Below are 54299 nucleotides of genomic sequence, written 5' to 3'. Positions count from 1 at the left end.
GATCCCGCAGCAGGAGATCATCCGTAAGAAGGGTGGCCAGGTCCTGGACCCCCGCCCGCGCCTGCTGCCATAGGGTCTTTTCGCCCTCGGCGAAGAGAAAAGCGCCGCCTCCCAGGATCAAGACGCTTCCCGTGGCCGTGGCGGCGAAGCACACCGTGAGGAGGAGCTGTAAGCTGAGCCTCACGGCAACACCTCCCTAGCCCTCTGGAACACGGCCCGATAGGGCTCCTCCTCTGCCGGACGGAAGCCCCTGAGGCCCAAGGCTCGTAGGGCCTTCTGGCCCTGCGGCGTGGCCCCATGCCGCAAGAGAGCCCGCACGAGCCGGGACCTCAGCTTCGGGTCCAGGTCTCTCGGCACCACCACCGGGGGCGGCGGGTCCACGGGACCCTGGGCCACCACCCGCAAGCCCCGCACCCCCAGGCTTTCGTAGACCACCCGGTCCACCGCTGCCCCTTCCGCCAGCCCGCCAAGAACCGCTTCTAGGGCCCGGTCGTGGCTGTAGGTGAAAAAGGCCCGGGCGAAGAAGTCCTCTCCAAGACCACGGGCCAACAGCCTAGGCCAAGCGTGGCCGGTGTTGGAAAGGGGGTCGGTAAAGGCGAAGGGCATCCCTCGCAACTCGGCAAGCTCCCGGTAGGGGGAGGCCTCCGCCACCACAATCAGGCTCTGGTACGGGACCAGGGTCTCCCCCGCCAAGACCACATCCAAGAAGCCCTCCTCAACCCCCAAACCCGCCGCCAGGGTGCAGAGAAAGCCCATCTCCGCCTCGCCTCGGCGCAGGACCTCGAGGACCTCGGCATAGGTGCGCCGCCCGAAGGCCTCTACCCGCTCTCCCAGATGCTCTTCCAGCCCCCCGAGGAAGACCCGGTAGGGCTCGGCCCCCTCGGGAGAACGCATCCCCGCCACGACCACCCGTACCCCTGCGGTATGGGCCACAGGGGCGTAAGGAGGTTCCACCCCCACCTCAGGCAGGGGTTGGCAGGCGCAAAGCAGGAACAGGAAGGCGCCAAGAAGCCTCACCCACCCCAGCATAAGAGGGGCTCAGGGGTATGGATGTCCCTAACCCGTCGGCAGACTTACCGACAAGGTGTCCTCTTCTCCACGGCTTTCTGGGCCCAGGAATGCCCTCTAGCTTGGAGAGGAAAGGAGGTGGGCGATGTCTACAGAACCTCCCACCGGCAAAGCAACGAAAGAGGCTCGCCGGCACTTCTTGGCCAAGATGGCCAGCGCGGTTTTCGCCTCCTTGGTGGCCCCGGGCCTGGCCCAAGGGGCGCCCCAGCCTCAGCCCTCCGCCGCCCCTGAGGAGGACGTTCTTTTGAGGTTGCAAAAGGACCTGGAGCGGGCGCTTAAGAACCCGAACCGCAGGTGGGGCATGGTCATCGACCTGCGAAAATGCGTGGGCTGCCATGCCTGCACCGTGAGCTGCATGGCGGAAAACCGCCTGCCGCCCGGTGTGGTCTACCGGCCGGTGAGCGAGGAGGAAGTGGGCACCTTTCCCCACGTCACCTACCGCTTCGTGCCCCAGCCCTGCATGCAGTGCGACAACCCTCCCTGCGTACCCGTCTGCCCTTACGACGCCACGTGGAAGCGCAAAGACGGCATCGTGGAGATCGATTACGAGAAGTGCGTGGGCTGTGAGAAGTGCATCCCCCCATGCCCCTACAATGCCCGTCACAAGGACGAGGGGGACTATTGGACGGAGGGCACCCCTGGAATGGGCAGGATGCCTTACGAGGAGCTCCCCGTCTACGAGTGGGGCAAGAGGGTGAGCCGCGAGGACGAGGCCGGGCCCATCGACAAGGTGCGCAAGTGCCACTTCTGCCTCCACCGCATCGAACGCGGGCTTTTGCCCCAGTGCGTGGTCACCTGCATCGGACGGGCCACCTACTTCGGGGACCTCGAGGACCCCTCCTCCCTGGTCTCCGAACTCGTCCGCCAGCCCAACGCCACGCGCCTCAAGGAAGAAGCGGGAACCAAACCCCGTGTCTACTACCTGGTCTAGGAGGTGGCTATGGAAAAGCTTTCCCGGCGCAATCTGCTGAAACTCTCCGGTGCAGGCGCCCTGCTGGGCTCCCTGGGGACCGCCCTTCAGGAAGCCAGCGCCCAAGGCTTGGAAACGTACGAGGTCCAGCTTCCCGAGAACACCATCTACTCCTCCTGTCTGCAGTGCAACACCGGATGCCCCATCAAGGTGAAGCTCTACGAGGGGGTGGCCAGCAAGATCGACGGCAACCCCCTCTCCCCCTGGACCTTCCACCCCCACCTACCCATGAACACCGACGTCACCACCCTGGCCAAGGTGGACGGGGCCCTTTGCCCCAAGGGCCAGGCGGGCATCCAAACCGCTTACGACCCCTACCGCATCCGCAGGGTGCTGAAGCGGGCGGGGCCCAGGGGAAGCGGCAAGTGGGAGGAGATCCCCTTCCATCAGGCGGTGAAGGAAATCGTCGAGGGAGGCAGGCTCTTCGCCCATCTGGGGGACGAGCGGGTCTACCCCGGCCTGAAGGAGCTCTGGGCCCTGAAAGACCCCGAGGTCATGGCCCGCATGGCCCAGGCGGTAAGGGCTATCTGGGCGGAGAAGGACCGCCAAAAGAAAAAGGTCCTGGTGGAGAAGTTCAAGGAAGACTTCAAGGATCACCTCCACGCCCTCATCGACCCCGATCATCCCGACCTGGGCCCCAAGAACAACCAGGTGGTCTTTGCCTGGGGACGCCTCAAAGCAGGCCGCTCGGATTTCATCCGCTGGTTCTTCAGCCAAAGCTTCGGCACCGTCAACCTCCACGGCCACACCACCGTCTGCCAGGGCTCCATGTACTTCGTCGGCAAGGCCATGAGCGAGCAACCCACCTTTGACGCCTCGGGCAAGCTCTCCTGGTCGGGCGGCGCCAAGTTTTACTGGCAGGCGGACCTCTCCAAGGCCCGCTTCGTGGTCTTCGTGGGGGCTAACGTCTTTGAGGGGAACTACGGCCCCCCCTTGCGCGTGGGCTGGATCACCGAGCGGGCCAGCAAGGGAGAGCTGGAGTACGCCATCGTGGATCCCAGGGCGCAGAAGGCGGTGAAGGGTGCCAGCCGCTGGATCGCTCCCAAACCTGGCCATGACGCCGCCATCGCCATGGGGGTGATCCGACTCCTGATGGAGTGGGGCAAAATAGACAGCAAGTTCCTCTCCGCCGCCAATAAGGCCGCCGCCAAGGCCATCGGGGAAAGCAGTTGGACCAACGCCACCTGGCTGGTCAAGCTCAAAGACGGCAAACCGGAAAGGCTTCTCAGGGCCAGTGACCTTGGCCTTGCCAAACCCAAGGCCAAGGTGGGGGATAAGGAGGTGGAGCTGGACGCTCCCGTGGTGCTCCACTTAGGCCAGCCCGTGGCCTTCAACCCCAACGACGAAGTCCAGGCGGTCTTTGGGGATCTCTGGGTAAACACCACCCTGGGGGGCATCCCGGTAAAAAGCGCCCTCCAGCTCATTAAGGAGGAGGCGTTCCGGCATCGGGTGAGGACCTGGGCCGCCTTTGCCGGCGTGGAGGAGGAGGACATCCGGTTCCTGGCGGAAAAAATGGCCCAATATGGCAAGAAGGCCGTGGTGGACGTGCACCGCGGCGCTAGCCAGCACACCAATGGCTTCTACAACTGCTTCGCATGGTTCACGGTGAACGCCCTCTTGGGCAACCTGGACCACCAAGGCGGTTCCGTGCAACCCAGCACCTACGACATCACCGGCGGCAGAGCGGGCGGCCCTTTCCCTCTAAGCAAGCTCCACCCCAAACCCCTGACGCCTTTCGGCATCAGCCTCATTCGCCACGAGACCAAGTACGAGGACACCACTCTCTTTGAAGGGTTCCCTGCCAAGCGGCCTTGGTACCCCCACGCCTCCGACGTCTACCAGGAGATCCTACCCTCGGCGGCCCAAGGCTACCCTTATCCCATCAAGATCCTCTTCCACTACATGGGGTCGCCCGCCTACGCCCTGCCGGGAGGCCAGGAGCAAATCCGGGCCATGCTGGACCCGGACAAGATTCCCCTCATCGTGGCCTTTGACATCGTGGTGGGAGACAGCTACCTCTACGCCGATTACCTCATCCCCGACCTTTCCTACTTGGAACGCTGGGAGTTCCACGGCAGCCACCCCTCCATCATCTGGAAGGTCCAGCCCGTGCGGCAACCCGCTATCCCCCCCATCCCCGAGGAGGTGGAAGTATTCGGCCAGAAAATGCCCATTTGCTTGGAAAGCTTCCTTTTGGCTTTGGCGGAACACCTGGGTCTGCCTGGAGCCGGGCCTAGGGGCTTCGCCAACGGCATGCCCTTCACCCATCCCGACCACTTCTACCTAAAGCTGGCCGCCAACCTGGCTTTTGGGGAGAAGGCGGACGGCTCGGACGCCCTGCCTGAGGCGGACGAGCGGGAACTCGCCGTGTTCCGCCAAGCCCGGAGGCACCTGCCTCCCTCCGTTTTTGAGGAGCAACGCTGGAGGGAAGCGGTGGGCGATGAAAGCCTCTTCCGCCGCACCGTCTACCTTCTGAACCGCGGGGGCCGCTTCCAGGAGTTTGCCAAAGCGTATGTCCAGGGCGACCTGGTGGCCAACCGCTACGCCCGTCAGGTCAATCTCTTCCTCGAGAAGCAAGCCCTCTCCTTGAACCCCATGACCGGGAAGCCCTACTGGCCTCTGCCCGCCTACTTCCTTCCCTACCGGGACGTCTTGGGCAACCCGCTCCGCGACCCTGGTTACGGCCTTACCCTCCTCACCCACCGAAGCATCCTGCAGACCAAGAGCCGCACGGTGAGCAACTACTGGCTCCTGGCGATCAAGCCGGAAAACGAAATCCTGGTGAGCGCTTTGGACGCCGAGCGCCTAGGGCTTAAAGAAGGCCAATGGGTCAAGGTGGTCTCCGCCACCAACCCCAAAGGGGAGTGGGATCTGGGGCCCTTCGGCCGGAAACCCATGGTGGGTAAGGTGAAAGTGGTCCAAGGCATGCGCCCCGGATGCGTGAGCTTCGCCCTAGGCTGGGGGCATTGGGCCTATGGGGCCAGCGATCTGGTGATAAACGGCCAGAGGCTGAAGGGCGACCCCCGTCGGGGCCAGGGGCTTCACGCCAACGCCGCCATGCGCCTGGACCCGTACTTGAAGGACATGGCCCTGACAGACGTGGTGGGCGGAAGCGTGGTCTTCTACGAAACCCGGGTGAACCTGCTCCCTGTCTAAGGATGTCCCCCCGGGGCCTCCGGGGGGACATCTTTCCCATGCATACCTATGATAGGGTTTAGGCAGGGGTAAGGAGGCGAACGGTGATACCCGCACTCCGAAACGCACAGAACCAAGTCCAGTGGGCCCTGGAGTTCATCCGGCTGGTGATGCTTCTGCTCTGCCTGGTGGGGTGGGTCATGTACCCCCTGGAGCTCCTCCTCCTGGACCACTGGGCGGAGAGCTGGCAGAGCAAGATCCCCTTCTTCGTGGCGGTGCCAGGCTTTGCCCTCACCCTGTGGGTGCTCTTTGACCGCAAGACCCCTTGGGTGCGCTGGGCTTTCATCCTCACCATGTGGGCCTCGGTGCTGACGGGGGTCTTGGGAGCCTACTTCCACCTCCTTTGGAACTTCGAAGGGGAGGTGGACTGGGAGTTTGAGGCCGCCATGGAGGCCATGGCGGGGAGCAGGCCGGTGCTGGCGGCTCTGGCCTTCACCCACATGGGGGTGACCGGGCTTCTCGCCATATACCGGGCGAGGTAAGGGAGGTAAGGCATGGTAGAGGCCCTCATCAAAGCCCAGACGGAAGAGGAGAGGGTGCTGGAGTTCCTGCGCTCCACCTTCCTCCTCATCGCCCTGGTGGGCTTCGCCTTCTACGGCATGGAGCACTGGGTGCTGGACCACTGGATGGAAAGCTGGCAGAGCAGGATCCCCTTCTTCGTTTCCCTGGTGGGCTTTCCCCTAACCCTCCTCATGTTCTTCCACCGGGGCAAGTGGGTGCGCTACCCCTTTCTCCTGTGGATGCTGGTGAGCGTCCTCACCGGGATCGTGGGCGCCTACTACCACCTCCTATGGAACGCCCAGGACGCTGAGGTGAGCCTTTGGAGCCTCAAGGGGTTCCTGGAGGCCTTTGAGGGAAGCCGCCCGGTTCTGGCGGCCTTGGCCCACACCCACGTGGGGGCGGTGGCCTTCGTGGTGGGAATAACCATACGCGACTAAAGGGAGGTAAGCGATGAAAAAGGCTCTGGTCTGGCTTCTGGTTCTGGCCCTAGGTGCGGCGCTGGCCCAAGCGCCCAAGGTGGACGGCAAGATCGCTGGGGGCGAGTACGCCAAGAGCTTCAAGCACGACAAAAGCGGCATCACCCTCTACTGGAGCGTGGTGGGGGATACCCTCTACTTGGCCCTCGAGGGCGAGAGCAAGGGCTGGATCGGCATCGGCTTCCTGGCGGAGAAGACGGACAAGAAGAAAGGGGCCGACCAGTACCTCTTCTACATGGAAGGGGGCAAGCTGGTGGCCCTGGACATGTACCAAACCAAGCGCACCGGTGCCCCTGTGGCGGACGAAAGGGAAGGGGGCAAGAACTCCATCCTCGCTGTTGCAGCCACCTACGAGGGCGGCAAGTGGACGGTGGAGTTCAGCCGCAAGCTGAGAACCGGGGAGCCCACCGACGTGGACATCGTTCCGGGCAGGAAGACGATCGTCATGCTGGCCTACGCCTCCAAGATGGACCCCAAGGAGGAGCACAAGAAGACCGAGCGCTGGTACCTCGAGGACTTCGTCTTCTGAGGGTTCTGAAGGGCTTGAATCCCAGGGTAGCTACCCTGGGGTTGGTCTTTCCTAAGTACCCCGTCGTGGCTTGCGCCACAACGGGGGCCCCAAAAAGGCCATGAACACGTCACTTTGGCTTTTGGCCGGTGGAGCAACCTTTGCGTGCGGGTGCTTAGGCCCATATACCCTTGACTTTTACACACTCATGGGTACCATGGAGGCATGGAACGGACGGAGCGACCCCAACCTTTACCCCTCCTCCTCTTTTTCCTGGTCGCTGGAGGGCTCTCTTGGGCGGTTTACCAGGCTTCAGGTGTAAGGCTCCTTGCAGCCTTTTGGGTGGCGGTGCTCCTTGGCATGGCCCTCTTCCACGCCAAGTTCGGCTTCGCCTCGGGCTTCCGCCGCTTCCTGCTCACGGGGGAAAGCCGGCTCCTTAGGGCCCACTTCCTCCTCTTCGCCCTGGCGTGCCTTCTCTTCTTCCCCTTCCTGGCGCAGGGGGAGGCCTTCGGCCAGCCGGTGCAGGGCTTCGTGGTGCCCGTGGGGCTGGCCCTCCTGGTGGGGGCCTTCCTCTTCGGCGTTGGGATGCAGCTCGGGGACGGCTGCGCCTCGGGAACCCTCTACCACACGGGGAGCGGGGACACCCGCGGCATCCTGGTTCTCCTGGGTTTCATGGTGGGCTCCCTCCTCGGGGTCTTCCACCTGCCCTTCTGGCAAGCCCTCCCCGCCTGGGCCCCGGGGAGCGCCCTCACCTGGTTCCCCTCCCCCTACCTGGGCCTGGCCCTCTGGCTGGGGCTTCTGGGCCTCCTCTACCTGATGGTGGCGGGGGTGGAGCGGCGGCGCACCGGGAGGGTGGAGCCCCTCCTCCGCAAGGAGGCCACCCACCCCCTCTTCGGGCCCTGGAGCCTGGTGGGAGGGGCCGCCGTCTTGGCGGTGGGCAGCCTCCTTCTCCTCCTGCTCCAGGGAAGGCCCTGGGGGGTGACCGCGGCCTTCGCCCTTTGGGGAGGCAAGCTGGCGGAGGGCCTGGGCTTTCCCGTGGTGGAGTGGGCCCTCTTCCACAACCCCGCCTTCGCCGAACGGCTCCAGGAGAGCGTCCTCAAGGACCCCACCAGCGTGACCAACTTCGGCCTCTTTCTGGGGGCCTTCCTGGGGGCCGCCCTAGGGGGAGCGCTGCGCTTCCGGGACCTGCGGCGCATCCCCTGGACCACCCACCTGGGGGTCTTCCTGGGCGGGGTCCTCATGGGCTACGGGGCCCGCCTGGCCGCGGGGTGCAACATCGGGGCCTACCTGGGGGGCACGGCCTCCTTCAGCTTGCACGGGCCCCTCTGGGGGGTGTTCGCCCTGCTGGGCACGGCCCTGGGGGTGCGCCTCCGCCCCGCCTGCCGTCTGGAAAACGAACGCGCCCCGCAAGGGGGGCTCCCTAGCACCTGAGGTAGCTGGGGAGGACCTCCTCCAAGGGCTTGGGGGCCGGGAGGAGGTCCCTTAGGGCCTCGGGGAAGGGGGCGGTGTTTCCTCCCTTCAGCATGAGGTACTGGTCCCGGGTGATGGGGGCGAAGGGCAGGAGGGAGAGGAGGGGCACCGCCAGGTCCATGAGGGGGAGGGGGATGGGCAGGAAGGGCTTTTTTCGGCCCACGGCCGCCATGGTGAGCTCCAGGAGCTCCCGGAAGGTGTACTCCCTGGGCCCCACCAGGTCGTAGGTCCCCTCGAGGCCCCGCTCCAAGGCTTGGGCGAAGGCCTCGGCCACATCCCCCACGTAGACAGGGCGAAAGGGGAAGCTCCCATCCCCGATGAGGGGCACAAAGGGCAAGGGGGCGCAGACCAACCCTCGGAGCACCCCGCCGAAGAACTCGTCCCCCGGGCCAAAGATGAGGCTCGGGCGGAAGATGGCATAGCTCAGGCCGCTATTCCGCACCAGCTCCTCGCCCTCCGCCTTGGTCTCGTAATAGCGGCTTCCCGTACCCCGCCTCGCCCCCAAGGCCGACATGTGGAGCACCCGGCCCACCCCCGCCTGTTTCAGGCCTAAGAGGAGGTTCCTCACCCCCTCCACATGGACCTGTCGGAAGGTCTGTCCCCTTTCCCGGATGATCCCCGCCAGGTAGATGGCGGCCTCCACTCCAGCGAGGTCCGGCACCTCCCGGGTGATATCCCCTTGGAGGAAGACCGCCTCCGGGGGTAGGTCCCGGGGGGTGCGGGCCAGGACCAGGGGGGTGTGCTCCCCCTGGAGCAGACGGGCCACCACGTGGCGGCCCACAAACCCGGTGCCCCCAACCACCAAGACGCGCATCTAGGCAGCTTCCAGAAAGCCCTCCGCTTCCTGCTCCAGGGCCTTCAAGTCCAGAAGATACACCTTGCGGTAAGCGGTGTCGATGAGACCCTCCCGGCGCAGGTCGGAGAGGATCTTGGACACCGACTCCCGGGTGGAAGCGGTGGCGTCGGCGATCTCCTCGTGGGAAGCGGTCACGTACAGGCCCCGCTCATCCCGGTGGGAAGCCGGAGTATCGGCCAGGAAGAGAAGGTAGCGGGCGATGCGGGCCCTAAGCTCCCCCGTCTGCAGGTGGGCTTCGTAGGCCTGGACCCGGCGCATCTGCCGGGCCAGATTCCGAGCCACCTGGTGCAGGGCCTCATGGCTCATGGTTCTGGGGTCCAACCCTTCCACCACCACCTCGGTCATGGCCTCGGCGGCGTAGCGGTAGCGCCGGCCCTCCAGGGCCTCCTCGCCGAAGTAATCCCCGGGCAGCACGTGGCGCAGGGTGAGGGTGCGCCCATCGGGCAGAAGCTCCACGATGCGCACCAGACCCGTCTGCAACCGGTACAGGGTGTCCGCCCGGTCACCGGCCAAAAACACCACCTCTTTACGGCCAAACCTCTTCATGCTCCCTCCTCCAGTGCCTTGAGCAAGGCCTCCAGATCCGGCGCATAGACCGCCCCAAGACGATGGGCCGTCTCCGCATCCACTCCCTGACCGCCCAGGAAGACCCTGGGAGCAAGGCCCTTCAGGGAGCCCTCAGGAAGGGCTTTGAGGGTTTCTGGGAGCAGAACGGAAAGCACCACCGCCTGGGCCCCCAGCTCCCGGGCGAGGCCCTCCAGGTCCGGGAGGGGGGTGTCAGGCCCCAGGTACAGGGCCGGAAATCCTCGCCGCCTTAGATAGTAAGCGGCCAGCATGGCCCCGAGCTCGTGCCGTTCCCCAGGGGGGGTGGTCACCAGGATGGGAGCCCCCCGGGGGTAACCCGCCAGGTCCAGGAGCTCCTGCAAGCGGGAACGCAGGAACTGGGTCGCCAGGTGTTCCTGGGCCACGCTCACCTCTCCCCGGTGCCAACCCTCCCCCACCTCCTTAAGTACGGGCACCAAAAGCCCCCTCAAGGCCCCTTCCGGCCCCAAGAGCTTGACCCCCCGGCGGAAAAGGGTCTCGGCCCGGGGAAGATCCGCCTCCATGAGGGCGGAAAGGAGCTCCCGAGGAAGCTCCTCTGGCCGGGCCTCCTGGGCTAGGTAGCGGCGGATAGCCACCTGGGGACTGGCCCCTTCGTCCAGCCAGCGGCGGATGACCTTGAGGGCCTGCACGTCCTCCTCCCGGTAAAGGCGGTGCCCACCCGGCGTTCTTTCCGGCTTGGGGAAGCCGTAGCGCCTCTCCCACTGCCTAAGGACCTCCGCGGAAAGGCCGGTCATGGCCTCCACCTCGCCGATGCTGTACACCCCAGGCCGGGTCATGCCCTTAGGATATGAGGCCGATAAGGTTTTGTCAAGCTTACGTACAGGTTTAAAGTGTGTCCGGGACAAAACTCTCTGAAATCGAGCACTTAAAATGTGGCCAATATGGAGCCCAATTGGAAGCCCCTCCTGGACCTTATTCGCCGCCATTCCACCACCTTTTACCTGGGAAGCCTCCTCTTCCCTCCCACCGAGCGCAAGGGAGCCTGGGCGGTCTACACCGCCTGCCGGCTTGGGGATGAGGCGGTGGATGGGCCGGAGGGTGGGGCGGCTAGCCTGGAAGCCTGGTGGCGGGGGGTGGAAAGGGCCTATGAAGGAAGGCCTAAGGAGGAGTGGGAAAAGGGCCTGGCCTGGGCCCTGGAGCGCTGGCCCATCCCCCTCGAGGCCTTCCGGGACATGCGGGAGGGCTTCCTCACCGACCTGGGTCCCGTACGCCTTGGCACGGAAGACGACCTCATGGTCTACTGCTACCGGGTGGCGGGGACGGTGGGCCGGATGATCGCCCCCATCGCAGGGGGTGGCCCGGAGGTGGAGGCCAAGGCCGTGCGCCTAGGGCAGGCCATGCAGCTCACCAACATCCTGCGGGACGTGGGGGAGGACCTGGAGCGGGGCCGGGTGTACCTGCCCACGGAACTCCTGGACCGCTTTGGCGTAGCCCTCTCGGACCTGCGCGAGGGGCGCATCACCCCCCAGTACCGGGCCCTCATGGCCCACCTGGAGACCAAGGCTCGAGACCTTTACCGCGAGGGCCTTTCCGGACTCTCCGGGCTTAAGCGGGGCCGCGCCGCCATCGCCATGGCCGCCCTCCAGTACCAAGGCATCCTGGACAAGCTCCGCCTCTTCGGCTACGACAACCTGCGCCACCGGGCCCATCTGGGAACCTGGGAACGGCTCCGGCTTCTTCCCAAAGCCCTCCTCCTCTCGCGAAACGGGGTACCGGCTACGGAAGCCTAGGGCGAAGCCCCGCTAGGCTGGGCGTATGTTTCTGGTCTGGCACCGGGCAGACCTCCGGCTAGCCGACCACCCAGCCCTCTGGGAAGCCCTCCGTTCGGGACCCCTCGTGGGACTCGTGGTCTTGGATCCCAACAACCTGGCCGCCGCCTCTCCCAGGCGCAGGGCCTGGTTTCTGGAAAACGTGCGGACCCTGCGGGAGGCCTACCGGAAACGGGGAGGAAGCCTCTGGGTGCGGCAGGGCCTTCCCTGGGAGGAAGTGCCTAAGGCGGCGAGGGCGCTTAGGGCCAAAGCCGTCTACGCCCTGAAGAGCTACACCCCTTACGGGCGCCTCCGGGACGAGCGAGTGCGGGAAGCCCTCCCCATTCCCCTCCACCTCCTCCCCGCCCCCCATCTCGTCCCTCCCGACCTGCCCCGGGCCTACCGGGTCTACACCCCCTTCAGCCGGAACCTTCAAGGGGTCGACCCGCCCCTGCCCGCCCCCGAGGCCCTGCCCCGGGCCCCTGAGGAGGGGGAGGTGCCGGAAGAGGCCGCCGACATCCCCCTGCCCGAGCCGGGGGAGGAGGCGGCCTGGGCCAGGCTACGGGCCTTCCTGGGGGCGAAGCTCCCCCGCTACCCCCAGGAGCGGGACCGGCTGGACGGGGAGGGGGGCTCGCGGCTTTCCCCCTACTTCACCCTGGGGGTCCTCTCCCCCCGCCAGGCGGCTTGGGAGGCCCTGAGGCAAGGGGGCGAGGGGGCGAGGAAGTGGGTCAGTGAGCTCCTGTGGCGGGACTTCTCCTACCACCTCCTCTACCACTTTCCCTGGATGCGGGAAAGGGCCCTGGACGCGCGCTATGAGGCCCTGCCCTGGCAGGAGGACGAGGAGCTCTTCCTGGCCTGGTACCTGGGCAAGACGGGCGTACCCCTGGTGGACGCGGCCATGCGGGAGCTCCACGCCACCGGCTTCCTCTCCAACCGGGCGCGGATGGCGGTGGCCCAGTTCGCGGTGAAGTACCTCCTCCTCCCCTGGCAGAAGGCGGAGGCCCGCTTCAGGGACCTGCTCCTGGACGGGGATACCCCCCAGAACCTCCAGGGCTGGCAGTGGGCGGGGGGCCTGGGGGTGGACGCCGCCCCCTACTTCCGGGTCTTTAACCTGGTGGAGCAAGGCCGGCGGCACGACCCCGAAGGAGCCTGGCTCCGGCGCTGGGCCCCCGAGTACCCCTCCTACGAGCCCAAGGACCCCATAGTGGACCTCGGGGAGGCCCGCAGGCGCTACCTGGGGCTGGCCCAGAGGCTGGTCCGAGGGTAGGCCGGGCCACACCCTCTGGGGGGGCGGCAGGGTAGGCTCGGGCCATGTTCCGGGTGAGAAACCCCCAAAAAGCCCTCCGGACCATAGCTCTGATCCGCTACAACCTGGCGGCCCTCTTTCTCCTCTTGGCCCTTTTGCGGGAGGAGAGGCTCCTCTTCCTGGGCCTGGCCCTCCTGGCCTTCCTCATGGCCCGCACGGGCTACTGCCCCCTCATCCGCCGCTAGGATAGCCCCATGACGGCCGTCCTAGACCTTAAACGGGCCTTGCCCGACCTAAGGCGCCTCCGGGAAGACCCTTTGAGCACCCTCCTGGACTGGGGTAGGGCCCATCCCCGGCTGCGCCTGCCCCTGCCGGGCATGCCCCTACACCTGGTGTTTGACCCGGAGGGCGTGGAACGGGTCCTCCTGGGGCCGGATGTCAAGGCCACCTTCCAGTACCGGGAACTTTCCCGCCTCACGGGGCGGGGCCTGCTCACCGACTGGGGGGAGGCCTACCAAAAGGCCCGCAAGGCCCTCAAGGACCCCTTCCTGCCCAAGGCGGTGGCCGCCTACCGCCCGGCCCTCGAGGCGGAGGCCGAGGGGTTCTTCGCCTCCTGGCAGCCTGGGGAACGCCGGGACCTGGACCGGGAGATGCTGCACCTCTCCCTGAGCTTCCTGGGCCGAGCCCTTTGGGGCCGGCCCCTGCCGGAAAGGATCGCCGAGCTGGCCCTCTCCGCCCTGGAGCGGATCATCGAGCGCATGCAGAACCCCTTCTCCCGGCTGGACCTCCTGGCGGAGGGGCGCTTCCACCAAAACAAAAGGGCGCTGGAAGAAGCCGCCCTTCCCCTCCTGGAAGAGCCTCCCCTCTCCGCCCTTCCCCGGGAGCGGGCCCTGGCCGAGGCCAAAACCCTCCTGGTGGCGGGGCACGAGACCACGGCCAGCGCCCTCACCTGGAGCCTCTTCCTCCTTTCCCACCGGCCGGACTGGCAAGAGAAGGTGGCCCAAAGCGAGGCCCACGCCCTGGCCGCCTTCCAGGAGGCCTTGAGGCTCTACCCCCCCGCCTGGATCCTCACCCGCAAGGCGGAAGCCCCCCTGGACCTGGGGGAGGAACAGGTGCCCGCGGGCACCACGGTGGTCCTCTCCCCCTACGTGACCCACCGCCTCTATTTCCCCGATGGGGATGCCTTCCTGCCCGAGCGCTTCCTGGGGCAAAGGGGCACGCCTTCCGGGCGCTACTTCCCCTTCGGCCTGGGGAAGAGGCTCTGCCTGGGGCGGGACTTCGCCCTCTTGGAAGGACCCGTGGCCCTCAGGGCCTTCTTCCGCCGCTTCCGCCTTCCCCCTCTCCCCGCCCCCAAGGTGCACGCCGGGGTCACCCTGCGGCCCCAAGGGGGCCTTTGGGTTACCCTGGAGGGGGCATGACCTACCTGGGGTTCCACCTGGTCTTCCTCCTGCCCCCCCTCCTCCTGCTCCTCCTCTGGGCCCGGCCCAGGGCCCCAAGGCTTTGGGCCTACCTCCTCATGCCCCTCATCGCCTTTCTCTACACCACCCCCTGGGACAACTACCTGGTCTGGAAGGGGGTCTGGGGCTACCCCGAGGGGCGGGTGCTCCTCCGCATCGGGTACGTGCCCTTGGAGGAGTACCTCTTCTTCCTCCTCCAGCCCCTTCTCACCGGAGCCCTCCTCCTCCGCCTGGGGGGGGAGCCCCCAAGCCCCGGCCCGGGCCTTGCCCGGGTGGTGGGGGGTGGGCTCTGGCTCCTCCTAACCGCCTTGGGCGTGATGCTCCTGGCTCTCGGGGGGCCCTACCTCTACCTGGGCCTCATCCTGGCCTACTTCACCCCGGTCTTCGTCCTCCAGTGGGCCTTCGGGGGGGACCTGCTTTGGGCCTGGCGGAAGCCCCTCCTCCTGGGGGTCCTCCTCCCCACCCTCTACCTCTGGTTCGCCGACTTCTGGGCCATCACCCGGGAGGGGATCTGGTGGATCTCCGAGGCCTACACCCTGGGGGTGAAGGCCTTCGGCCTACCCGTGGAGGAGATGGCCTTCTTCCTCTTCACCAACCTGGCGGTGGTGCAGGGCCTCCTCCTGGCCTGGCACCCCGAGGCCCTGAGGCGCCTGCGATGAGGCTTAGCCCGGAACGCCCCTTTGCCCGCCTGCTCAAGACCCTGGTGGAAGGGATGCTCCAGGCCTCCTTGAGGCGGAGCCTCAGGGGGGTCTATCTGCGGGGAGAGGTGCCGCCCGGTCCCCTGGTCCTGGCCATGAACCACCACAGCTACTTCGACGGCCACCTGGTCTGGTTCCTGGCCCGGCGGGCCCGGAGACCCGCAAGCCTCTTGGTGGCAGAGGAGAACCTCCGGGCCTTCCCCATTCTGGCCCTGGCGGGGGCCCTCGAGGCGGGGCGGGTGCGGGAGGCCCTAAGGCGCCTGGCCAGGGGCGAGTGGGTGGCGGTCTTCCCCGAAGGGGCCATGCGCTACCCCGGCCCCCTGGGCCCCTTGCGCCCTGGGGCCTCCTGGCTGGCCCGCAAGGCCGGGGTGCCCCTCCTCCCCGTGGCCTGCCGGGTGGCCTTGCGGGGCTTCGAGCACCCCGAGGCCTTCCTGTGGGCAGGAGAACCCCTCCCCCCCGAGGGGGACCTGGAGGGGGCCTTGGGGGAGCTCCTTGCCCGGCTAGACCGCCTCCTGGCCCAAACCCACCCCCGGGAGGTGCCAGAAGGCTTCCGGGAAGCCTTTCGGGGGCGGCGGAGCCTGGAGGAGCGGGTGCGGCCCCTGGTGGAGGCCGTGAGGCGGCTATGACCCCTCCTGCCGACTTCTTCTTCGGGGTCTTCCTCTTCCTCCTCCTCCGCCTCCTCGCCCTCCTCCACAACCTCCTCCGCTTCCCCCGCCTCGCCCCCAAGCCCACCCCCAAGCGGCCCACCGCCTCCCTCCTGGTGCCCGCCCGCAACGAGGCGGAAAACCTGAGGCGCACCCTCCCAAGCCTCCTGGGGCAAGGGGCCCTGGAAGTCTTGGTGCTGGACGACGGCTCGGAGGACGAAACCGCGGAGGTGGCCCTGAACCTGGGCCAGGGCCACCCCGGCTTCCGCCTCCTCCAGGGCAAGCCCCTGCCCCCAGGCTGGACCGGGAAAAACTGGGCCTGCTGGCAGCTGGCCCAGGAGGCCCGGGGGGAGGTCCTGGTCTTCACCGACGCCGACGTCCTTTGGCAGGCGGGAGCCCTGGGGGGGCTTCTGGAGGGGCTGGGGGAGGCCGACCTTCTCTCCGCCTTGCCCTGGCAGGAGGCCCGGGGGCTTCCGGTGGCGGCCACGGTGCCCTTTGTGATGGGAGGCCTCTTCTCCTTCCTGCCCCACCCCCTCCTGGAAGCCCTGAGGGTGGCCAACGGCCAGGTGCTAGCCTTCCGCCGGGAGGCCTACTTCGCCTCGGGAGGGCACCAGGCGGTGCGGGGGGAGGTGCTGGAGGACGTGGCCCTGGCCCGGCGGGCAGGGCGGTTCCGCCTGGCCCTGGGCACGGACCTCTTCGCCGCGGCGATGTACCGGGGCTACCGGGAGGTGGTGGAGGGTTTCGGGAAAAATTTCCTGGAGATCCACCTCAAGAACCCCGCGGTCCTCCTGGGAAGCGCCTTCTACCACCTCTCCCTCTACACCCTGCCCTGGCTTTTCGGGCGCTTTGAGCTGGGGCTTTTGGGCCTAGCGGAGAGGCTTCTGGTGCAGGCGGCCCTGGGGGGCCCCCTCTGGCCCGCCCTCCTCACCCCCCTGGCTCCCCTTTTCCTCCTCCCCGTGTACCTGCGGGCCCTCCTCCCGGGCAAGCGCTGGAAGGGGCGGGTCCTCTAACCCCCCTGGCCAAGGGGTGGGGCCTGGCCCCGGGTTCCGGCAGAGGGGGAAGGGTTCCGCGCGAAGGGGCATGGCTTTCCCGATAGGACGCCCAAGTACCCGCCCGCAAAGGTCGCCCCATCGGCCAAAGCCAAAGCGGCGCGCTTATGGCCCCTTTGGGGCCCCCGTCGTGGCGCAAGCCACGACGGGGTACCTAGTGTGGGCCCGGCCCAAATCCTTCCTCCGGCCTTCCTGGTATGCTCCTCCCCATGCGGGCCATCGTCATCGGAAGCGGCGTGGGGGGGCTTTCCGCCGCCATACGCCTGGCGGCCATGGGCCTCGAGGTCCTGGTCCTGGAGAAGCTGGACGGGCCCGGGGGCAGGGCCCGGGTGCACCGGGCCGAGGGCTTCACCTTCGACATGGGGCCCACGGTGATCACCGTGCCCCAGTTCCTGGAGGACCTCTTCGCCACCCGTCCCGGGGAGCCTAGGCTCTACCCCGACTTCCCGGAGGAGGAGGGCCTCCGGCACACCTCCCAGTACGTGCAGATCGTGCCCCTGGACCCCTTCTACCGCATCCACTTCCCCGACGGCACCCACTTCGACTACAACAACGACCGGGAACACCTCCTTTCCGAGATCCGCCGCCTGGCCCCGGAGGACCTCGAGGGCTACCTCCGCTTCGAACGGGATGCCCGGGCCATCTTCCAGCGGGGCTTTTTGGAGCTGGGCTTCACCCACTTCGGAAGCCTATGGGACCTCCTCCGGGTGGCCCCGGACCTCCTCAGGCTAGACGCGGTCCGTCCCCTCTTCTCCTTCGTGAAGAAGTACTTCCAAAACCCTAAGATGCGCCGCGTCTTCTCCTTCGAAAGCCTCCTCATCGGGGGAAACCCCCTCTCGGTCCCCGCGATTTACGCCATGATCCACTTCGTGGAGCGGAACTGGGGGGTGCACTTCGCCATGGGGGGCACAGGGGCCCTGGTGCGGGGGCTGGTGCGGAAGCTGGAGGAGCTGGGGGGAAGGATCCGCTACGAGGCTCCCGTGCGCCGCATCCTCACCCGGAAGGGGAAGGTGGTGGGGGTGGTGCTGGAAAGCGGGGAGCGGCTGGACGCCGAGGTGGTGGTCTCCAACGCCGACTACGTGCACACCTATGGAGAGCTTTTGGCCCCGGAAGACCGCTTTTGGCATGGGGACTGGCGCCTAAAGCGCACCCGGCTTTCCATGAGCCTCTTTGTGGCCTACTTCGGCTTCCGCGCCCGGGGGGACGAGGGGGAAAGACTCCGCCACCACAACGTCCTCCTCTCGGAGCGCTACGAGGGGCTTCTCAAGGACATCTTCCACCGGAAGGTCCTCCCCGAGGACTTCGCCCACTACCTCCACCTCCCCACCCTCACCGACCCCTCCCTGGCCCCTCCGGGGCACCACGCCGCCTACACCCTGGTGCCCGTGCCCCACAACGGGAGCGGCCTGGACTGGCGGGAGATCGGGCCCCGGTACCTGGAAAAGGCCCTCCGCTACCTGGACGAGGCCGGCTACCTGCCCGGGCTCATGGACCGGCTGGTCTACACCCACTTCGTCACCCCGGACTACTTCCAGTGGACCCTCAATAGCCACCTGGGGAACGCCTTCGGCCCCGAGCCCGTCCTTTGGCAGACGGCCAGCTTCCGCCCCCACAACCGCTCTGAGGACGTCCGGGGCCTCTACCTGGTGGGCCAGAGCTACCAGCCGGGGGCGGGGCTGCCCAGCGTGATGATGTCGGCCAAGATGACCGCCAGGCTCATCGCCCAAGACCTGGGCCTGGAGCGGGCCCCCAGGGCCCTCCTGGAGGCTAGGGCTTGAGCACGCTAGAGAGGAAGCGGAAGCACCTGGAGGCCTGCCTCCACGGGGAGGTGGCCTACCAGAGGACCACCACCGGCCTGGAGGGCTTCCGCCTCCGCTACCACGCCCTGGCGGGCTTGGCCCTAGAGGAGGTGGACCTCACCACCCCCTTCCTGGGCAAGGTCCTGAAGGCCCCCTTCCTCATCGGGGCCATGACCGGGGGGGAGGAAAACGGGGAGCGGATCAACCTGGCCCTGGCGGAGGCGGCGGAGGCCCTGGGGGTGGGGATGATGCTGGGCTCGGGGCGCATCGTCCTGGAAAGGCCCGAGGCCCTCCGGAGCTTTAGGGTGCGGAAAGTGGCCCCCAAGGTTCTCCTCATCGCCAACCTGGGCCTAGCCCAGCTTAGGCGCTACGGACGGGAGGACCTCCTCCGCCTGGTGGAGATGCTGGAGGCGGACGCCCTGGCCCTCCACGTGAACCCCTTACAGGAGGCGGTGCAGCGGGGGGACACGGACTTCCGGGGACTCCTGGAGCGCCTGGAAGCCCTCCTTCCCCTCCCCTTCCCCGTCCTGGTGAAGGAGGTAGGGCACGGGCTTTCCCGGGAAGCCGCCTTAGCCCTAAGGGGGCTTCCCCTGGCGGCGGTGGACGTGGCCGGGGCTGGGGGGACCAGCTGGGCCCGGGTGGAGGAGTGGGTGCGCTTTGGGGAGGTGCGCCATCCGGAGCTCTGCGAAATCGGCATCCCCACCGCCCAAGCCATCCGGGAGGTGCGGGAGGTCCTGCCCCATATCCCCCTCATCGCCTCCGGGGGGGTGTACACGGGAACCGATGCGGTGAAGGCCCTGGCCTTAGGGGCCGACCTGGTGGCGGCGGCCAGGCCCCTCCTCAGGCCCGCCCTCGAGGGCCCTGAGGCCGTGGCCGCCTTCCTCGCCGACTACCTGGGGGAGATGCGCACCGCCCTCTTCGCCATCGGGGCCAAGACCCCCAAGGAGGCCCGGGGGCGGATTGAGCCCTGGCCGCCTAAGTAGCCGCACGCAAAGGCTGCCCCACCGACCAAAGCCAAAGTGGCGTGCTTATGGCCTCTTTGGGGCCTCCGTCGTGGCGCAAGCCACGACGGGGTACTTAGGTGGTCCTCAGGTCCATGAGGGGCCTGGGGTAGGGCTCGAAGAGGGCCTGGGCCTGGAGGTAGTCCTCCCCAAAGCGCAGGGCCCAGGACTGGAGAAGGACCAGGAGGGCCTCGAGGGGCACCCGCTCCTCCCGAAAGTCCGCTAAGAGGTCCAGGAAATGGGCCTTCTCCTTGGGGGAAAGGGCCTTTTTGAAGTACCCAAAGGCATGGAGCAGGGCATCGGCCATGGCCGGCAGGCGGAAGAGAAGTCGGGTAGCTTGCAAGAAACCCTCCTCATAAGCCCGGCGTACTTGGTCAAAGGGCTCTCCCCTAGCCTCTGCCAGAAGCCTTCCCAAAGCCTTGGTAGCCTCCTGGTGGTGGGCGTGGAGGAGGAGCTTGTAGCGGGCGTGGAAGGCCATGAGGCCGGGGAGGTCCTCCACCGCCCTAAGCCGCGCCAGGGCGAAGATGCGGGTGAGAAAGTGGGCCCGGATGCGGGCGTTGGTGAGCCTCCCCTCATCCTCCTTGGGAAGGAGGGGAAAGATCTTTTCCGCCGCTTGGGCAAAGAGGCCAGCCCCCTTGCCCACCACCCCACCGCCCTCGGCAGAGGCGTAGACCTTGGCGTCTTTGAGGGCACAGGAGGGAGAGCGGTTTTTCAGGATGAACCCCTCCACCCGCCCCAGGGAGGCGAGGAACCCCTGGCTGAAGCGCTCCATCCTCTCCGTCAGGTCCTCCCCGGTTTGGGGCTGAAGCATGCGCACCCCTTCCCCCGCCCGTACCAGGCGCACCGTGGGCCTCGGCACCCCCAGGCCGATCTCCACTTCCGGACACACAGGGATGAAGTCCACATGCTCCCGCAAGGCAGCCACAATCCGATCTGGTATCAGTTCCCCCGAGTAGCGCACGGCGGCAAAGCCCAAGCAGGCGCTCACCACCACCTTCGGCCGGGGCCAAAAGGCTTCCATGTTTCCATTGTCTTACGGAACCCAAGGGGGAAACGTAGCCCTCCCCATTTCAAAACCCCCTCTTGAAACGAAGCACCCGCACGCAAAGGTTGCCCCATTAGCCAAAGCGGCTTGCTTATCGCCTCTTCGGGGCCCCCGTCGTGGCTTGTGCCACGACGGGGTACTTAGCCCATCCGACCCTTTTCCAGGGGATTCCATCCTCACCCTTGGGGCTCCCCCGCACGATCAACCTGGATCCATCCGGAAAGCAGCCTGCAGCGATCCGCCAAAACCCGGGCCGCCACATGACCGAGTCCTGACACCCCCAGGTCGGGTCCGGAGGAAAAGGAGGCCCCCGCCCCCTGTGGGGCGGGGATAGGCGAGCGTTAGGGCTTAGTCAAACTTGTTCTGTTGCAGGAGGCTAGCCGTCTGCAGCACCGAAGGAATGGCCCCTGCCACCTTGCGGAGGTTGGCCCGGGTGCCCTTGTACCAAGGAATGGTGGTCTTGGGATCGGTGTAGCCCGAGACCAGGGAGTTGGAGGTACCCCGCCAGTGGTACATGACCAGGAAGAGCATTCCCGGCTTCACCGCATCGGTCACGTAAACCATGAAGGTGCCGTTGCCTTCTTCGTTGTAAACCTCCACCAGGTCGCCCGACTGGAGGCCAAGCCGCTTGGCGTCCTCAGGGTTGACCTCCACATACGGCAAGGGGAGAGCCATGGACTTCTCGGGCAGACGGCGGTCGTGGTAAGCAGTCTGCCAGATGGTTTGGGCCCGCCCCGTGGTGACCCAGAAGGGATACTGGTTGGCCTTCTCCCCTTCCAGGTACTTGGCCACCTCGGCGGGGTACCCCTCCCAGTCGTCGGTGCCGTACCACTTGAACTTGCCGTCGGGGGTGCCGAACTTGTGGGTGTAACGGCGCACGGTGCCCACCAGCTTCCCGGTCTTGGGATCCCGGCGAACAGGGGTTTGGATGCCCTGCTGGCCCACCTCCTTCAGGAACTTGTAGGTGACCCCTTTGTAGTTTTCCGCCTCCAGCTTGGCCTCGTCCTCCTCGCTTACCCGGTTGTCGGAAAACTCCTCCGCCCCGGCCAGGAAGACATCCTCGTCCGTCCTCCAGTTCCTGCCGAACTCAAACTTAACCGCCTCCTGGACCTTACCTTCCGCCCTGTAAAGCTCAGCAATGCGCAGGCCCACCCACTTGAAGATCTCCCAGTCGGGCTTGGCCTCGCCGGGCGGGTCCATAAACTTTTCGTAGAGACGCAGGAGGCGGCTGTTGCAGTTGATGGAGGTGTCGTTGGCTTCGCCCCAAGCGGCCGCGGGCAGGATAAGGTGAGCGTCCCGAGCCGTTTCCGTCATGTAGATATCCTGGACCACCATGAAAAGGGCATCGGGGTCGGAGTAGAGCACGTCCAGGATTTTCTTCACCCGTTCCTGGATGGTCCCAGGCTCCCCACCCGCACCCAGGGCCTTGGTGAGCTTCTCCGTGCGCTCGTGGATGCGCTTGCGGAAGACCTGGTTGTTTGGCGTGGACAAATAAGGATCGTTGGCGATCACCCAGTAGAACTTGCCCTTGCCGTCCGTGAGGAACTTATCCACGTTGACAGGAGGGCCACCCCGGTAGATGGAGCCCGGGGTGGGGGCAGGAGGCCGCACATACCCCTCCTGGTGCCCGCCCTGGCGGCCACAGCCCGTGCCCGGGCGGCCGATATTGTGGGTGAGGACCGCCAGCTGGACGATGGCCGCCACCTGGTCGTAGTTCTTCATGTTCCAAATGATGCCCTTCTCGTAGATGGTGAGGGTGCGGCGCTTGAAGCGGCCCGCCTTGGGTTTGGCGATCCAGTCCGCAGCCTTTTCAATCTGGGCCCGGGGCACCCCGGTGATCCTTTCCACCTGGGCCATGAACTCGGCATAGGGCACTTGAAGCTTGAGGCTCTTCTGCTTGTACTCCTCAAAAAGCTTCATGTCGGTGCGGGCCTCGAGGTAGGCCATGTCGTAGTAGCCCCGCTCCCAGACCACGCGGGCGATGGCGTTGGCCAGGATGTAGTCCGTGCCCAGGTTGGGCTGAAGGAGAAGGACCCGGTCCTTGGCCACGGAGGCCGCGACCGTATAAGAGCTGGTCTTCCTGGGGTCAATGACGATCAGATAGCCTGGCTCTGCCGGCTCACCCCGGTCAAAGGCTTGTTGCTTCTCCGCTACCGTGGCTCCCTGGAGGTTGGGGAGCATGTGCTCCACGTAGAACACCGTGGCGGTTTCGTAGCTGTTAGCTCCCCAAAGGACGATGGTGTCAGCCAGGCGGGCGTCTTCATACGTGTAGTTGAGCTCGTGTACGCCCCGCTCGCGGCTACCCCAGACCTCGGAGTTATAGGCGGGCCGGTTATGGATGGCGATGTGCTTCACCGAAAGGGCGCTGAAGAAGAGCTTACCCGCCCCGTAGTTGTCCTCAAACCCTTGGCCTGAGCCCCCGTGGTCGTAGCACTTCACGGCGATGTTGTCGTCGTTGCCATCCCGGTCCCGGATGCCCTTGATCACCCCGGCCATCAGGGTCAGGGCATCCTGCCAGGTGATGGCCTGGAACTGATCCCCCACCCGAAGGAGGGGGTAGAGGAGACGGTCCCGGGTACCCCGGTCCAGGCTCCACACGGTGAGGGCGTTGGTACCACCCCGAATGGAGTAGTTACCCCGGTTGATGGGACTATCCTTGGCAGGAACCATCACCACGTGGTACTGGCGGCCGTCCTTGCCCACGGTGACCGCGTGCATGGTCTCCGTGTAGCTCTGGCCGGCCAAGGGCGGCTGGGCCTGGGAGAGGTCCAGACCAAAGGCGTTCTGGTTGGGCTTCAAGCCGCCCTGCTCGCCCACGGGCCAAACGTACACCTTATAGCCGCAACCCACGTTGCAGTACTGGCACACCGTGTTGTACACCCGAGCGTTCTTGGGAGGAATGGGAAGCTGGTCCCTTCGGGGAAGAAGCGCCATACCCTACACCTCCTACACGTTCTTAACCCGGCCCCAGATGAGACCGGCCACAGCCACCGCGTAAATATCACCCTTGCCATCTATGCGCAAAGGAATCTGGGGAAGCCAGGAGCTGGCCAAGCCCTGGTAGGTCTGCCCGGCCTTGGCGGGGTCGAACATGGAGTAATGGCACCGGCAGATGAACCTTCCCCCCTCGTACTGCACCGGGCAGCCCATGTGGGTGCAAAGGGCCGAGAAGGCCACGATGTCCCGCCCCGAGCCCACGCCGCCGATAGCCGGCTTGCCCAGCTTGACCAAAATGGCGGGTGCCGAGGCATCGGGGTAGTTGAAGATGATGGGCTGGCCCGTTTTCACCTGAGCAACGTTGGCCACCTTTACCGCCGGGTACGTAAGGCTGGGCGCGTACCCCAACTGGGCCTTGCCCCCTGCGGTGAAGAGGGCGGTGGCCGCCGCCGTCAGCTTGACAAACCGCCTACGCGACAAGGTTTGCGTCATAGCCACACACCTCCTTGGGTACAGTTGAAGACTATCAAACGCAAGGGACTTTTGTCAATCTCTTTTGATACCGGTCCTTATACCCAACAAGGGTATTGGGTTGTCTCCGCCCTCCCGATGGGCCCTCACAGGCATGAGGAATCTCGCGTTTATCATAAGCATCCTTTCCCAAACGAGGGACCTTTGTTAAAGTATAGCCTGATGGCTTGTGATCCAGCGCCCGGCCGCCCCAATGTGGCCCTTAAGTTGACCGAAGCCCTGGCGCATCCTGCCAGGTTAACCATCGTCCGCCTCCTGGCGGAGCTTCCCGACGAGCACACCGCCTTTGACCCCCGTTGCGGCACCGCTTACGGGGTGTGCTTTTGCCATCTGAAGGAGAAGACCGGGCTTTCGGGCCCCACGGTAAGCCACCACCTCAAAATCCTTCGCGAAGCCGGGCTGGTGGAGGGCGTGCGGGTGGGGCGTTGGACCTATTTCCGCCTTAAGCCAGGGGGCCTCGAGGCCCTAGCCCACGAGCTCCTCCACCTGGCCCGCCAAGCGGAAAGGGCCGCCGCCAAGGCGGGGTAAGCGCTTGTCTAAAACCCCCACCCCTGCCACCATGAGGCCATGGGAGAGATCCGGGTGGGGACCGCCAGCTGGACGGACGAAACCCTCCTCGCCTCCGGGTGGTATCCTCCCGAGGTACGCCACCATCCCGAGAAGCGCCTCCGCTACTATGCGGAGCACTTTGACACCGTGGAGGTGGACAGCACCTTCTACGCCCTACCCCGGCGGGAGGTGGTGGCGAAATGGGCAGAGAGGACCCCAGCGGGCTTTCTCTTCCACGTGAAGGCTTTTTCCGCCTTTACCGGGCACGGCCTCGAGGCCTCTACCCTTCCCAAGGATCTGCGCTCCCTCCTGCCCAAATCGGAAGGCCACTTGGCGCAGAGGGAGGTGCCCAAGGAGGTGATCGAGGAAGCCTGGAACCGTTTTTTCTCCGCCATCGGGCCCCTTAGGCAAGCTGGCAAGTTGGGCTATCTGCACTTTGGCCTTCCGCCCTGGACCGAACCTAAACCCCGAAGCTTCCATTACCTGGAATATTTAGCGGAAAGGACCCAAGGCTACTGGGTGGCAGTGGAGTTCCGCAACCCCAAGTGGTACGTGGCCTGGGGATTTGTGAGGAAGGAACTGGAGCGGCTCGGCCTCATCCACGTGAGCGTGGATGCCCCACCCCACCCCGAGGCCCCACCCCGGGTCCTGGAACCCACCCACCCCGTGGCGGTGCTCCGATGCCACGGGAGAAACAGGGAGTCCTGGAAAGGCCCGCACCGGAAGCCCTACGAGCGCTTCAACTGGCGTTACTCGGAAGAGGAGCTTCAGGACCTGGCCCAAGCCACCCTGACCCTGGCGGAGAAGGCCGAGACGGTTTTCGTCATCTTCAACAACAACTACGGCACCCAGGGGGTGGAGGCCGCCATGGGGCTTAAAGGCCTCCTGGGCCTAGGACCTCCTCCCTGGACCAAGAAGCTCCTTTAACCCCTAGGGTTTCATGCTACCTTGAGGGGGATGGCGCGCCCTCCCTTGTCCGAGGCCCAGGAGGACTACCTGAAGCAGCTTTTCCTCCTGGAGGCGGAGCGGCAAGGCCCGGTGCCCACCCAGGCGCTTGCCGAGCGCTTGGGGGTTAAACCCCCCTCGGTGACGGAGATGCTCAAGAAGCTCACGGCCTTGGGCCTGGTGGAGCATGCCCCTTACCAGGGGGCCCGGCTCACCGAGGCCGGGCGGCGGATTGCCCTGGAGGTCTTAAGGCACCACCGGCTCCTCGAGGCCTACCTGCACCAGGCCCTGGGCTACGGTTGGGAAGAGGTCCACCTGGAGGCGGAAAGGCTGGAACACGTGATCAGCGAGGTCTTTGAGGAAAGGATCGCCGAGCTCTTAGGCCACCCTCCCTTTGACCCCCACGGGGACCCCATCCCCACCAAGGACCTGGCCCTGCCGGAAGCCCGAGCCCTGCCCCTCTCTCAGGCTCCCTTGGGGGAGGCCCGGGTGGTGCGGGCCCTGGCCCAGGACCGGGGCACCCTCAACCTCCTGGCCAAGCTGGGCCTGGTTCCCGGAAAGGTCCTGAGGGTGGTGGAGAAAGGAGATGGGGTGGGCATCGAAATGGCCGGGGAGGTATTGCGCCTTCCCGAGGAGCTGGCCCAGGCGGTTGGGGTGGAGGCCCTTCAGGAAAAGGTCCCGTAAACCAGGGTGCGGAAGGCCAGGCCAAGCCGCTGCCCAAGCCGGGAGTGAAGAGCCTTTTCCGGTTCCAACACGGAAAGGAGATTGGGGGCTTGGGTGAAAAGCAAGGCGCTCAGTTCTAGGGCGGGATCCACCAGGAAGTAGGTGCCGGCAAACCCCCACCAGTAGAAGTCCCCGGGGCTTCCCGGAGCCAGACCCCCAGGGCCCAAACGCACCGCCACCCCCAGGCCGAAGCCGTAGCCCGGGCCTGGGGCGTACTCGAGGCCCCGCCGCAACCCGGCCTCGTAAAGGGGGCCCAGGTGGTCCTGGGTCATGAGGCGGCACAGGCTCGGGTGCAACACACCCCGGCCCGTGCGCAGGGCCTCCAGGAACCGCAGGTAGTCCCAGGCCGTGCTCACCCCGCCCAGGCCCCCCGCATACCGGGGGGGCTCCGCTTCCACAGGGATGAGGCGGATGGACCTGCCCGTTTCCGGGTCCTGGGGAAAGGGCTTTGCCAAACGGGTGGGATCCCTGGCCCAAAAACCCGAGTCCCGCATCCCCAAGGGAGCGAACACCCGTTCCTCCAAGAGCTCCGCCAGGCTCCTCCCCGCAAGCACCTCCAAAAGATGTCCAAGCACATCGGTGGAAAGCCCATACTCAAAGGCCTCTCCCGGCTGAAAACGCAGGGGCAAAGCGGCCAGGCGCTCAAGAAAATCCTCCCGGGAAAGGTCAAACCGGTCCACCCCCGCCTCCAGGTAGAGCCGTTTCACCGGGGAGCGGAAGAAGACCCCATAGGTAAAGCCCGCCGTGTGGCGCAGAAGGTCATAAACGGTAACCGGCGCCCTCAGGGCCTCGAGGGCCACCTCCTCCCCCACTTCCCGCCCCACCTTGACCCCGGCGAACCCCGGCAGGTACTTTTCCACAGGGTCCATGAGGGAAAGGCTACCCTCCTCCAGGAAGGTGAGGGCCAGGGCGGAAACCCATGGCTTGGTCATGGAGTAGATGCGGAAAAGAGCGTCTTCCCGCATGGGAAGAGCCCTTTCGGGATCCAGATACCCCCCCACCCCCTGGTAGACCACCTCTCCCCCCCGGGCCACCAGGGCCACGTACCCGGGAAGAAGGCCCTCAGCCACCTGCCTCTTCAAAAAACCATCCAGCCGGGAAAAATCCATGGTTCCCCCTTAGGAACCTAAGCATCCGCACGCAAAGGTTGCCCCACCGGTCAAAGCCAAAGCGGCGCGCTCATGCCCTCTTTGGGGCCCCCGTCGTGGCGCAAGCCACGACGGGGTACTTAGCCTCCCTACCCTTAGGCAGGAGCGGCCCCCACCGTTCTACCCCCGTCCACGAAGAGTACCTGGCCGGTGATGAAGCTGGACTCATCGGAAACAAGGAACAAGGCGGCGTAGGCCACCTCTATGGGCTGGCCGGCACGGCCCAAGGGGGTGGCGGCAATGGCCTTCTCCCGCACCTTCTCCGGTACCTTAGCCGTCATCCGAGTTTCAATAAACCCCGGAGCCAGGGCGTTCACCCGGATCCCGTACCGCCCGAGCTCCAGGGCCAGGGTGCGGGTAAGCCCCACCACCCCCGCCTTGGAAGCCGCATAGTTGGCCTGCCCCAGGTTACCCAGGTACACCCGGGAACTGGTGAGCACAATGGAACCAGGATTCCGCTCCCGCATGGCCTCGGAGGCCGCCTTGGCCACCAGGAAGCTCCCCGTGAGGTTCACCCGGAGCACCGCCTCCCAGTCCTCCAGGGGCATCTTCCAGTGGAAGTTATCCCGGGTGATGCCGGCATAGTGCACCACCCCGTCCAGGCGGCCCATGGCCTGAAGGGCCTCCCGGAACCCCCTCTTCACCGAAGCAGGGTCGGCCACGTCCATGGGAAGGGCCAAGGCCCCCGTGGCTGCCGCCGCCTCCCTTAGGGGCTCCTCCTCCAGATCACAGGCCACCAGCCTGGCCCCCTCCCGGGCAAAGAGCTCCAGGGTAGCCCGGCCGATCCCGTGGGCCGCCCCCGTGATCAGCACCACCTTGTCCTTAAGCCGCATCCGCCACCTCCCGTGTTTGGCGACCGAATGGTCGGTAAGCTCACCCTACCCCGTGGCCTGCCTCTCCGTCAAGGGCTAGCGGGCCCCTCTTCGGAGCTCCCGGAGGGCTCGGCAACCCCAAGCCCTACAGCCGCCAGGCGTAGTAAGGGGTTTCCACAAAGGCCGGAGGCCCTCCCAGATACACCCTGAGCCCTGGAAGGATCAAAGTTTCCCCTTCCCACTCAAAGGCCAAGGGGTCCACCGGCAAAGGGTAGTGGAGAACCCCTTCCCGGGGCAGGCCAAGCCGCAAGCGCTCGGGCAGGGAAAGCCTACCCACCAGGAGGTAGCGGGCCCTTTTGGGCCCGGACTCCGTGTAAAAGGCCACCTCCTCCCCAAGGTCCAGGAGGAAAGCGCGGCCCCGGATGTAAAGCCTGGCCCTATCCGTCCAAGTAGACATGGGGCCTCCCCATGAGGTGGGCCACCCGAATCCCAGGGCCATAAAGACCTTGGAGAAGGGGCTCGGTGAAAACCGCCCCCGGCCTTCCCTCCGCCAAAAGCCTTCCCCCCTTGAGCACCACCACCCGGTCAGCCATGGCTGCCTGATTAGGGTCGTGGAGGACGGCGAGAATCCCCATTCCCTTAGCGACCAAGCCCCGCAGGAGGGCCAGCAACCCCCCCTGGTATTCCAAGTCCAGGAAGGTGGTGGGCTCGTCCAGAAGGAGGTAACGGGGCCTGGCCGCCAGGGCCCTGGCCAGAAGGACGCGCTGGCGCTCCCCCCCGGAAAGGCTACCCAGGTACCGGCCCCGGAAGCGGGAAGCCCCCGTAACCTCCAAGGCCCACTCCACCGCTTCCCCATCCTCCCGCCCCTCCCGTCCCCAAAGGCCCAGGTGGGGAAGCCTTCCCAGGCGCACCACCTCCTCCACCAAAAGCCCCTCCGGGTAAGGCCCCCCCTGAGGCAGGTAGGCGAGGAGCCGGCCCCGGACATAGCTCCTATAAGCCCGAAGGGGCTTTCCCTCCAAAAAGACCTCCCCGGCCTTAGGCCAAAGAAGCCCCGCCATCACCCTAAGAAGGGTGCTCTTGCCCGACCCGTTGGGGCCTAGGAGGGCCACCCACTCCCCTGGCCTTACGGCCAGGTCCACCCCCAAAAGGGCATAGGGACCCACGATCCCCCTGGCCTCAAGCCCTGCCACGCCGCCTCCACATCAGATAGAGGAAAAAGGGCCCCCCCAGAAGGGTGGTGACCACCCCCACGGGAAGCTCCGCCGGCCGGGTAAGGGTGCGGGCCAAAAGGTCCGCCAGGGCCAACAGAACCGCCCCGCCCAAGGCGGAGGCCGGCAGGAGCAACCGGTAATCCTCCCCCAGAAACCGCCGCAAAAGGTGGGGGGTGATCAGCCCCACGAAACCAATGATCCCCGCCTGGGCCACGGCTGCAGCCACCAGGAGACTTGCGGTAAGAAGGAGAAAGAGCTTAAGGCCCTCTAGGGGCAGTCCCAGGCTCTTGGCCACCTCCTCCCCCAGCTGGAGGGCGTTCAACACCCGGCCCAACAGCAAAAGCGGGGGAAGGGCCAGTAGGAAAAAGAGAAGCAGAACCTTCACCCCTGGCCAACCCAAAAAGGCCAGATTCCCCAGGGTGTAAGCGAACACCGCCCGCACCCGGTCGGCGTCCTGGAGCATCAGGTAGGTGGTGGCCCCGGTCAGGACGCTCCCCACCACCACCCCCGCCAGGACCAGCTCCCCGGTACGGGCTGCTCCTCCCGCCAGGACCAGGGTGAGCAGGGTGGCGGAAAAGGCCCCCAGGAACCCGAAGAGGGTGGCGGAGGGGGGTAAGCCCTGAAAAACAGCGTGCTGGGCAAAGCCAGGGGCTAGACTCCCCAGAAAGCTAGCCAGAAGGGTTACAGCGAAGGCTGCCCCCGCCGCCGAGCCCATGAGGTAGGGGTCGGCCAGAGGATTGCGGAAAAGCCCCTGGAAAGCCGCCCCCGCCACCCCCAAAGCCGCCCCCACCAGCATCCCCCCCAGGACCCGGGGCAGGCGCATCTCGGTGACAATGGGGTTTTCCCGCTGGCCCAAGAGGGCCTGAACCACCTCGAGGGGAGAAAGGCTAACCGTGCCTAGGGCCACCCCCAGCACCAGGGCCACAAGCAGAAGGAAAACCAGCCACAGGAGGACCAGGCTCCGCCTAAGGGCCAAAGGAAGGGCCTGGGTCATGGCCTAGCGTCCATGGAAGCAGTCCACCAGAAGCCTAAGCCCCTGGGCCACCCGGGGGCCTGGGCGGGACAGGAGGCTGTCTTGGCCCCCAGTGAACACGCAGATGCGCCCCGTCTGGACCGCCCGCACCCGGCTCCATCCAGGCCTCGTCCGGATGGTTTCCAGGGCACCCGGGTAGGTGGCCACGATCACCTCGGGGTTCTTCTCCACCACGAACTCCGGGGCGATCTTGGGAAAGAGCCCGAGCTCCTTAGGCACGATATTTACCCCCCGGGCCTTCTGGATGAGGACCCCAATGAAGCTCTCCGGGCCCACGGTGTAGGGGGTAGGGTCGATCTCGTAGTAGACCCTCGGCCGGTCCTTGGCCTTGGCCGCCCGGGCTTCCTCCTGGTACACCTCCCGCTGGATCTGGGCCACCAGGCGCTCCGCCTGGCCCTCGAGGCCCAGGAGCTTCCCCAAGGTGCGGGTGGTGCGGAAGATGTCCTCGTAGGTCTCCGTGCGCACCGCATACACGGTAAGGCCCGCCCGCTCCAGGGTCTCGTAAAGCCGGCCGTACTTGGAAACCAAGACCAGGTCCGGCTTAAGGGCCACGATGAGCTCGGGGTTGGGGTTGTAGAGCCCCCCGGCCTTGGGCAGGGCCTTCACCCGCTCGGGCCAATCGGAGTAGTCGTCGGTGGCCACGAGGCGATCGCAGGCCCCCAGGGCGCACACCGTCTCCGTCACCGAGGGCAACATGGTGACGATCCGTTTGGGCGGCGCCTTGACCGTGACCGTGCGCCCCAGGTCGTCGGTGAGGGTAAGGGGAAAAGCGAAGGCCAGCGCCAGAAGGACCGTCAGAAACGCCAGTAGCTTCTTCATGCCTACCTCCCTAAGGCCGCTAGGGCCAGGCCTGGGAGAGGTAGGGAAAGCCCCTGCCGGAAAGCGGCAGGGGCCGAAAAGGCTCTTAAGCCCCCATCGCTCCCCCATCCGCGTGAGGTGCCCGCCTTGGGGTCTGACGGGCGGCCCTGGCAGGTATTCGGGCTTCCGGCCTGCGAAGCGGGGCGCAAAGCTTGGCCGGTTACCGTTGCGGGACAGCGCCGGACTTGCACCGGACTTCCCCACTTTAAGCCTGGACTACGCGCCCAGGCACCAGGGCAACGGGACCTGGCTTTGGGGCCCTAGCGGGCCTTAGGGAAAGGCTAAGGCCTAAGGCCGGGAACTGACAAGGCCTTGACACCGGAACACGCCCGTGCTTTACTTAGTGCCGAGAACGAACTAAAGAGGTGGGAGGTGCGCAAGGGCGACACGCAGGAGATCCGCAGGCTGAACCGCAGGGCCATCCTGGGATACCTGCGCAAGGGCCCCCTCACCCGGGCCGACCTATCCCGCCTCACAGGCCTGGCCAAGAGCGCGGTCAGCCGCCTGGTGGACGAGCTCCTGCAGGAAGGCCTTCTGGAGGAAGGGGCCTCCACCTCCCCTCCCCTGGGCCGGCCCGGTACCCTCCTGCACCTCAGGCCCCGGGCCCGCTTCGCCCTGGGAGCGGAGCTCGGGGTGGAGGGGACAGTGCTCCTGGCCCTGGACTGGCGGGGGGAGGTCCTGTGGGCCAAGGAGTGGCGCCACCCCCGGGAGGCCGGTCCCAAGGAACGTCTGGAACGGCTTCTTGCCGAGGTCTGGCCCCACGTGCCTGGGCCCTTGGGCCTGGGGTTCACCCTGCCTGGGGTGGTGGTGGAAGACCGCCTCCTTCTGGCCCCCAACCTGGGCTGGCGTGGCCTAGACCTCAAGCCTCTCCTCCAGGAGTTTCCCCTTCCGGTGGCTGCGGAGAACGACGCCAAGGCCTCGGCCCTCTCTGAGGTCTTCTTCCACGGGGAGGCCAACCTAGCCTACCTGGTCCTGAGCACCGGTTTGGGGGTAGGGGTGGTGGCCGAAGGCCGCCTCCTCCGGGGAGCAGGCGGGGCCGCAGGGGAGGTGGGCCATTGGCTGGGCCAGGGGGAAAAAACCTGCGCTTGTGGCCGCAGGGGGTGCTTGGAAACGGAGCTGGGATTGGGCAACCTCCTGGCCCACCACCAGGCCCTGGGAGGCCAGGCGGAGGACCTCGAGGCCCTCCTCCGGCAGGCCAAGGAGGGGGAGGCCAAGGCCCTCGAGGCCATCCGCCACCTAGGGGAGGCCCTGGGCCGCTTCCTGGCCAACCTGGCCGTGGCCTACGACCCCGCCTTGGTGGTGGTAGGGGGAAAGGCGGCGGAGTTCTTCCCGTACCTGGAAGCCCCCCTGCGTCAGTCCCTTCGGACCCACGCCTTTTTGGAGGCCCACCGGGACCTCCCCGTGCGCCCTTCGGTCTACGGCCACCTGGCCCCAGCGGTAGGGGGGGCCAGCCTCTTTTTGGCGAGGTTTTTTGAGCTGGGCGGCCTGTGGGCGGAACGCCCACGTCGCAATGGAGGTCGGTATGAGGAAGTGGCTTTTGGCGATCGGCGTGGCCTTGGGGCTTAACGCCCTGGCCCAAACGGGCAAGTTGGAGATCTTCTCGTGGTGGGCAGGGGACGAGGGCCCGGCTTTGGAAGCCCTCATCCGGCTCTACAAGCAGAAGTACCCCGGGGTGGAGGTGATCAACGCCACCGTGACCGGCGGCGCTGGGGTCAACGCCAAGGCGGTGCTGAAGACCCGCATGCTGGGCGGCGACCCGCCCGACACCTTCCAGGTGCACGCGGGACAGGAGCTCATCGGCACCTGGGTGGTGGCCGACCGCATGGAGGACCTCACCGCCCTCTTCAAGCAGGAAGGCTGGCTCCAGGCCTTCCCCAAGGGGCTCGTTGACCTCCTCTCCTACAAGGGCGGCATCTGGAGCGTGCCGGTGAACATCCACCGCTCCAACGTCATGTGGTACATCCCCGCCAAGCTGAAGGAATGGGGGGTGACCCCACCCAAGACCTGGGCGGAGTTCCTCGCCACCTGCCAGACCTTGAAGCGGAAGGGCCTCGAGGCGCCCCTGGCCCTGGGGGAGAACTGGACCCAGCAGCACCTCTGGGAGAGCGTGGCCCTGGCCACCTTGGGCGCGGACGGCTGGGCCAACCTCTGGAGCGGCAAGCTGAAGTTCACCGACCCCAAGGCGGTGGCGGTGTGGGAAACCTTCGGCAAGGTGCTGGACTGCGCCAACAAGGACGCCGCCGGGCTTTCCTGGCAGCAGGCGGTGGACCGGGTGGTGCAGGGCAAAGCCGCCTTCAACATCATGGGCGACTGGGCCGCAGGCTACATGAGCACCACCTTGAAGCTCAGGCCCGGCACCGACTTCGCCTGGGCCCCTTCCCCCGGCACCTCCGGGATCTTCATGATGCTCTCCGACTCCTTTGGCCTGCCCAAGGGGGCCAAGAACCGGCAAAACGCCATCAACTGGCTCAAGCTGGTGGGCTCCAAGGAGGGCCAGGACACCTTTAACCCCCTGAAGGGCTCCATCGCCGCAAGGCTGGACTCCGACCCCGCCAAGTACAACGCCTACGGCCAGTCGGCCATGAAGGATTGGAAGACGAACCGGATCGTGGGCTCCCTGGTCCACGGGGCGGTGGCGCCGGAGAGCTTCATGAGCCAGTTCGGCACGGTGATGGAGATCTTCTTGCAGAGCAAGAACCCGCAGGCGGCGGCCAACGCCGCCCAGGCCATCGCCAACCAGGTGGGTCTGGGCCGCTAGAACCCCTCGGCCCGTGGGGGCAAAAGCCCCCACGGGCTTTTCCCCAAAGGACTTATGCGCGATCGCATCACGGCCTTCTTGGTCCTCCTCCCCTCCTTGGTGGCGGTGGGCATCTTCGTCTACGGCTTCATCGGACAAAACCTCTGGGTGTCCTTCACGGACTGGGGGAAAAACCCCGCCCAGGCCCTGGCCCTAAGGCCCGAACTCCGCTTCGTGGGCCTGGAGAACTACCGGGAGCTCTTCACCGGCTTCGTGGACGTGCGCTTTCGCCAGAGCGTGGTCAACCTCATCTTCTTCACCCTCTTCTTCATGGGGGGGAGCCTGGGCCTGGGCCTCCTCCTGGCGGTGGCCCTGGACCGGGGGCCCAAAGGGGAAGGCTTCTTCCGCACCGTCTTTCTCTTCCCCATGGCCCTTTCCTTCGTGGTCACCGGCACCATCTGGCGCTGGCTCTTGCAGCCGCAGGGGGGCGTGAACGTCCTGCCCACCCTCTTCGGCCTACCCCCCCTCGGCTTTCCCTGGCTCACCACCCGGGCGCAGGTCCTGGTCTTTGACTGGAACCAGCTTCCCCTCTACACCGCCTTCGTGGTGGGCCTGGTCCTCCTCTACCTGGGCTGGCAGGCCCACCGGGCAGGGGAAGGGAAGCGGCGCTTCTGGAGCCTCCTCTCCGCAAGCGTGCTCCTCCTTTGGGCCTTCACGCTAGGGCGGCACGTCCAGCTTCTGCCCTACCCCGAGCCCCACGGCTTCAGCCTGGCCCTGGTGGGGGTGATCCTGGCGGCGGTGTGGCAGATGTCAGGATACACCATGGCCCTCTACCTGGCGGGGCTACGGGGCATCCCGGTGGAGGTGCTGGAGGCGGCCAAGGTGGACGGGGCCAGCGAGTGGCAGACCTACCGCCACGTGATCTTCCCCCTCCTCGCCCCCATCACCCTTTCGGCCATGATCGTCCTGGGGCACATCGCCTTGAAGATCTTTGACCTCATCTTCGCCATGGCCGGGCTGGACTACGCCCCCACGGATGTGCCCGCCATCTACATGTACCTCCTGGCCTTCCGGGGGAACCAGTTCGCCAAGGGCGCGGCCATCGGTATCCTTCTTTTGCTCTTGGTGGCCGTGGTGGTCATCCCCTACCTGGCAAGCCAGCTCAAGAAGGAGGTGCAGCGGTGATGGGGCGGGTTTTCCTCTACGGCTTCCTTCTCCTCGCTACCTTGTTCTTCCTGCTGCCCGTGTACCTGGTGGTCCTCACCGCCCTCAAGGAACCCGCCAAGATCACCCTGGATGCGGTGTGGCGCTGGCCGGATCCCGTCTACTGGGAAAGCTTCCGCACCGCCTGGGAGGCCTTTCGGCCCAAGTTCCAAAACAGCGCGGTCCTGGCCCTCTCGGCCACGGCCCTTTCCGCGCTGGTGGGAGCCCTCAACGGCTACGTTCTGGCCAAGTGGCCCTTCAGGGGCTCCAACCTCCTCTTCGCCCTCATGCTCTTCGGGATGTTCATCCCCTACCAGAGCATCCTCATCCCCCTCTTCCAGTTCGTGAAGGCCATCGGGCTCTACGGCACCCTCTGGGGGCTCATCCTGGTGCACGTGGTCTACGGGATCCCCATCGTCACCCTGATCTTCAAAAACTACTACTCGGAGATCCCCGACGAGCTGGTGGAGGCCGCCCGCATCGACGGGGCGGGCTTCTTCGGCATCTTCCGCCACGTGGTCCTGCCCCTTTCCGCCCCCGCCTTCGTGGTGGTGGCCATCTGGCAGTTCACGCAGATCTGGAACGAGTTCCTCTTCGCCGTGACCCTCACCCGCCCCGAGAGCCAGCCCATCACCGTGGCCCTGGCCCAGCTGGCGGGGGGCGAGGCGGTGAAGTGGAACCTGCCCATGGCCGGGGCCATTCTGGCCGCTTTACCCACCCTTCTGGTCTACATCTTCCTGGGCCGGTACTTCCTTCGAGGACTCCTGGCTGGCTCGGTGAAGGGGTAGACTCCTGGCATGCGCGCCTGGGTGCAAGAACGCCTTCAAGGCCCCTTGACCCTTAAGGAGATCCCCGACCCCACGCCGGGCCCGGGTGAGGTGGTGTTGGAAGTGGAAGCGGTGGGCTTGAACTTTGCCGACCACCTCATGCGGCTTGGCGGATACCTCACCCGGACGCATCCGCCCTTCGTGCCGGGCATGGAAGCGGTGGGCCGGGTGGAGGGACGGCGCTTCGCCGCCCTGATGGGGCATGGGGCCCTGGCAGAGAAGGTAGCCGTGCCCAGGGAAGCCCTTCTACCCGTGCCTGAGGGGCTCTCCTCGGAGGAAGCCGCCGCCTACCCGGTTTCCTTCCTTACCGCCTACCTGGCCCTGAGGCAGGCGGGGGCCAAGCCCGGGGAAAAGGTCCTGGTGCAGGCAGCAGCGGGAGCTTTGGGAACCGCTTTGGTACAGGTGGCAAAGGCCATGGGCCTAAAGGTGCTGGCCTCCGCCTCGAGGCCCGAGAAGCTGGATCTTCCCCAGGCCCTGGGGGCCGAAGCCGTCGCCCCCTATGCGGAGCTCCCCGAAAGGGCCAGGGCATTCGGCGGGGTGGATATCCTTCTGGAGGTGCGGGGTAACCAGTTGGAGGAAAGCCTTTCCCTTCTAAACCCGGGGGGAAGGCTGGTCTATATCGGGGCCGCCGAGGGAGAGGTGGCGCCCCTGAATCCCTTGCGCCTCATGCGAAGAAACCTCACCGTAATGGGCTTTTGGCTGGCTCCCCTCCTTAGGGAAAAGGCCCTGGTGCAGGAGGCCTTGCGGTTTCTCCTGCCCCGTTTGGGCCGGGAGCTCAAGCCCGTGGTGGGAAGGGTTTTCCCCTTCCTCGAGGCTGAAGCCGCCTTCCAAGCCCTTCTGGACAGGGGCCATGTGGGCAAGATCGTCGTCCGCCTTTAGTCCAAGCCCAGGAGGTGCCGCACCGCCGCCAGGTCAAAAAGGGCGTGGCCCACGCTCTTGAAAAGCACGGGGTCCCCTTTCGACCGCTTGCCCGAAAGGGCTTCCCTTAAGGTCACCACCGGCTTAGAAAGGCCCTGAAGCTCCCCAGCCTCCACCAGGGCATCCTCCGTATCGCAGTAAACCGCTGCCCGCTCCACCAAGGCCCTTGGCACCTCCTGCATCTCCGGGCGGAAGCTTCCCACGGCAGCGATGAAGGTGCCTCCCGGCACCCTCTCAGGTAGAACGGGGGTGGAGCTCGAGGTGGCCGTGACGATGAAGGCCACCTCCTCAGGCACCTCAGGGGCCACCCACTCCTCCGCCTCGAGGCCCATACCCCTGGCCTTGGCCAAAAGGGCCTCGGTCCGCTCCCTGCTCCTTCCCCGGATCCAAACCCGGCACAGGGTAAATCCCTCGGCGAAGGCCTCGAGGTGGGCTTCCCCCTGAACCCCAGGCCCCACCAGGAGCAGCGCCCCCTCTTGCCTAGGAGCAAGGAGCCGGGCCGCCAGGAGGGAAAGGGCAGCGGTGCGCCTTTTCGTGATCTCCTCCCCCGGCAGGTGGAAAACCTCCCCGGTATCTAGCCGCTTGGCCCAGACCTCCGCCTGGACCGAAGGGCGGCGATGGGCTTCTACCGTGACCAGCTTGCAAAGGGCCACCTCTTGGTCTGCGGCGGGCATCACCAAAAACTGCCCTCCCGGGATGGGAAGGACCAGCCTTCTCGGAACCTCCGCCTTCCGGAGGAGCACCCTCTCTATAGCCTTAGAAAGCGCCAGATAGCCCGCCATGCCTTTAGAATGCCTCACATGCAGGCCCTTCTCAACACGGTTCTTCCCGTGGCCCTGGTGGTCTTCTCTGGGTATCTGTTGGGCAAGCGCATTCCCATGGACCTCACCACCCTAAGCCGCCTTACCCTTTACCTCCTGGTGCCCGCCCTCATCTTCGACGCCATGTACCGGGCGGAGTACTCCCGGGAAGGACTGGTGGGCCTTGCCTTGGGCTTTACCCTCACCTACCTCCTCCTCTTTCTGGCCATCACTGGGATGGCCAGACTCCTGGGCCTCCCTCCCGAGGCCGCCAAGTCTCTTCTCGTCTGCAGCCTGTTCCCCAACTCCGGCAACATGGGGCTTTCCCTGGTCTACTTTGCCCTGGGAGAAGAGGGGCTGAGGCGGGCCGTGGTGTACTTCATCCTCTCCAGCATGGTCATGTTCGGCCTAGGGCCAGCCTTCATAAGGGGAGGCAGCCTCAAGGAAGGGCTCCTTTTCACCCTGCGCCTGCCCCTCTTTTACGCCCTCCTTCTGGGCCTGCTGCTGAAAGCCCTGGGGGTAAGCCTTCCCTTCCGCCTGGACGAGGGCCTACGCCTCATGGGCCAAGCGGCCATCCCCGTTCTCCTCCTCACCTTGGGGATGCAGATGAGCCAGACCCGCTTCCAGGTGGGGGCCTTTGAGGGAGTAGCCAGCGGCCTGCGGCTCCTCCTGGCCCCCCTTCTGGCCTACGGGGTGGGGTTCATCCTGGGCCTTCCCCGTCTGGAGCACCAGGTCTTGGTCCTGCAGTCGGCCACCCCGGTGGCGGTGAACGCCTTCCTCCTCACCCGGGAATTTGGAGGGGAAGCCCCGCGGGTGGCCAGGAGCGTGGTGGTGTCCACCTTCCTAGCGTTCCTGACCATTCCCCTTTTTCTCCTCCTCATCGGGGTCCGGTAGGCTGGGCGTCCCCAGGTCCAGCTGGAAAAGAACCCCCTCCACCCAAAGCCCCACCAGGCGATGGTAACCCTCGCTCAAGGGAAAGGAAACCCGGTAGGAGCCCACCTTCTCTAGAAAGAGGGTTTTCTCCTGGAGCAAAGCCTCCTCCCGGAACCACTTGAGGTGGAGGTAACCCGGGGAAGGAAGGCGCTCCACCCTGAGGACCAGGATGGCCTCCTCCGCGCCCTTCTCCAGACGGGCCACCACAAAAGGCCTTTCCGGGGGCAGGGGCTTGCCCGGGTCCAGGGGGAGGAAGGTGTAGCGGCAGCCGGCAAGGAAGAGGAGGAAGGCCACACCCCCAAGCCAGCCGAAGGTCCTCATCTCCCCTCCCCGGCGGTGCACAGGGCGAGGAGGGCGATGGCCGCCGTTTCCGCCCGCAGAATCCTCCGGCCCAGGAAGACCGGGGTAAAGCCCTTTTCCTGCAAAAGCTCCACCTCCTCCTCCGCAAATCCCCCTTCCGGTCCCACGGCCAAGGCCAGGGGCTTCCCAAGGTCCAGCACCTCCCGAACCAGGCTTCTTGCTCCCAGATGGGCCACCATACCCTGCTCCACCTTCGGCAGGGCGTTCAGGGGAATGGGAGGCAGGACCTCGGGCACCCTCAGCCTTCCCGACTGCTTAGCTGCCTCCACGGCTATGGCCTGAAGCCTTTTCAGCTTCCCCTCCCCCATCTCCTTGGGCACGGAGTGCCGGGTGACGAGGGGTTGGATGCGGGTGGCCCCGAGCTCCGTGGCCGCGCGCACCACCTCGGCAAGCTTGTCCCCCTTTAAAAGAGCGGGGTAGAGGACCACCTCCACCCCCACCTCCCGCTCCGGGCGCCGTTCCTCCAGGATGCGGTAGCGCACCGGTGGCCCCAGCTCCACCACCTCCGCCACGGCCTCCCGGTCCACGTCGAAGACCGTGAACCGGTCCCCCACCTTGGCCCGCAATACCTCCAGGAGGTGCCGGCTTTCCCTTAAGGGAAGCACCCCGGTAAGGCCTGGGCTGTAGGCGCGGTGCGGGCGCATGGCTCAGATCCCGTAGGCCAGCAACACCCACTCCCCTTCCCTCTCCTCCTCCTGGAGGGAAAAGCCTTCCCTGGCCATGGCCTCCTTCACCAGGGTGGCCTTTTCCGCCAGGATCCCCGTGAGGAGAAGCCTACCCCCAGGGGCCAAGGCCTTTGGATAGAGGGGGGCCAGCTCCCGGTGAAGCTCCGCAAACAGGTTGGCCACCAGGAGATCAAAGGGCCCGTAAGGCAGGGCTTCCTCGAGGCTACCCAGGAGGAAGCGGACCCCGACCCCGTTTCTTCTGACGTTCTCCTCCGCCTGGGGAAGCACGGTTTCGTCGATATCCACCCCCAAGGCCTCACCCCCCAGCTTGGCGGCGGCGATGGCCAGGATGCCCGAGCCCGTGCCCAGGTCCAGCACCTTCTCCCCAGGACGCAGGTGGCGGGCCAGGGCGGCGAGGGCCAGGCGGGTGGTCTCGTGGTGCCCGGTGCCAAAGGCCATCCCGGGCTCGATGGTGAGGGGAATGCCCTCTTCCTCCTTTGGGTGCCAGGGGGCCAGGACCAGGAAGGGCCCGGCGCGCACCGGCTTGAGGTCCCGCCGCCAGGCGGAAAGCCAGTCCTCGTCGGGGAGCTCCTCCCATACTCCCCCAAAGGGCAGGTCCAGAGGGGCGGGGAAGTAGGCCAAAACCTCCCCCTCCCGCTCCTCGAGGCCCCGGGCCCCCCGGTCAAAGAGATCGGGGATCAGGGGATCCAGTTCCGCCGCCGTGCCCTTTAGGCGGTAAACCCACACCCCGCTATTCTACCCGGTAACGGCAACAGCTTCCCCCCTCCGCCAGCCTCTCCTCCCGCAGCAAGGGGAGGCCCAACAACTCCTGGTAAGCGAGGAGTTCGCTTTGGCAGAGGGCCTCGTGCTCCCGGGAGAGGGCCAGCTTGGGGCAGCGCTTCTGGCAGAGGTACAGCCTTCCCCCTTCCTCCACCACCTCCGCCTCATAGCCCTGCTCCCTCAGGAACTGGGCCAGGCGGGCCAGGCGTTCCCTGAGGGGAAGGGCCTCCAGGTTCAAGGGAGCAAAAAGGTTGCGGTTCCTTTCCAAAAGGAGGCGCACCACCCCTTCCCGGCCCAGAACCCTCTCCACCTCCTTAAGCACATCCCCGCAAAGGGAAGCGTAGGGAGCCTCCCTGTCCTGGGCCATGTACAGGCGGTAGGGCCGGCCCCGGCCCAGACACTTCCTCACCTCCGAGCGCACCAGACCCCGGGCCTCGAGGTCCTGCAGGTGCTTCAGGATGGCCGCCCGGCTCACCCCCAGGGCTTTGGCCAGCTCCTTGGCGGTATAGGGCCTGAGCCTCAGGAGGTCCAGAACGCGTTCCTTGGTGCCTTCCAGAACAAGGGCCATATCAGGCCATGGGCAAGGCAAGGAAGGCTTGCACGCTGAGGGCAGCGGCCAGCTCCCGGGCCGCCTTGCGGAAGGCTTCCGCCTCGGGGCCCTCGGGGGCCTCCACCAGGATGGGCCGCCCGCGGTCGCCGCTTTCCCTAAGGGGGAGGGTGAGGGGGATCTCCCCCAGGAAGCGGGTCTTGAGCTTCTCCGCAAGCCGCCTTCCCCCCCCTTCCCCGAAGATGGGGGTGGGCTGGCCGCAATGGGGGCAGAGGAAGTGGCTCATGTTCTCCAAAACCCCCAGGACGGGCACCTGAACCTTCTTGAACATGTCCGCAGCCCTTTCCGCATCGATCAGGGCCACCTCCTGCGGGGTGGTCACGATCACCCCGCCGGAAACCTTGGTGAGTTGGGCCAGACTGAGTTGCACATCCCCGGTACCCGGAGGCAGGTCCACCACCAGGTAGTCCAGCTCCCCCCAGTTCACCTCCTCCAGAAACTGCTTGATGGTGCCGTGGAGGATGGGCCCCCGCCAGATCATGGCCTGGCCGGGAGGAACGATGTTGGCGATGGAGAGGACCTTGAGGCCGTAGGCCTCGAGGGGAAGGATCTTCCGGTGCTGGTCTACCTTGAGCCTCTCCCCCTCCAGGCCGAACATCTTGGCCTGGCTGGGCCCGTAGAGATCGGCGTCCAAAAGCCCCACCTTGGCCCCCTCCTGCAGGAGGGCCAGGGCCAGGTTGGCGGCCACGGTGCTCTTGCCGACACCCCCCTTGCCGGAGCCCACCGCCACCACGTGCTTCACCCCGGGGATGGGGAACTGCTCGGGGGCCCTCACCCCGCCCCCGAAGCGCACCCGCACCTCCTCCACCCCCAAAGGATGAAGGGCCCGCTTGACGTCCGCTTCTATCTGGCCCTTTAAGGGACAGGCGGGGGTGGTGAGCTGGATGAGGAGGTCCACCCTGCTCCCCTCCAGCCGCACCTCCCCCACCATGCCCAAGGAGACCAGGTCTTTGCCCAGCTCGGGGTCCATCACCGTGCGCAGGGCCTCGAGGACCCGCTCTTCGGTCAGCGCCATACCGGGCTCAGGGTATACCCGGATATAGTTTTGGGCAAGAGGTGAAGGCACAATGAGAGGCCCTGGGGCCTATACTGGTCCCGTGTACCCCGAGTGGCAAAAACAGCGCTTCTACGAGCTCCACCTGGCCTGGCTGGTGCAGGGGCCAAGGGGGTACGACCTCCTCTTCAAGGTAAACCCCTACAGCCTCTACAAAACCCGTGAGGAAGCCCTGGAAGCGGCCAAGGCGCTGGTGCAGGGAGGGGCCTTGGACCAAGACCCCAAGGTGGGGCCCCACCGGGCCCCCGTCCGGCTTTCCCCAGAAGACCAGGAGCGCTTCCTGGTGCTCCTGGAAAGCGGAAAGGCCCTCCTCCCCTTGGACCGCTACGCCCTCTTGGGCGAGGTGGCCGAGGTGGAGGAAAGGCTTCTCCACCGCGCCCCCTTCCGGGACCCCACGAACGTGCTGCATAGCCTAAAGGGCCTTCCCGTGCGCCTCCTCTACACCCCCCTCAACGACCCCGAGGCGGAAAGCCAGGAGCTGGCCCAGGGCACCCTTATCCTCTCCCCGGAGGGCCTAGCGGTGGGGGCCGTGCACCTCGCCCTGCCCCCGGAAACCCTGGTGGAAGGCCTGGCCTACGAGGAGGCCTTCTTCAACCTAGGGGAAGGGCGCTACTACCTCTACGCCCTTTCGGGCTCCACGCCCTCGTAGAGGGCCTCGAGGTCCAAAAGCGCTTCCAGGCAGGGCAGAGGCACCCGCCCCGCCGCGTGGACCTCCAGGCGGAAGCCCTCCCCTTCCCGGCGGTAGACCTCCACCCGGGGCTCCCGGGTGCTCACCAGCAAGTAAGCCTCCAAGGCAGCGAGGCGCAGGTAGTTGTGGCGCTTCTCCCCCCGGTCAAGGCGCTCCGTGCTAGGGGAAACCACCTCGGCCACCAAACAGGGGTTCTCCTCATAAAGGGGGTGCGGGGTGCCCGCCCCACAGACCACCATGAGGTCGGGGTAGTAGACGGTGTGCTCGGCCAAACGGAGCTTGATCGTCTCCACATAAAGGCGGCAACCCCGGGCGCGGGCCGCCGGGCGCAGGAGGAAGGCCAGGTTCTGCACCAGGAGGTTGTGGGCCTTGCTGGCCCCCGCCATGGCGTAGGGGATGCCCTCCAGGAGCTCATGGCGCACGGGGCTTTGTGCCTCCATCTCCAGGTAGGCGGCAAAGCTCAGGGGTAAGGTCCTGGCTGCCTCGCCCATGTGCCCACATGGTAGCACCTCTTGGGTAAAGTGGTGGGTAGCATGGACCTGCCCAAGGCCTACGATCCCAAAGCGGTGGAGCCCAAGTGGGCGGAGCGGTGGGCGAAAAACCCCTTTGTGGCCAACCCCAAAAGCGGCAAAAAGCCCTTCGTCATCTTCATGCCGCCCCCCAACGTCACGGGCTCCCTCCACATGGGCCACGCCCTGGACAACTCCCTGCAGGATGCCCTCATCCGCTTTAAGCGCATGCAGGGGTTTGAGGCGGTCTGGCTCCCCGGCACCGACCACGCCGGCATCGCCACCCAGGTGGTGGTGGAGAGGCTTCTCCTCAAGGAGGGCAAGACCCGGCACGACCTGGGGCGGGAGGCCTTCTTGCAAAGGGTCTGGCAGTGGAAGGAGGAGTCCGGGGGGACCATCCTACGCCAGCTCAAGCGCCTCGGGGCCAGCGCCGACTGGAGCCGGGAGGCCTTCACCATGGATGAGGCCCGCTCCAAGGCGGTGCGCTACGCCTTCAGCCGCTACTACCACGAGGGCCTGGCCTACCGCGCCCCCCGCCTGGTGAACTGGTGCCCCCGGTGCGAGACCACCCTTTCGGACCTCGAGGTGGAGACCGAGCCCACCCCGGGCAAGCTCTACACCCTGCGCTATGAGGTGGAAGGCGGGGAGGCCATCGCCATCGCCACCGTGCGCCCGGAAACGGTCTTCGCCGACCAGGCCATCGCCGTCCACCCCGAGGACGAGCGCTACCAAGGGTTCATTGGGAAGAAGGCCCGCATCCCCCTCACGGAGATCTGGATCCCCATCCTGGCCGACCCCGCCGTGGAGCGGGACTTCGGCACCGGGGCCCTCAAGGTCACCCCTGCCCACGACCCCACGGACTATGAGATCGGCCTCCGCCACGGCCTGGAGCCGGTTTCCGTCATCGACCTGGAAGGCCGCATGACGGGGGACCGGGTGCCCGAGGCCTTGAGGGGCCTGGAGCGCTTCCAGGCCCGGAAGCGGGCGGTGGAGCTTTTCCGCGAGGCGGGCCACCTCTTGCAAGAAGAGGACTACACCATCCAGATGGCCACCTGCTCCCGTTGCGGCACGCCCCTGGAGTACGCCATCTTCCCCCAGTGGTGGCTTGCCATGAAGCCCCTGGCGGAAAAGGTCATCCAGGGCCTGGAGCGGGACGAGATCGCCTTCGTGCCCGAGCGCTGGAAGCGGGTGAACCTCGACTGGCTTAGGAACGTCAAGGACTGGAACATATCCCGCCAGCTCTGGTGGGGGCACCAGATCCCCGCCTGGTACTGCCAAGACTGCGGGGCGGTGAACGTGCCGCACCCTGAGCGCTACCTGGAAGACCCCAGCACCTGCCAGGCCTGCGGAAGCCCAAACCTCAAGCGGGATGAGGACGTCTTTGACACCTGGTTCTCCTCGGCCCTTTGGCCCCTTTCCACCCTGGGCTGGCCCGAGGAGACGGAGGACCTCAAGGCCTTCTACCCCGGGGACGTCCTGGTCACGGGCTACGACATCCTCTTCCTCTGGGTTTCCCGCATGGAGGTTTCCGGCTACCACTTCTTAGGGGAAAGGCCCTTCAAGACCGTACTCCTCCACGGCCTGGTCCTGGACGAGAAGGGGCAGAAGATGAGCAAGTCCAAGGGGAACGTCATCGACCCCTTGGAGATGGTGGAACGCTACGGGGCAGACGCCCTCCGCTTCGCCCTCACCTACCTGGCCACGGGGGGGCAGGATATAAGGCTGGACCTCCGCTGGCTGGAGATGGCCCGGAACTTTGCCAACAAGCTTTACAACGCTGCCCGCTTCGTCCTCATGAGCCGGGAAGGCTTCCGGGCCAAAGCGGAAGAGCCCACCCTGGCCGACCGCTTCATGCAAAGCCGTTTAAGCCGGGGAGTGGCGGAAATAACCCGCCTCTATGAGGCCCTGGACCTGGCCCAGGCGGCCAGGGAGATCTACGAGCTGGTCTGGAGCGAGTTCTGCGACTGGTACCTGGAGGCCAGTAAGCCGGCCCTCAAGGCAGGGAACGCCTTTACCTTACGCACCCTCGAGGAAACCCTCGCCACCCTCCTCAAGCTCCTCCACCCCATCATGCCCTTCCTCACCAGCGAGCTCTACCAGGCCCTCACGGGCAAGGAGGAACTGGCCCTCGAGGCCTGGCCCCAACCCAAGGCCACGGACGAGGAAGCCGAGGCCCGGTTTGAAGCCCTCAAGCAGGCGGTAACGGCGGTGCGGGCCCTAAAGGCCGAGGCTGGGCTTCCCCCCGCCCAGGAGGTGCGGGTCTACCTGGAAGGGGAAGCCACGCCCGTGGTGGAAAACCAGGAGGTCTTCCGCTTCCTGGCCCGGGCCGAGCTGTTGCCCGAGCGGCCCAACAGGGCCTTGGTGAAGGCCATGCCCAAGGTGACGGTGCGCATGCCCCTGGAGGGCCTTTTGGACGTGGAGGAGTGGAGGCGTCGGCAGGAGAAGCGCCTGCAAGAACTCCTGGCCCTGGCAGAAAGAAGCCAGAAAAAGCTTTCCGCTCCCGGCTTCCGGGAAAAGGCCCCCAAGGAGGTGGTGGAGGCCGAGGAGGAAAGGCTTCAGGAAAACCTGGCCCAGATCGAGCGCATCCGGGAGGCCCTCAGCCAAATAGGGTAAGCCGGGGGTCTTGGGCCTCCCCCGGGGCCTCGGCCACCGCCTCGGCCCGGCGCAGGTTCAGGGTGACAAAGGGGAAGGTTTCCAAAGGTTCCAGATCCACGATGGGTTTGTTGGGGCTAAGGACGTAAAGCTTGGCCTCGAGGAGGGTCTGGAAGGGCTTGGCCTGGGAAAGGTGGTCGGAAAGCCGCACCCCCCGGGGAAGCAGGAGTTCGCCCGCAAGGAGGTAGTCCCCAAAGAGGAAGGCCAGCTTGCGCCGCTCGAGAAGGCTTGGGCTGGTGCGGGGCTCGCTGGGTTTCCCCCCCGCCACCCACTGGATCCGCTCCTTGCGCAGGGCCAGGAAGCCGGTGCTGGCCTTGAGGTCCTTGGCTTCCGGGGGATGGGTGTAGCCCGGGGTGTAAAGGAGGGCACCGGTGACGGGAAGATAGGGCCTCTCCTGGTTCAAAAGGTCGGCGGTGCCCGCTCCGGGCACCAGGTAGATGAGCCCGTAGACCCGGTAAGCCTGGGTGTAGATCCTGGCCTCATGTACCTCTCGAGGCTGCTTGTACATCCTTCACCCCCTCTTCGGCAATGCCTGTACCCTATCGGACAAAGCCGCCCAGTAGGCCAACAGGGCCTCGCTGAAAAGGGGGGCATGCCTTCGCTGATAGGCGAAGAGGAGCCTCTGCCCCACCAAGGCCCTAAGCCGCTCCTCGTCCGTGGAGAGCATGGGCGGAGCCAGGAGCCTGGCCCGGGCACCCGCCCCCAGGGCCACATACACCGGACCGCGGGGAATCTCCACGGGGGTGGGGGGTATTCCTAGCCAAAGGGTGGCTTCCTCAGGGCTTGATAGGCGAAACCCCGCCCTCTTCACATACTCCAGGCCCTCGGGGTTATCCTCGGGAACATATACCCCCTCCCCCATCCTGGCTCGGGCCAAGGCCTCGGGCAAAGGAATGGGATGGGCAAAGGGCTCCACCCCTCCCTCAAGCTCCCCGGGCTCGCGGAAGTCCAAGGCCTGGGCCTCATAGAACACGGTACCGTTCCAGCGGTTTTCCACCAGTAAGACGGCGGCTTCCAACTCCGAGGGCATAGCGGCCGCCCGCTCCCCCATGCGCCAGGCCACCACCCTAACCCCCTGCAGGCGGAAGGCGAGGTGCTTTCCCTCCCCCATGGAGCGGATCTCCTCCGGGGAGCCTTGGAGAAGGAAAAGGGGCTCGGGATTCCCTTCCCCAAAGGGCTCTAAGGCCAGCAAAGCTCGGTGAAGGTCTGGAAGGGACGCCAAGGGGGGTAAAAGCCCTACAAGGGGCACTTCCCGCACGGGGTCGGGAAAGGAGGAGGCAAAGGCCTCCACCCGCTCCTTAAACCGGGGGAAATGGGCCTCATCCAAGGAAAAGCCCGCAGCCTCCCGGTGGCCTCCATAGCGGAGAAGAAGGTCCTCTGCACTCCTCAGGGCCTCCACGGCGCTGATGGGGGGGAGGCTTCGCACCGTGCCCTTCCCCTGAGCCACGAGGAAGACCGGGCGCAAGGTGGCCTCGAGGATCCGGCTCGCCACGATGCCCATCACGCCCGGATGCCCCTCGGGGTCGTGGAGGACGATGGCCTTGGCCTCGGGATCCGCCTGGGGAAGGAGCCTTTTCAGCATCTCCTCCTCTATGACCTGACGGCGGGCGTTCAGCCGATTGAGCTCCTCCACCAAACCCTTGGCCTCCTCCTCGTCCTCCGTGAGGAGAAGCCTTAGGGCCTTCTCCGCTTCCCCCAGGCGGCTTGCCGCATTGATGCGGGGGGCGATGCGGAAGGCCACCTCCACCGCCTTCCCCGTGTAGCCCACGCTTTCCGCAAGGACGCGAAGCCCCAAAAGGCGGGAGTCCTTAAGGCGCTCAAGCCCTTCCCGCACCAAGGCCCGGTTCCACCCCCAAAGGGGGGCCACGTCGGCGATGGTGCCCACCGCCGCCAGGTCGGCATACTCCAGGGGCGGGGGAAGCCCGAGGCGCTCATGGAGGGCCCAGAGGAGCAGGAAGGCCACCCCGGCCCCCGTGGGGTGCTCCTTAAGGTCTGGGGTGTAGGCGGGATGGAGAATGACCCCCGGAGGCGGTGTATCGCGGGGCGTGTGGTGGTCGGTCACCAGAACCTCCACCCCGTTTTCCACCAGTTCCCGAAGCTCGGCGTGGTTGGCGATGCCGCAGTCCACGGTCAGGAACAGATCGGCGGCTTCCAGATGCTCGGGGATGCGCTTGGGGTGAACTCCATACCCCTCCTCGAGGCGGTGGGGGATAAAGGGATGCACCTCCGCCCCCAAAGCCCTGAGGCCCCGCACCAGGATGGCGGTTCCGGTGAGGCCATCCGCATCGTAGTCCCCGTGGATGCGGATGCGCTTCCTCCCCTCTAGCGCCCAAAGGAGAAGCTCCACCGCCTCCTTAAGGCCCCTTAAGGGAAGAAGGCCCAGGGAAGGCTTCAGGTCCCCCGGGCGGCGCACCCCCCGGTGCCAGTAGGCCAAGGCGGCCTCCGGCCCCACCCCAAAGGCCTCCATCACCTCCCGCCACTCCTTCAAGGGCGGCAAGGGAAGAAGACGCCAGCGCACCCGGTCCTTCATATAGCCCCCCAAGCCTCCCTCCCCTCTCTCCCAGAGCGGGAATCGTTACACCTCTTCCCGATCAGGGATTCTGGGAATCTCCTCAATGCGCTCCCGCTTTAAGGCGTTGACCTCGCCCTGAAGCCGCCGCACCTCCCTGAGAAGGGCGCGCCTTTCCCCCACGCCCCAAAGCCAAAGGGCAAGGGCGTAGGCCCCCCCCACCAAAAAGCCCAGGGCATAGGCGCCTGGAAGCAGATAGTAAAGGGGCCAGGGTCCTAAAGGGGTAGGCACCTCCAGGAAGGGGAAGGCCAGGTACAGGTAAAACCCCGCTCCCACCGCCCCTAAGGAGGCGAGGAGAAACAGCCAGTGGGCCAGCTTCATGGCCTTAGAATACCCCCTCCTTGTAGTCGGAAAGGCGCACCCGCCCCTCGTAGAGGGCCTTGCCCAAAAGGGCGCCCTCCACCCCCAGGCGCTTTAAACCCAGAAGGTCCTCCGGGCCAGCGATCCCCCCGCCCGCAATGAGCTCATGGGGCCAGGCCTCCCGCACCCGGGCCACCACCTCCAGGTCCAAGCCCTTTAAGGTGCCATCCCGCCGAACGTCGGTGTAGATCACCGTGCGCACCCCCAGGGCCTCCCAACGCCCAAGGAGGTCCAGGGCGGAAAGGGAAGTGGCCTCCTGCCACCCTGAGACCACCACCTCGAGGCCCCGGGCATCCAAGGCCACCGCTAGCCTGGCAGGCCCCACCTCCGCCAACATGGCCTCCAAGAGGGCAGGATCCTTTACCGCCACCGTGCCCACCACCACCCGGGAAGCCCCGAGCGAGAGGATCTCCCGGAGAGCCTCCAGGGAACGCACCCCACCCCCCACCTCAAAGGGAATGCGTATCTCCTGGGCGATCCGCCGGAGGGCCTCAAGGTTATCCCCCTTTCCCAAGGCCCGGTCCAGGTCCACCAGGTGCAGGAGCCTGGCCCCCTCTTCCTGCCAGCGCAAGGCGGCCGCCACTGGATCCCCGTACTGGGTTTCCCGCCCCGGGTCCCCCTCATGCAGCCGAACCGCCTTGCCCCCCTTCAGGTCCACGGCGGGAATCAACAACATGGGGCTATCCTACCAGCGCCCTCAGGGCTTCCTCCAGATCGGGGCTTCGCATGAGGCTGGTGCCGATGAGCACCGCATCAAAAAGCCCCTCTAGGGGTTTTAGCTCCTCCCGGCTGGAGTACCCCGACTCCGCCACCAAGACGCCCTGGAAGCCCCGCGCCCGGGCCAGGCGGCCCAGGCGGGGGGCGGTGGCGAGGTCGATGCGCAAGGTGGCGAGATCGCGGTTGTTGATGCCGAGGATCTCCGCCCCCGCCTCCAAGGCCACCTCCAGCTCCCTTTCCGTGTGCACCTCCACCAGGGCCTCGAGGCCAAGGCGCCTCGCCTCCTCCAGGTAGACCCCGGTGAGCTCCCCCAAGAGGGCCACGATGAGGAGGACCGCGCTGGCCCCGTAGGCCCGGGCCTCTTCCAGCATGAAGGGGTCCACCACGAAGTCCTTGCGGAGAAGGGGTAGGTCCACCGCCTGGCGGACCTTAAGAAGATCCTCGAGGCCGCCCCCAAAGTAATGGGGCTCGGTGAGGACGCTCACCGCCCTGGCCCCGCCCCGCTGGTAGGCCCGGGCGGCTGCCACGGGATCCAGCGCCCTTATAGCCCCCTCCGAGGGGCTCGACTTCTTCACCTCAGCGATCACGGAAAGCCCTGGTTTTAGTAGGGCCTCCCGGAAGGAGGGCACCGTCTCGGGCGCAGGGGGAAGGGGATAGGGAACCACCTCCTCCGCCCGCTTGCAGGCAATCTCCCCTAGCACACCGGGAACTCTACCCAAGCGGGGGCGCATGTCCTCGTTATACCATTACCATGCCTTCATATTTACGTGTAGGGTAAGGATTGTGCGGGGGGTAGCCTTGGCCTTAGGGGGCGGCGGGGTGCGCGGGTATGCCCACTTGGGAGTGCTGGCGGTTTTGGAGGAGGCGGGAATACCCATCCGGGGCCTTGCGGGAAGCTCCGCTGGCGCCTTGGCGGCCGCCGCCTACGCCTTCGGCCACAAGGACCCCTGGGGGGTGCACGAGGCCATCTTTGACCAGGAGATCGCCGGGTTTCGCCAGGGGGGAAACCTCCGCACCCTGGCCAGGCTCTTCACCGCCTTCCGGCGCCCCCATCTTTTCCAGGCAGAAAGGATCGCCCAGGGGTTGCAACGCCTCCTCGGGGAAGCCCGCCTCGAGGACAGCCCCATCCCCCTGGCCATCCAGGCGGCCGACCTCCTCACCGGGGAAAGGGTGGTCCTTCGCCAGGGCCCTGTTTGGAGGGCCGTCCTCGCCAGCATGGCCATCCCCGGCCTCTTCCCGCCCGTGCCCTGGGAGGGAAGGCTTTTGGTGGATGGGGATGTGGTGGAGAAGGTACCGGTACGAGCCGCCAAGGCCCTCTTCCCCAAGGTGGTGGCGGTGGACGTGTCCAACCCCCCGCCCAAGGAGGGGCCGAAGACGGCCCTCGAGGCCGCCCTCCTCTCCGGGGAGGCTAGCCGCAGGCGCCTCAAGGAGCTGGCCCTAAGGGAGGCTGACGTGATCATCGCCCTGGAGCCGCCCTTTCCCATCGACACCTTTGACCACGAGAAGCTCCCCCTGGTCTACGAACTAGGCCAGCGCCGGGCCCGGGAGCGGCTCAAGGAAATCCAGGCCCTTTCCCGCATCCGCCTCAAGGACCTGGCCCGGGCCCTCCGCCTGGCCCCTTGAGGGCCCCTTCCGACCGCCGCACCAGGTGGAGGAAGCCCATCACCCCCACGGGCAGGAGACCAAGCCCCCAGGGCCGGAGGAGAAGGCCCATCACCCCCAAAAAGAAGAAAAGCCCCGCCCCCAGACCCACCGCCACCAAGGCTCCCAAGGGACCCTCCTCCCTTAGGGCCATGAGGGCCTGGAGGAAAAGCCACCCCGCGCCCAGGAACGCCAGGGCAAGAAGCAGGGGATGCCAGGCCTGGGGAAAGAAGGGAGCCAGGAGCAGGAGTCCTGCCCCTTGCAGGAGGAAGAGAAAACCCGCGTAGACCTGGAGCCCTCGCCGACGCCTCGCAAGGGGAGCCTCGGGGTCCAGGAGGGCGCGGAGCTCGCCCCAAGGAAAACCTTGCCGCAAAGGGCTACCCATGGCCTAGTGGTGGAGCACCCTTTGCAGGAAGCTTCGGGTGCGCTCCTCCTTGGGGGCGGTAAAGATGGCCTCCGGCCTCCCCTCCTCCACGATCTGCCCCCCATCCATGAAGATCACCCGGTCCGCCACCTCCCTCGCAAACCCCATCTCGTGGGTCACCACCAGCATGGTCATACCCCCCCGGGCCAGGTCCCGCATCACGTCCAGCACCTCCCCCACCATCTCCGGGTCCAGAGCGCTGGTGGGCTCGTCAAACAGCATCACCTTGGGCTCCATGGCCAAGGCCCGGGCGATGGCCACCCGCTGCTGCTGGCCCCCGGAAAGCTGCCCCGGGTACTTCCGCGCCTGGTCCAGGATCCCCACCCGCTCCAAAAGCTCCAGGGCCTTCCGCTCCGCCTTCTCCTTAGGCCAGCGCCGCACCCGCATGGGGGCCAGGGTGATGTTCTCCAGCACCGTCATGTGGGGGAAGAGGTTGAACTGCTGGAAGACCATCCCCACCTCCCGCCGCACCTCCGCGAGGGCACGGTCGTCCTTGACGTTCCGCCCGTCCACCACCACCTCGCCCTCCTGGAAGTCCTCCAGGCGGTTGATGCAGCGGATCAGGGTGCTTTTCCCTGAGCCCGAGGGGCCGATGATGACCAGCTTCTCCCCAGGGGCCACCTCCAGGTGGATGCCCTTCAGCACGTGCAGGGGGCCGAACCACTTGTGCAGGTTGTGGATGCGGATGATGGGGTCCACTGCCCTCATTTTCGCATCCTCTGGAAGGCGTAGACCATCAGGAAGAGACCCAAGCCCACCAGGTCGGTGAGAAGCCCGGGCACCACCAGACTCAGGGCCGCGGCCATGAGCAAGGCCCGCTCCCAAAGAAGCGCGCGCTTGTGCAGGAAGCCCACCAGGCTGGCGCTGAAAGCGGTCATGCCCAAAAGGGCAGAAAGGACGATCCAGGCCCCCTCCAGGACGCTCCCCACCCCGAGGAGGAGAAGCTTGGGGCTGAAGAAGAACATATAGGCCAAAAGGGCGGTGCGGAGCTCATACACGAAGCCCTGGACCGCCGTCTTCCAGAAGTCGGACTTGGCGATGGCGCTGGCGGCATAGGCGGCCAGGGCCACGGGAGGGGTGGAGTCGGCCATGATGCCGAAGTAGAAGACAAACATGTGGGCGGCCACGGGGGGCACGGCGTACCCCGCCTTCTCGGAAAGCTGGAGGACCACCGGCACCACCAAGGAGGCCATGACGATGTAGTTGGCGGTGGTGGGGAGGCCCATGCCCAAGAGGAGGCTCGTGAGCTGGGCCAGGACCAGCACCAGGATGAGGTTCCCCCCGGAAAGGCGCTCCACGATGTCCGTGAGGCCAAAGCCGATGCCCGTCATGGTGACGATACCCACAATGACCCCGGCGCTGGCGGTGGCCAGGGCGATGCCCACCATGCCCCGAGCCCCGGCCTCGAGGCCCTCCAAGATGAGCCTCCCCCCCCTAAGGAGGCCAAAGCCGACCCCTGCACCGCCCCTAAAGGACCGCCAAACCTCCTGGGCCAAGATGAGGACAAGCATGAAAAAGATGGTGTTCAGGGCCGCCCGCTCGGGGGTGAGCCGGAGACCCACCAGGGCGTAGATCAGGTAGGCCAAAGGGAGCAGGTAGTGGAACCCCGAGCGCAGGATGGGGCCTAAAGGGGGTAGCTCCGAGCGGGGCACCCCTTTGAGGCCCAGCTGGAGAGCCTCCAGGTGCACCGTGATGAAAAGGGTGGCGTAGGCGAGGAGGGCAGGGATGAGGGCGATCAGGATGAGCTGGGTGTAGGGGATGCCTAAAAACTCCGCCATGATGAAGGCCGCCGCTCCCATGACCGGGGGCATGAGCTGGCCGTTGGAAGAGCTGGCCACCTCCACGGCCCCCGCCTTCTCCGGGGGGTAGCCCACCCGCTTCATCAGGGGAATGGTGAAGGTGCCGGTGGTGACCACGTTGGACACCGAGCTCCCCGAGACCACCCCCGTGAGGGCGCTGGCCACCACCGCCGCCTTGGCCGGCCCCCCGCGGAAGTGGCCCAGGAGGGCGTAGGCCACCTGGATGAAGAAGTGCCCTGCCCCCGCCTTCTCCAAAAGGGCCCCGAAGAGGACGAAGAGGAAGACGAAGGTGGCGGAAACCCCCAGGGGCACCCCCCAGATGCCCTCAGCGGTGGTGTAAAGCTGCCCCATGAGTTGGCCCCACTGGCTGCCCGCGTGGAGCTGCAGCCACGGGGGAAGGGTGAAGGGCAAAAGCCCCTTGGGCCCAGTGAGGGCGTAGAGGACGAAGACCGAGGCGATGATGGGCAAAGCCGGCCCCACCACCCGCCAGGCGGCCAGGAAGAGGACCAAAAGGGTCAGGCTCCCCAAGAAGACGTCCCTCCCGCTGGGTATCCCCCCCCGGAGCTGGGTGATGCCGTAGTAGTCCAAAACCACGTAGAGGGCCCCCAAAACCCCCAGGAGGGCCAGAATCCAGTCCAGGAGGGGGATGCGATCCCTAGGCCCTCGCCTCCCGGGGTAGGCCAGAAAGGCCAGGGCCAGGGCGAAGGCCAGGTGCACCGCCCTCAGGCGCATGGGGTCCAAGGTGCCCATCTCCGTGGCCCAGACCTGGAAGAGGCTCCAGACCACCCCCAGGGTGAAGAGCAGGTGGCGGCCAAACCCCCTAGGCTTCCGCCCCCCTAGCTCGCTTTCCTCCACCAGCGCCGAAACGTCCCTTTCCATGCTTCCCCCAGTCAAAGGGGGCCCCAGGCGGGGCCCCCGGAACCGCCCTTTACGGCTACTTCAGAACCCCGATCTCCTTGTAGAACCGCTCTGCTC

General features: G+C 66.3%; 56 protein-coding genes and 1 riboswitch (1 of these 57 running past the window's edge). Of the genes, 27 read left to right on the top strand and 29 right to left on the bottom strand.

Annotated elements, in window-relative coordinates; translation table 11 throughout:
- Positions 1-184 carry the start of an ATP-binding protein gene (locus L1087_RS13310; RefSeq protein WP_234558158.1) on the bottom strand. The gene continues 1505 nt to the left of window position 1, outside the view, so 184 of the gene's 1689 nt are visible here — the first part of the coding sequence; the start codon lies at positions 182-184; its stop codon lies off the left edge, out of view.
- Complete coding sequence (locus L1087_RS06350; RefSeq protein ID WP_234558156.1) at positions 181-1017, bottom strand: PhnD/SsuA/transferrin family substrate-binding protein; 837 nt, start codon at positions 1015-1017, stop codon at positions 181-183. The genes L1087_RS13310 and L1087_RS06350 overlap by 4 nt, the downstream gene beginning before the upstream one ends.
- Positions 1018-1153: 136 nt before the next feature.
- Between L1087_RS06350 and L1087_RS06345 the strand changes: the two genes are divergently transcribed.
- From L1087_RS06345 to L1087_RS06320, 6 genes are all read left to right on the top strand, one after another.
- Positions 1154-1999 (top strand): 4Fe-4S dicluster domain-containing protein, encoded by an 846-nt coding sequence (locus L1087_RS06345; protein ID WP_135342855.1) that lies wholly within the window; start codon positions 1154-1156, stop codon positions 1997-1999.
- A gap of 9 nt (positions 2000-2008) precedes the next feature.
- Positions 2009-5194, top strand: coding sequence for a molybdopterin-dependent oxidoreductase (locus L1087_RS06340; protein ID WP_234558153.1), 3186 nt, complete (start codon positions 2009-2011; stop codon positions 5192-5194).
- Between the two features lie 83 nt (positions 5195-5277).
- The gene (locus L1087_RS06335; RefSeq protein WP_038042231.1) at positions 5278-5715 is read left to right on the top strand and encodes a hypothetical protein; all 438 of its coding nucleotides are present in this window, start codon (positions 5278-5280) and stop codon (positions 5713-5715) included.
- A 12-nt stretch (positions 5716-5727) separates the two neighbouring features.
- Positions 5728-6171 carry a hypothetical protein gene (locus L1087_RS06330; protein WP_038042230.1) on the top strand — a complete coding sequence of 148 codons (444 nt, stop codon included), beginning with the start codon at positions 5728-5730 and terminating at the stop codon, positions 6169-6171.
- 13 nt (positions 6172-6184) lie between these two features.
- On the top strand, positions 6185-6739 hold the full coding sequence (locus L1087_RS06325; RefSeq protein ID WP_234558151.1) for a DOMON domain-containing protein: 555 nt from the start codon (positions 6185-6187) through the stop codon (positions 6737-6739).
- Positions 6740-6943: 204 nt separating this feature from the next.
- Complete coding sequence (locus tag L1087_RS06320) at positions 6944-8149, top strand: YeeE/YedE family protein (protein WP_234558149.1); 1206 nt, start codon at positions 6944-6946, stop codon at positions 8147-8149.
- On the opposite strand, the gene L1087_RS06315 is transcribed toward L1087_RS06320, so the two are convergent.
- Genes L1087_RS06315 through carH form a run of 3 tightly spaced genes read right to left on the bottom strand, consistent with a single transcriptional unit; the run spans position 8139 to position 10423 of the window.
- On the bottom strand, positions 8139-9002 hold the full coding sequence (locus L1087_RS06315; RefSeq protein WP_234558147.1) for a complex I NDUFA9 subunit family protein: 864 nt from the start codon (positions 9000-9002) through the stop codon (positions 8139-8141). The two genes, L1087_RS06320 and L1087_RS06315, sit on opposite strands and share 11 nt — an antisense overlap.
- Positions 9003-9590, bottom strand: a complete 588-nt coding sequence (gene ldrP / locus L1087_RS06310) for a transcriptional regulator LdrP (RefSeq protein ID WP_135260336.1) — start codon at positions 9588-9590, stop codon at positions 9003-9005.
- Positions 9587-10423 (bottom strand): HTH-type transcriptional repressor CarH, encoded by an 837-nt coding sequence (carH, locus tag L1087_RS06305; RefSeq protein WP_038042222.1) that lies wholly within the window; start codon positions 10421-10423, stop codon positions 9587-9589. Before carH ends, ldrP begins: the two co-directional genes overlap by 4 nt.
- A 105-nt stretch (positions 10424-10528) precedes the next feature.
- Here carH and L1087_RS06300 point away from each other — a divergent pair, with 105 nt between their 5' ends.
- From L1087_RS06300 to fni, 9 genes are all read left to right on the top strand, one after another.
- On the top strand, positions 10529-11377 hold the full coding sequence (locus L1087_RS06300; protein WP_234558145.1) for a phytoene/squalene synthase family protein: 849 nt from the start codon (positions 10529-10531) through the stop codon (positions 11375-11377).
- 25 nt (positions 11378-11402) lie between these two features.
- The gene (gene phr, locus L1087_RS06295) at positions 11403-12662 is read left to right on the top strand and encodes a deoxyribodipyrimidine photo-lyase (RefSeq protein WP_234558143.1); all 1260 of its coding nucleotides are present in this window, start codon (positions 11403-11405) and stop codon (positions 12660-12662) included.
- 44 nt (positions 12663-12706) lie between these two features.
- Entirely contained in the window at positions 12707-12886 is a 180-nt protein-coding gene (locus tag L1087_RS06290; protein ID WP_234558141.1) for a hypothetical protein, read from the top strand.
- Between the two features lie 9 nt (positions 12887-12895).
- The gene (locus tag L1087_RS06285) at positions 12896-14059 is read left to right on the top strand and encodes a cytochrome P450 (protein ID WP_234558140.1); all 1164 of its coding nucleotides are present in this window, start codon (positions 12896-12898) and stop codon (positions 14057-14059) included.
- Complete coding sequence (locus L1087_RS06280; RefSeq protein ID WP_234558138.1) at positions 14056-14757, top strand: lycopene cyclase domain-containing protein; 702 nt, start codon at positions 14056-14058, stop codon at positions 14755-14757. Before L1087_RS06285 ends, L1087_RS06280 begins: the two co-directional genes overlap by 4 nt.
- Complete coding sequence (locus tag L1087_RS06275; protein ID WP_234558136.1) at positions 14754-15422, top strand: lysophospholipid acyltransferase family protein; 669 nt, start codon at positions 14754-14756, stop codon at positions 15420-15422. The genes L1087_RS06280 and L1087_RS06275 overlap by 4 nt, the downstream gene beginning before the upstream one ends.
- Complete coding sequence (locus L1087_RS06270) at positions 15419-16450, top strand: glycosyltransferase (protein WP_234558134.1); 1032 nt, start codon at positions 15419-15421, stop codon at positions 16448-16450. Before L1087_RS06275 ends, L1087_RS06270 begins: the two co-directional genes overlap by 4 nt.
- 248 nt (positions 16451-16698) lie before the next feature.
- Positions 16699-18267 carry a phytoene desaturase family protein gene (gene crtI / locus L1087_RS06265; protein WP_234558131.1) on the top strand — a complete coding sequence of 523 codons (1569 nt, stop codon included), beginning with the start codon at positions 16699-16701 and terminating at the stop codon, positions 18265-18267.
- Positions 18264-19271, top strand: a complete 1008-nt coding sequence (gene fni / locus L1087_RS06260) for a type 2 isopentenyl-diphosphate Delta-isomerase (RefSeq protein WP_234558129.1) — start codon at positions 18264-18266, stop codon at positions 19269-19271. The genes crtI and fni overlap by 4 nt, the downstream gene beginning before the upstream one ends.
- 94 nt (positions 19272-19365) lie before the next feature.
- Here the strand turns inward: fni and L1087_RS06255 are convergent, their stop codons facing one another.
- From L1087_RS06255 to L1087_RS06245, 3 genes are all read right to left on the bottom strand, one after another.
- Positions 19366-20310, bottom strand: a complete 945-nt coding sequence (locus tag L1087_RS06255) for a YbgA family protein (protein ID WP_234558126.1) — start codon at positions 20308-20310, stop codon at positions 19366-19368.
- A 372-nt stretch (positions 20311-20682) separates the two neighbouring features.
- Positions 20683-23268, bottom strand: a complete 2586-nt coding sequence (locus tag L1087_RS06250; RefSeq protein ID WP_234558124.1) for an arsenate reductase (azurin) large subunit — start codon at positions 23266-23268, stop codon at positions 20683-20685.
- A 12-nt stretch (positions 23269-23280) separates the two neighbouring features.
- A complete protein-coding gene (locus L1087_RS06245) occupies positions 23281-23763 on the bottom strand; it encodes an arsenate reductase (azurin) small subunit (RefSeq protein ID WP_038042204.1) in 483 nt (160 codons plus the stop codon).
- A gap of 246 nt (positions 23764-24009) precedes the next feature.
- Between L1087_RS06245 and L1087_RS06240 the strand changes: the two genes are divergently transcribed.
- From L1087_RS06240 to mntR, 3 genes are read left to right on the top strand one after another with little or no spacing between them, the layout of a single operon-like run.
- A complete protein-coding gene (locus tag L1087_RS06240) occupies positions 24010-24330 on the top strand; it encodes an ArsR/SmtB family transcription factor (RefSeq protein ID WP_234558123.1) in 321 nt (106 codons plus the stop codon).
- Between the two features lie 39 nt (positions 24331-24369).
- On the top strand, positions 24370-25278 hold the full coding sequence (locus tag L1087_RS06235; RefSeq protein ID WP_234558122.1) for a DUF72 domain-containing protein: 909 nt from the start codon (positions 24370-24372) through the stop codon (positions 25276-25278).
- Between the two features lie 30 nt (positions 25279-25308).
- Entirely contained in the window at positions 25309-25980 is a 672-nt protein-coding gene (gene mntR, locus L1087_RS06230; RefSeq protein WP_234558121.1) for a manganese-dependent transcriptional regulator MntR, read from the top strand.
- Here the strand turns inward: mntR and L1087_RS06225 are convergent.
- The 6 genes from L1087_RS06225 to L1087_RS06200 all read right to left on the bottom strand — a co-directional run bounded on the left by L1087_RS06225 (position 25962) and on the right by L1087_RS06200 (position 31042).
- The gene (locus L1087_RS06225; protein WP_234558120.1) at positions 25962-27128 is read right to left on the bottom strand and encodes a serine hydrolase domain-containing protein; all 1167 of its coding nucleotides are present in this window, start codon (positions 27126-27128) and stop codon (positions 25962-25964) included. The genes mntR and L1087_RS06225 overlap by 19 nt on opposite strands.
- A 134-nt stretch (positions 27129-27262) precedes the next feature.
- Positions 27263-28000, bottom strand: a complete 738-nt coding sequence (locus tag L1087_RS06220; protein WP_234558119.1) for an SDR family oxidoreductase — start codon at positions 27998-28000, stop codon at positions 27263-27265.
- A gap of 124 nt (positions 28001-28124) precedes the next feature.
- Entirely contained in the window at positions 28125-28436 is a 312-nt protein-coding gene (locus L1087_RS06215; protein WP_135261055.1) for a hypothetical protein, read from the bottom strand.
- On the bottom strand, positions 28417-29169 hold the full coding sequence (locus L1087_RS06210) for an ABC transporter ATP-binding protein (RefSeq protein WP_038042197.1): 753 nt from the start codon (positions 29167-29169) through the stop codon (positions 28417-28419). Before L1087_RS06210 ends, L1087_RS06215 begins: the two co-directional genes overlap by 20 nt.
- Complete coding sequence (locus L1087_RS06205) at positions 29156-30184, bottom strand: FecCD family ABC transporter permease (protein WP_234558118.1); 1029 nt, start codon at positions 30182-30184, stop codon at positions 29156-29158. The genes L1087_RS06210 and L1087_RS06205 overlap by 14 nt, the downstream gene beginning before the upstream one ends.
- Positions 30185-30187: 3 nt before the next feature.
- A complete protein-coding gene (locus tag L1087_RS06200; RefSeq protein ID WP_234558117.1) occupies positions 30188-31042 on the bottom strand; it encodes an ABC transporter substrate-binding protein in 855 nt (284 codons plus the stop codon).
- A gap of 131 nt (positions 31043-31173) precedes the next feature.
- A riboswitch (cobalamin riboswitch) is annotated at positions 31174-31332 on the bottom strand.
- Positions 31333-31453: 121 nt separating this feature from the next.
- Here L1087_RS06200 and L1087_RS06195 point away from each other — a divergent pair.
- Genes L1087_RS06195 through L1087_RS06175 form a run of 5 tightly spaced genes read left to right on the top strand, consistent with a single transcriptional unit; the run spans position 31454 to position 36727 of the window.
- Entirely contained in the window at positions 31454-32647 is a 1194-nt protein-coding gene (locus L1087_RS06195) for an ROK family protein (RefSeq protein ID WP_234558115.1), read from the top strand.
- Positions 32604-33839, top strand: coding sequence for an ABC transporter substrate-binding protein (locus L1087_RS06190; RefSeq protein ID WP_234558113.1), 1236 nt, complete (start codon positions 32604-32606; stop codon positions 33837-33839). The genes L1087_RS06195 and L1087_RS06190 overlap by 44 nt, the downstream gene beginning before the upstream one ends.
- A 54-nt stretch (positions 33840-33893) precedes the next feature.
- Positions 33894-35003 carry a carbohydrate ABC transporter permease gene (locus L1087_RS06185; protein WP_234558112.1) on the top strand — a complete coding sequence of 370 codons (1110 nt, stop codon included), beginning with the start codon at positions 33894-33896 and terminating at the stop codon, positions 35001-35003.
- A complete protein-coding gene (locus tag L1087_RS06180) occupies positions 35003-35809 on the top strand; it encodes a carbohydrate ABC transporter permease (protein ID WP_135343840.1) in 807 nt (268 codons plus the stop codon). Before L1087_RS06185 ends, L1087_RS06180 begins: the two co-directional genes overlap by 1 nt.
- 9 nt (positions 35810-35818) lie before the next feature.
- On the top strand, positions 35819-36727 hold the full coding sequence (locus L1087_RS06175; protein ID WP_135261052.1) for an NADPH:quinone oxidoreductase family protein: 909 nt from the start codon (positions 35819-35821) through the stop codon (positions 36725-36727).
- Here the strand turns inward: L1087_RS06175 and L1087_RS06170 are convergent.
- Positions 36724-37548 (bottom strand): Rossmann-fold NAD(P)-binding domain-containing protein, encoded by an 825-nt coding sequence (locus tag L1087_RS06170; protein WP_234558278.1) that lies wholly within the window; start codon positions 37546-37548, stop codon positions 36724-36726. The two genes, L1087_RS06175 and L1087_RS06170, sit on opposite strands and share 4 nt — an antisense overlap.
- A gap of 9 nt (positions 37549-37557) precedes the next feature.
- Between L1087_RS06170 and L1087_RS06165 the strand changes: the two genes are divergently transcribed.
- On the top strand, positions 37558-38460 hold the full coding sequence (locus tag L1087_RS06165; protein WP_234558111.1) for an AEC family transporter: 903 nt from the start codon (positions 37558-37560) through the stop codon (positions 38458-38460).
- Here L1087_RS06165 and L1087_RS06160 read toward each other — a convergent pair.
- Genes L1087_RS06160 through L1087_RS06140 form a run of 5 tightly spaced genes read right to left on the bottom strand, consistent with a single transcriptional unit; the run spans position 38410 to position 41926 of the window.
- A complete protein-coding gene (locus tag L1087_RS06160; protein ID WP_234558110.1) occupies positions 38410-38820 on the bottom strand; it encodes a hypothetical protein in 411 nt (136 codons plus the stop codon). The genes L1087_RS06165 and L1087_RS06160 overlap by 51 nt on opposite strands.
- Positions 38817-39503: a 16S rRNA (uracil(1498)-N(3))-methyltransferase gene (locus L1087_RS06155; protein ID WP_234558109.1), complete on the bottom strand. Its 687-nt coding sequence runs from the start codon at positions 39501-39503 to the stop codon at positions 38817-38819. Before L1087_RS06155 ends, L1087_RS06160 begins: the two co-directional genes overlap by 4 nt.
- 3 nt (positions 39504-39506) lie before the next feature.
- Positions 39507-40271 (bottom strand): 50S ribosomal protein L11 methyltransferase, encoded by a 765-nt coding sequence (locus tag L1087_RS06150; RefSeq protein WP_234558108.1) that lies wholly within the window; start codon positions 40269-40271, stop codon positions 39507-39509.
- Positions 40272-40275: 4 nt separating this feature from the next.
- Positions 40276-40872, bottom strand: coding sequence for a helix-turn-helix transcriptional regulator (locus L1087_RS06145; RefSeq protein WP_234558107.1), 597 nt, complete (start codon positions 40870-40872; stop codon positions 40276-40278).
- A gap of 1 nt (position 40873) precedes the next feature.
- Positions 40874-41926, bottom strand: a complete 1053-nt coding sequence (locus L1087_RS06140; protein ID WP_234558106.1) for an Mrp/NBP35 family ATP-binding protein — start codon at positions 41924-41926, stop codon at positions 40874-40876.
- Positions 41927-42008: 82 nt separating this feature from the next.
- Between L1087_RS06140 and L1087_RS06135 the strand changes: the two genes are divergently transcribed.
- Positions 42009-42614 (top strand): hypothetical protein, encoded by a 606-nt coding sequence (locus L1087_RS06135; protein ID WP_234558105.1) that lies wholly within the window; start codon positions 42009-42011, stop codon positions 42612-42614.
- Here L1087_RS06135 and L1087_RS06130 read toward each other — a convergent pair.
- Positions 42584-43144: a Uma2 family endonuclease gene (locus tag L1087_RS06130; protein WP_234558103.1), complete on the bottom strand. Its 561-nt coding sequence runs from the start codon at positions 43142-43144 to the stop codon at positions 42584-42586. The two genes, L1087_RS06135 and L1087_RS06130, sit on opposite strands and share 31 nt — an antisense overlap.
- Positions 43145-43186: 42 nt before the next feature.
- Here L1087_RS06130 and L1087_RS06125 point away from each other — a divergent pair, with 42 nt between their 5' ends.
- Positions 43187-45775 carry a valine--tRNA ligase gene (locus L1087_RS06125; RefSeq protein WP_234558101.1) on the top strand — a complete coding sequence of 863 codons (2589 nt, stop codon included), beginning with the start codon at positions 43187-43189 and terminating at the stop codon, positions 45773-45775.
- Here the strand turns inward: L1087_RS06125 and L1087_RS06120 are convergent.
- The 5 genes from L1087_RS06120 to trpC are packed head-to-tail and all read right to left on the bottom strand — an operon-like array spanning position 45759 to position 50191.
- Positions 45759-46322: a DUF6812 domain-containing protein gene (locus L1087_RS06120; protein WP_038042174.1), complete on the bottom strand. Its 564-nt coding sequence runs from the start codon at positions 46320-46322 to the stop codon at positions 45759-45761. The two genes, L1087_RS06125 and L1087_RS06120, sit on opposite strands and share 17 nt — an antisense overlap.
- Positions 46323-46325: 3 nt before the next feature.
- Entirely contained in the window at positions 46326-48344 is a 2019-nt protein-coding gene (locus L1087_RS06115) for a single-stranded-DNA-specific exonuclease RecJ (RefSeq protein ID WP_234558099.1), read from the bottom strand.
- A 45-nt stretch (positions 48345-48389) separates the two neighbouring features.
- Positions 48390-48704: a hypothetical protein gene (locus tag L1087_RS06110; RefSeq protein WP_234558097.1), complete on the bottom strand. Its 315-nt coding sequence runs from the start codon at positions 48702-48704 to the stop codon at positions 48390-48392.
- A 4-nt stretch (positions 48705-48708) separates the two neighbouring features.
- On the bottom strand, positions 48709-49419 hold the full coding sequence (gene hisA, locus L1087_RS06105; RefSeq protein WP_135343834.1) for a 1-(5-phosphoribosyl)-5-[(5-phosphoribosylamino)methylideneamino]imidazole-4-carboxamide isomerase: 711 nt from the start codon (positions 49417-49419) through the stop codon (positions 48709-48711).
- 4 nt (positions 49420-49423) lie between these two features.
- Positions 49424-50191 (bottom strand): indole-3-glycerol phosphate synthase TrpC, encoded by a 768-nt coding sequence (gene trpC / locus L1087_RS06100; protein ID WP_038042171.1) that lies wholly within the window; start codon positions 50189-50191, stop codon positions 49424-49426.
- A gap of 52 nt (positions 50192-50243) precedes the next feature.
- On the opposite strand from trpC, the gene L1087_RS06095 reads away from it, so the two are divergent.
- On the top strand, positions 50244-51083 hold the full coding sequence (locus L1087_RS06095; RefSeq protein ID WP_135261131.1) for a patatin-like phospholipase family protein: 840 nt from the start codon (positions 50244-50246) through the stop codon (positions 51081-51083).
- On the opposite strand, the gene L1087_RS06090 is transcribed toward L1087_RS06095, so the two are convergent.
- The 3 genes from L1087_RS06090 to L1087_RS06080 are packed head-to-tail and all read right to left on the bottom strand — an operon-like array spanning position 51046 to position 54203.
- The gene (locus tag L1087_RS06090; RefSeq protein WP_234558095.1) at positions 51046-51486 is read right to left on the bottom strand and encodes a hypothetical protein; all 441 of its coding nucleotides are present in this window, start codon (positions 51484-51486) and stop codon (positions 51046-51048) included. The genes L1087_RS06095 and L1087_RS06090 overlap by 38 nt on opposite strands.
- A 3-nt stretch (positions 51487-51489) precedes the next feature.
- Positions 51490-52233, bottom strand: a complete 744-nt coding sequence (locus L1087_RS06085; RefSeq protein WP_267964757.1) for an amino acid ABC transporter ATP-binding protein — start codon at positions 52231-52233, stop codon at positions 51490-51492.
- Positions 52230-54203 (bottom strand): TRAP transporter permease, encoded by a 1974-nt coding sequence (locus L1087_RS06080; protein ID WP_234558093.1) that lies wholly within the window; start codon positions 54201-54203, stop codon positions 52230-52232. The genes L1087_RS06085 and L1087_RS06080 overlap by 4 nt, the downstream gene beginning before the upstream one ends.
- Positions 54204-54299 lie beyond the last annotated feature (96 nt).

The organism is Thermus tengchongensis (genome assembly GCF_021462405.1).
GTDB classification, from domain to species: Bacteria; Deinococcota; Deinococci; order Deinococcales; family Thermaceae; genus Thermus; species Thermus tengchongensis.
Note: the sequence above shows the minus strand (reverse complement) of the source record. Positions and strands in the feature narration are given on the sequence as shown.

Bases quoted from the DNA above. Each gene is read 5' to 3' on its own strand.
- L1087_RS06125 (WP_234558101.1), top strand. From the start codon at position 43,187: ATGGACCTGCCCAAGGCCTACGATCCCAAAGCGGTGGAGCCCAAGTGG.
- L1087_RS06115 (WP_234558099.1), bottom strand. From the start codon at position 48,344: ATGAAGGACCGGGTGCGCTGGCGTCTTCTTCCCTTGCCGCCCTTGAAG.
- L1087_RS06250 (WP_234558124.1), bottom strand. From the start codon at position 23,268: ATGGCGCTTCTTCCCCGAAGGGACCAGCTTCCCATTCCTCCCAAGAAC.
- L1087_RS06175 (WP_135261052.1), top strand. From the start codon at position 35,819: ATGCGCGCCTGGGTGCAAGAACGCCTTCAAGGCCCCTTGACCCTTAAG.
- mntR (WP_234558121.1), top strand. From the start codon at position 25,309: ATGGCGCGCCCTCCCTTGTCCGAGGCCCAGGAGGACTACCTGAAGCAG.
- L1087_RS06345 (WP_135342855.1), top strand. From the start codon at position 1,154: ATGTCTACAGAACCTCCCACCGGCAAAGCAACGAAAGAGGCTCGCCGG.
- L1087_RS06140 (WP_234558106.1), bottom strand. From the start codon at position 41,926: ATGGCGCTGACCGAAGAGCGGGTCCTCGAGGCCCTGCGCACGGTGATG.
- ldrP (WP_135260336.1), bottom strand. From the start codon at position 9,590: ATGAAGAGGTTTGGCCGTAAAGAGGTGGTGTTTTTGGCCGGTGACCGG.
- L1087_RS06285 (WP_234558140.1), top strand. From the start codon at position 12,896: ATGACGGCCGTCCTAGACCTTAAACGGGCCTTGCCCGACCTAAGGCGC.
- L1087_RS06270 (WP_234558134.1), top strand. From the start codon at position 15,419: ATGACCCCTCCTGCCGACTTCTTCTTCGGGGTCTTCCTCTTCCTCCTC.
- L1087_RS06170 (WP_234558278.1), bottom strand. From the start codon at position 37,548: ATGGCGGGCTATCTGGCGCTTTCTAAGGCTATAGAGAGGGTGCTCCTC.
- L1087_RS06215 (WP_135261055.1), bottom strand. From the start codon at position 28,436: ATGTCTACTTGGACGGATAGGGCCAGGCTTTACATCCGGGGCCGCGCT.
- L1087_RS06120 (WP_038042174.1), bottom strand. From the start codon at position 46,322: ATGTACAAGCAGCCTCGAGAGGTACATGAGGCCAGGATCTACACCCAG.
- L1087_RS06090 (WP_234558095.1), bottom strand. From the start codon at position 51,486: ATGGGTAGCCCTTTGCGGCAAGGTTTTCCTTGGGGCGAGCTCCGCGCC.
- L1087_RS06245 (WP_038042204.1), bottom strand. From the start codon at position 23,763: ATGACGCAAACCTTGTCGCGTAGGCGGTTTGTCAAGCTGACGGCGGCG.
- carH (WP_038042222.1), bottom strand. From the start codon at position 10,423: ATGACCCGGCCTGGGGTGTACAGCATCGGCGAGGTGGAGGCCATGACC.
- L1087_RS06255 (WP_234558126.1), bottom strand. From the start codon at position 20,310: ATGGAAGCCTTTTGGCCCCGGCCGAAGGTGGTGGTGAGCGCCTGCTTG.
- L1087_RS06155 (WP_234558109.1), bottom strand. From the start codon at position 39,503: ATGCGCCCGCACCGCGCCTACAGCCCAGGCCTTACCGGGGTGCTTCCC.
- L1087_RS06225 (WP_234558120.1), bottom strand. From the start codon at position 27,128: ATGGATTTTTCCCGGCTGGATGGTTTTTTGAAGAGGCAGGTGGCTGAG.
- L1087_RS06275 (WP_234558136.1), top strand. From the start codon at position 14,754: ATGAGGCTTAGCCCGGAACGCCCCTTTGCCCGCCTGCTCAAGACCCTG.
- L1087_RS06235 (WP_234558122.1), top strand. From the start codon at position 24,370: ATGGGAGAGATCCGGGTGGGGACCGCCAGCTGGACGGACGAAACCCTC.
- L1087_RS06130 (WP_234558103.1), bottom strand. From the start codon at position 43,144: ATGGGCGAGGCAGCCAGGACCTTACCCCTGAGCTTTGCCGCCTACCTG.
- L1087_RS06110 (WP_234558097.1), bottom strand. From the start codon at position 48,704: ATGAAGCTGGCCCACTGGCTGTTTCTCCTCGCCTCCTTAGGGGCGGTG.
- L1087_RS06315 (WP_234558147.1), bottom strand. From the start codon at position 9,002: ATGCGCGTCTTGGTGGTTGGGGGCACCGGGTTTGTGGGCCGCCACGTG.
- L1087_RS06185 (WP_234558112.1), top strand. From the start codon at position 33,894: ATGCGCGATCGCATCACGGCCTTCTTGGTCCTCCTCCCCTCCTTGGTG.
- L1087_RS06160 (WP_234558110.1), bottom strand. From the start codon at position 38,820: ATGAGGACCTTCGGCTGGCTTGGGGGTGTGGCCTTCCTCCTCTTCCTT.
- trpC (WP_038042171.1), bottom strand. From the start codon at position 50,191: ATGCGCCCCCGCTTGGGTAGAGTTCCCGGTGTGCTAGGGGAGATTGCC.
- L1087_RS06085 (WP_267964757.1), bottom strand. From the start codon at position 52,233: ATGAGGGCAGTGGACCCCATCATCCGCATCCACAACCTGCACAAGTGG.
- crtI (WP_234558131.1), top strand. From the start codon at position 16,699: ATGCGGGCCATCGTCATCGGAAGCGGCGTGGGGGGGCTTTCCGCCGCC.
- L1087_RS06325 (WP_234558151.1), top strand. From the start codon at position 6,185: ATGAAAAAGGCTCTGGTCTGGCTTCTGGTTCTGGCCCTAGGTGCGGCG.
- L1087_RS06080 (WP_234558093.1), bottom strand. From the start codon at position 54,203: ATGGAAAGGGACGTTTCGGCGCTGGTGGAGGAAAGCGAGCTAGGGGGG.
- L1087_RS06320 (WP_234558149.1), top strand. From the start codon at position 6,944: ATGGAACGGACGGAGCGACCCCAACCTTTACCCCTCCTCCTCTTTTTC.
- L1087_RS06180 (WP_135343840.1), top strand. From the start codon at position 35,003: ATGGGGCGGGTTTTCCTCTACGGCTTCCTTCTCCTCGCTACCTTGTTC.
- L1087_RS06145 (WP_234558107.1), bottom strand. From the start codon at position 40,872: ATGGCCCTTGTTCTGGAAGGCACCAAGGAACGCGTTCTGGACCTCCTG.
- L1087_RS06190 (WP_234558113.1), top strand. From the start codon at position 32,604: ATGAGGAAGTGGCTTTTGGCGATCGGCGTGGCCTTGGGGCTTAACGCC.
- L1087_RS06280 (WP_234558138.1), top strand. From the start codon at position 14,056: ATGACCTACCTGGGGTTCCACCTGGTCTTCCTCCTGCCCCCCCTCCTC.
- L1087_RS06290 (WP_234558141.1), top strand. From the start codon at position 12,707: ATGTTCCGGGTGAGAAACCCCCAAAAAGCCCTCCGGACCATAGCTCTG.
- phr (WP_234558143.1), top strand. From the start codon at position 11,403: ATGTTTCTGGTCTGGCACCGGGCAGACCTCCGGCTAGCCGACCACCCA.
- L1087_RS06330 (WP_038042230.1), top strand. From the start codon at position 5,728: ATGGTAGAGGCCCTCATCAAAGCCCAGACGGAAGAGGAGAGGGTGCTG.
- hisA (WP_135343834.1), bottom strand. From the start codon at position 49,419: ATGTTGTTGATTCCCGCCGTGGACCTGAAGGGGGGCAAGGCGGTTCGG.
- L1087_RS06165 (WP_234558111.1), top strand. From the start codon at position 37,558: ATGCCTCACATGCAGGCCCTTCTCAACACGGTTCTTCCCGTGGCCCTG.
- L1087_RS06340 (WP_234558153.1), top strand. From the start codon at position 2,009: ATGGAAAAGCTTTCCCGGCGCAATCTGCTGAAACTCTCCGGTGCAGGC.
- L1087_RS06205 (WP_234558118.1), bottom strand. From the start codon at position 30,184: ATGACCCAGGCCCTTCCTTTGGCCCTTAGGCGGAGCCTGGTCCTCCTG.
- L1087_RS06300 (WP_234558145.1), top strand. From the start codon at position 10,529: ATGGAGCCCAATTGGAAGCCCCTCCTGGACCTTATTCGCCGCCATTCC.
- L1087_RS06220 (WP_234558119.1), bottom strand. From the start codon at position 28,000: ATGCGGCTTAAGGACAAGGTGGTGCTGATCACGGGGGCGGCCCACGGG.
- L1087_RS06200 (WP_234558117.1), bottom strand. From the start codon at position 31,042: ATGAAGAAGCTACTGGCGTTTCTGACGGTCCTTCTGGCGCTGGCCTTC.